The organism is Photobacterium panuliri (assembly GCF_059920555.1).
Window position 1 is genome coordinate 688,394 of sequence record NZ_CP197192.1, and the last position, 57,219, is coordinate 745,612.

At 51.2% G+C, this 57,219-nt stretch carries 50 protein-coding genes and 21 tRNA genes (2 of these 71 only partly in view); 51 read left to right on the top strand and 20 right to left on the bottom strand.

Features of this window, described 5'->3' with window-relative positions; translation table 11 throughout:
- A protein-coding gene (locus ACSF8X_RS03415) for an FxsA family protein (protein ID WP_500850709.1) crosses the window boundary here: on the top strand, positions 1-511 show its 3' portion. 56 nt of this gene lie to the left of the window's left edge; only the last 511 of its 567 coding nucleotides appear in the window; the start codon falls outside the window, past its left edge; its stop codon occupies positions 509-511.
- A gap of 65 nt (positions 512-576) precedes the next feature.
- Here the strand turns inward: ACSF8X_RS03415 and ACSF8X_RS03420 are convergent, their stop codons facing one another.
- Positions 577-1,947 (bottom strand): MATE family efflux transporter, encoded by a 1,371-nt coding sequence (locus tag ACSF8X_RS03420; protein WP_500850710.1) that lies wholly within the window; start codon positions 1,945-1,947, stop codon positions 577-579.
- A gap of 208 nt (positions 1,948-2,155) precedes the next feature.
- On the opposite strand from ACSF8X_RS03420, the gene ACSF8X_RS03425 reads away from it, so the two are divergent.
- Positions 2,156-2,446 (top strand): co-chaperone GroES, encoded by a 291-nt coding sequence (locus tag ACSF8X_RS03425; protein WP_047878376.1) that lies wholly within the window; start codon positions 2,156-2,158, stop codon positions 2,444-2,446.
- Between the two features lie 41 nt (positions 2,447-2,487).
- Positions 2,488-4,134, top strand: a complete 1,647-nt coding sequence (groL, locus tag ACSF8X_RS03430) for a chaperonin GroEL (protein ID WP_500850711.1) — start codon at positions 2,488-2,490, stop codon at positions 4,132-4,134.
- Between the two features lie 947 nt (positions 4,135-5,081).
- Here groL and rimK read toward each other — a convergent pair.
- The 4 genes from rimK to epmB form a co-directional block, all read right to left on the bottom strand.
- Entirely contained in the window at positions 5,082-5,990 is a 909-nt protein-coding gene (gene rimK / locus ACSF8X_RS03435; protein WP_047878374.1) for a 30S ribosomal protein S6--L-glutamate ligase, read from the bottom strand.
- 243 nt (positions 5,991-6,233) lie between these two features.
- Complete coding sequence (gene alr, locus ACSF8X_RS03440) at positions 6,234-7,454, bottom strand: alanine racemase (RefSeq protein ID WP_500850712.1); 1,221 nt, start codon at positions 7,452-7,454, stop codon at positions 6,234-6,236.
- Between the two features lie 346 nt (positions 7,455-7,800).
- Complete coding sequence (alr, locus tag ACSF8X_RS03445) at positions 7,801-9,018, bottom strand: alanine racemase (RefSeq protein WP_047878372.1); 1,218 nt, start codon at positions 9,016-9,018, stop codon at positions 7,801-7,803.
- A 240-nt stretch (positions 9,019-9,258) separates the two neighbouring features.
- Positions 9,259-10,281 (bottom strand): EF-P beta-lysylation protein EpmB, encoded by a 1,023-nt coding sequence (gene epmB / locus ACSF8X_RS03450; protein ID WP_500850713.1) that lies wholly within the window; start codon positions 10,279-10,281, stop codon positions 9,259-9,261.
- Between the two features lie 33 nt (positions 10,282-10,314).
- Here epmB and efp point away from each other — a divergent pair, with 33 nt between their 5' ends.
- Positions 10,315-10,881 (top strand): elongation factor P, encoded by a 567-nt coding sequence (gene efp, locus ACSF8X_RS03455; protein ID WP_047878370.1) that lies wholly within the window; start codon positions 10,315-10,317, stop codon positions 10,879-10,881.
- A 173-nt stretch (positions 10,882-11,054) separates the two neighbouring features.
- Positions 11,055-12,443 (top strand): SPFH domain-containing protein, encoded by a 1,389-nt coding sequence (locus tag ACSF8X_RS03460; protein ID WP_047878369.1) that lies wholly within the window; start codon positions 11,055-11,057, stop codon positions 12,441-12,443.
- A 67-nt stretch (positions 12,444-12,510) separates the two neighbouring features.
- On the opposite strand, the gene frdD is transcribed toward ACSF8X_RS03460, so the two are convergent.
- The 4 genes from frdD to frdA are packed head-to-tail and all read right to left on the bottom strand — an operon-like array spanning position 12,511 to position 15,815.
- Positions 12,511-12,873 carry a fumarate reductase subunit FrdD gene (gene frdD, locus ACSF8X_RS03465; protein WP_047878368.1) on the bottom strand — a complete coding sequence of 121 codons (363 nt, stop codon included), beginning with the start codon at positions 12,871-12,873 and terminating at the stop codon, positions 12,511-12,513.
- Positions 12,874-12,883: 10 nt separating this feature from the next.
- On the bottom strand, positions 12,884-13,267 hold the full coding sequence (frdC, locus tag ACSF8X_RS03470; protein WP_047878367.1) for a fumarate reductase subunit FrdC: 384 nt from the start codon (positions 13,265-13,267) through the stop codon (positions 12,884-12,886).
- A 2-nt stretch (positions 13,268-13,269) separates the two neighbouring features.
- Positions 13,270-14,010, bottom strand: coding sequence for a succinate dehydrogenase/fumarate reductase iron-sulfur subunit (locus tag ACSF8X_RS03475; protein ID WP_047878366.1), 741 nt, complete (start codon positions 14,008-14,010; stop codon positions 13,270-13,272).
- On the bottom strand, positions 14,010-15,815 hold the full coding sequence (frdA, locus tag ACSF8X_RS03480) for a fumarate reductase (quinol) flavoprotein subunit (protein ID WP_047878365.1): 1,806 nt from the start codon (positions 15,813-15,815) through the stop codon (positions 14,010-14,012). Before frdA ends, ACSF8X_RS03475 begins: the two co-directional genes overlap by 1 nt.
- Positions 15,816-16,350: 535 nt before the next feature.
- Between frdA and epmA the strand changes: the two genes are divergently transcribed.
- Positions 16,351-17,322 carry an elongation factor P--(R)-beta-lysine ligase gene (epmA, locus tag ACSF8X_RS03485; protein WP_500850714.1) on the top strand — a complete coding sequence of 324 codons (972 nt, stop codon included), beginning with the start codon at positions 16,351-16,353 and terminating at the stop codon, positions 17,320-17,322.
- A 302-nt stretch (positions 17,323-17,624) separates the two neighbouring features.
- On the opposite strand, the gene ACSF8X_RS03490 is transcribed toward epmA, so the two are convergent.
- The 6 genes from ACSF8X_RS03490 to ACSF8X_RS03515 all read right to left on the bottom strand — a co-directional run bounded on the left by ACSF8X_RS03490 (position 17,625) and on the right by ACSF8X_RS03515 (position 24,473).
- Positions 17,625-18,341, bottom strand: coding sequence for a carbonic anhydrase (locus ACSF8X_RS03490; protein WP_500850715.1), 717 nt, complete (start codon positions 18,339-18,341; stop codon positions 17,625-17,627).
- 271 nt (positions 18,342-18,612) lie between these two features.
- Positions 18,613-20,496, bottom strand: a complete 1,884-nt coding sequence (locus tag ACSF8X_RS03495; RefSeq protein WP_500850716.1) for a methyl-accepting chemotaxis protein — start codon at positions 20,494-20,496, stop codon at positions 18,613-18,615.
- Positions 20,497-20,745: 249 nt separating this feature from the next.
- Entirely contained in the window at positions 20,746-22,161 is a 1,416-nt protein-coding gene (locus tag ACSF8X_RS03500) for an SLC13 family permease (protein ID WP_047878360.1), read from the bottom strand.
- 135 nt (positions 22,162-22,296) lie between these two features.
- Complete coding sequence (gene asd / locus ACSF8X_RS03505) at positions 22,297-23,178, bottom strand: archaetidylserine decarboxylase (protein ID WP_500850717.1); 882 nt, start codon at positions 23,176-23,178, stop codon at positions 22,297-22,299.
- 136 nt (positions 23,179-23,314) lie between these two features.
- The gene (gene rsgA / locus ACSF8X_RS03510) at positions 23,315-24,367 is read right to left on the bottom strand and encodes a small ribosomal subunit biogenesis GTPase RsgA (protein ID WP_500850718.1); all 1,053 of its coding nucleotides are present in this window, start codon (positions 24,365-24,367) and stop codon (positions 23,315-23,317) included.
- Positions 24,342-24,473, bottom strand: a complete 132-nt coding sequence (locus ACSF8X_RS03515; protein WP_276203178.1) for a hypothetical protein — start codon at positions 24,471-24,473, stop codon at positions 24,342-24,344. The genes rsgA and ACSF8X_RS03515 overlap by 26 nt, the downstream gene beginning before the upstream one ends.
- Before the next feature lie 28 nt (positions 24,474-24,501).
- Here ACSF8X_RS03515 and orn point away from each other — a divergent pair, with 28 nt between their 5' ends.
- The 22 genes from orn to ACSF8X_RS03625 all read left to right on the top strand — a co-directional run bounded on the left by orn (position 24,502) and on the right by ACSF8X_RS03625 (position 27,470).
- On the top strand, positions 24,502-25,047 hold the full coding sequence (gene orn / locus ACSF8X_RS03520; protein ID WP_500850719.1) for an oligoribonuclease: 546 nt from the start codon (positions 24,502-24,504) through the stop codon (positions 25,045-25,047).
- A 130-nt stretch (positions 25,048-25,177) separates the two neighbouring features.
- A tRNA-Met gene (locus tag ACSF8X_RS03525) sits at positions 25,178-25,254 on the top strand.
- A gap of 2 nt (positions 25,255-25,256) precedes the next feature.
- Positions 25,257-25,332 (top strand) — tRNA-Gly (locus tag ACSF8X_RS03530).
- Positions 25,333-25,402: 70 nt separating this feature from the next.
- Positions 25,403-25,479, top strand: a tRNA-Met gene (locus tag ACSF8X_RS03535).
- Between the two features lie 2 nt (positions 25,480-25,481).
- Positions 25,482-25,557 (top strand) — tRNA-Gly (locus ACSF8X_RS03540).
- 70 nt (positions 25,558-25,627) lie between these two features.
- A tRNA-Met gene (locus tag ACSF8X_RS03545) sits at positions 25,628-25,704 on the top strand.
- 2 nt (positions 25,705-25,706) lie between these two features.
- Positions 25,707-25,782 (top strand) — tRNA-Gly (locus tag ACSF8X_RS03550).
- A 70-nt stretch (positions 25,783-25,852) separates the two neighbouring features.
- A tRNA-Met gene (locus tag ACSF8X_RS03555) sits at positions 25,853-25,929 on the top strand.
- A 2-nt stretch (positions 25,930-25,931) separates the two neighbouring features.
- Positions 25,932-26,007, top strand: a tRNA-Gly gene (locus tag ACSF8X_RS03560).
- A gap of 70 nt (positions 26,008-26,077) precedes the next feature.
- Positions 26,078-26,154: transfer RNA gene (locus ACSF8X_RS03565), tRNA-Met, on the top strand.
- A 2-nt stretch (positions 26,155-26,156) separates the two neighbouring features.
- A tRNA-Gly gene (locus ACSF8X_RS03570) sits at positions 26,157-26,232 on the top strand.
- Positions 26,233-26,302: 70 nt separating this feature from the next.
- Positions 26,303-26,379 (top strand) — tRNA-Met (locus ACSF8X_RS03575).
- A 2-nt stretch (positions 26,380-26,381) separates the two neighbouring features.
- Positions 26,382-26,457 (top strand) — tRNA-Gly (locus ACSF8X_RS03580).
- A 35-nt stretch (positions 26,458-26,492) separates the two neighbouring features.
- Positions 26,493-26,568: transfer RNA gene (locus tag ACSF8X_RS03585), tRNA-Gly, on the top strand.
- A 35-nt stretch (positions 26,569-26,603) separates the two neighbouring features.
- Positions 26,604-26,679 (top strand) — tRNA-Gly (locus tag ACSF8X_RS03590).
- A gap of 35 nt (positions 26,680-26,714) precedes the next feature.
- Positions 26,715-26,790 (top strand) — tRNA-Gly (locus ACSF8X_RS03595).
- A gap of 35 nt (positions 26,791-26,825) precedes the next feature.
- Positions 26,826-26,901 (top strand) — tRNA-Gly (locus ACSF8X_RS03600).
- A gap of 35 nt (positions 26,902-26,936) precedes the next feature.
- A tRNA-Gly gene (locus ACSF8X_RS03605) sits at positions 26,937-27,011 on the top strand.
- A 35-nt stretch (positions 27,012-27,046) separates the two neighbouring features.
- Positions 27,047-27,122 (top strand) — tRNA-Gly (locus ACSF8X_RS03610).
- 35 nt (positions 27,123-27,157) lie between these two features.
- A tRNA-Gly gene (locus tag ACSF8X_RS03615) sits at positions 27,158-27,233 on the top strand.
- Between the two features lie 35 nt (positions 27,234-27,268).
- Positions 27,269-27,344: transfer RNA gene (locus ACSF8X_RS03620), tRNA-Gly, on the top strand.
- Between the two features lie 35 nt (positions 27,345-27,379).
- Positions 27,380-27,470, top strand: a tRNA-Gly gene (locus ACSF8X_RS03625).
- 890 nt (positions 27,471-28,360) lie between these two features.
- Here ACSF8X_RS03625 and queG read toward each other — a convergent pair.
- Entirely contained in the window at positions 28,361-29,494 is a 1,134-nt protein-coding gene (queG, locus tag ACSF8X_RS03630; protein WP_500850720.1) for a tRNA epoxyqueuosine(34) reductase QueG, read from the bottom strand.
- Between the two features lie 162 nt (positions 29,495-29,656).
- Between queG and ACSF8X_RS03635 the strand changes: the two genes are divergently transcribed.
- From ACSF8X_RS03635 to motX, 12 genes are all read left to right on the top strand, one after another.
- Positions 29,657-31,147 carry an NAD(P)H-hydrate dehydratase gene (locus ACSF8X_RS03635; protein WP_500850721.1) on the top strand — a complete coding sequence of 497 codons (1,491 nt, stop codon included), beginning with the start codon at positions 29,657-29,659 and terminating at the stop codon, positions 31,145-31,147.
- Positions 31,148-31,154: 7 nt separating this feature from the next.
- Positions 31,155-31,619: a tRNA (adenosine(37)-N6)-threonylcarbamoyltransferase complex ATPase subunit type 1 TsaE gene (gene tsaE / locus ACSF8X_RS03640; RefSeq protein WP_047881225.1), complete on the top strand. Its 465-nt coding sequence runs from the start codon at positions 31,155-31,157 to the stop codon at positions 31,617-31,619.
- Positions 31,620-31,623: 4 nt separating this feature from the next.
- Complete coding sequence (locus ACSF8X_RS03645; protein WP_047881224.1) at positions 31,624-33,339, top strand: N-acetylmuramoyl-L-alanine amidase; 1,716 nt, start codon at positions 31,624-31,626, stop codon at positions 33,337-33,339.
- 2 nt (positions 33,340-33,341) lie between these two features.
- Positions 33,342-35,429 carry a DNA mismatch repair endonuclease MutL gene (gene mutL / locus ACSF8X_RS03650; RefSeq protein ID WP_500850722.1) on the top strand — a complete coding sequence of 696 codons (2,088 nt, stop codon included), beginning with the start codon at positions 33,342-33,344 and terminating at the stop codon, positions 35,427-35,429.
- Positions 35,422-36,357: a tRNA (adenosine(37)-N6)-dimethylallyltransferase MiaA gene (gene miaA, locus ACSF8X_RS03655; protein WP_047881186.1), complete on the top strand. Its 936-nt coding sequence runs from the start codon at positions 35,422-35,424 to the stop codon at positions 36,355-36,357. The genes mutL and miaA overlap by 8 nt, the downstream gene beginning before the upstream one ends.
- A gap of 85 nt (positions 36,358-36,442) precedes the next feature.
- Positions 36,443-36,712 (top strand): RNA chaperone Hfq, encoded by a 270-nt coding sequence (gene hfq, locus ACSF8X_RS03660; RefSeq protein ID WP_047881185.1) that lies wholly within the window; start codon positions 36,443-36,445, stop codon positions 36,710-36,712.
- Positions 36,713-36,737: 25 nt separating this feature from the next.
- On the top strand, positions 36,738-38,027 hold the full coding sequence (gene hflX, locus ACSF8X_RS03665) for a ribosome rescue GTPase HflX (protein WP_047881184.1): 1,290 nt from the start codon (positions 36,738-36,740) through the stop codon (positions 38,025-38,027).
- 57 nt (positions 38,028-38,084) lie between these two features.
- Positions 38,085-39,239 (top strand): FtsH protease activity modulator HflK, encoded by a 1,155-nt coding sequence (gene hflK, locus ACSF8X_RS03670; protein WP_047881183.1) that lies wholly within the window; start codon positions 38,085-38,087, stop codon positions 39,237-39,239.
- A 2-nt stretch (positions 39,240-39,241) separates the two neighbouring features.
- Positions 39,242-40,282 carry a protease modulator HflC gene (gene hflC / locus ACSF8X_RS03675; RefSeq protein WP_500850723.1) on the top strand — a complete coding sequence of 347 codons (1,041 nt, stop codon included), beginning with the start codon at positions 39,242-39,244 and terminating at the stop codon, positions 40,280-40,282.
- A 138-nt stretch (positions 40,283-40,420) separates the two neighbouring features.
- Positions 40,421-40,615 carry a DUF2065 domain-containing protein gene (locus ACSF8X_RS03680; protein ID WP_047881181.1) on the top strand — a complete coding sequence of 65 codons (195 nt, stop codon included), beginning with the start codon at positions 40,421-40,423 and terminating at the stop codon, positions 40,613-40,615.
- Positions 40,616-40,737: 122 nt separating this feature from the next.
- Positions 40,738-42,054, top strand: a complete 1,317-nt coding sequence (locus ACSF8X_RS03685; protein WP_047881180.1) for an adenylosuccinate synthase — start codon at positions 40,738-40,740, stop codon at positions 42,052-42,054.
- A 166-nt stretch (positions 42,055-42,220) separates the two neighbouring features.
- Positions 42,221-42,847: a flagellar protein MotX gene (gene motX, locus ACSF8X_RS03690; protein WP_047881179.1), complete on the top strand. Its 627-nt coding sequence runs from the start codon at positions 42,221-42,223 to the stop codon at positions 42,845-42,847.
- Between the two features lie 67 nt (positions 42,848-42,914).
- Here motX and hmpA read toward each other — a convergent pair whose 3' ends face one another.
- Positions 42,915-44,099: an NO-inducible flavohemoprotein gene (gene hmpA, locus ACSF8X_RS03695; RefSeq protein WP_500850724.1), complete on the bottom strand. Its 1,185-nt coding sequence runs from the start codon at positions 44,097-44,099 to the stop codon at positions 42,915-42,917.
- A 105-nt stretch (positions 44,100-44,204) separates the two neighbouring features.
- Between hmpA and nsrR the strand changes: the two genes are divergently transcribed.
- From nsrR to rplI, 7 genes are all read left to right on the top strand, one after another.
- On the top strand, positions 44,205-44,639 hold the full coding sequence (nsrR, locus tag ACSF8X_RS03700; protein ID WP_047881177.1) for a nitric oxide-sensing transcriptional repressor NsrR: 435 nt from the start codon (positions 44,205-44,207) through the stop codon (positions 44,637-44,639).
- Between the two features lie 114 nt (positions 44,640-44,753).
- Entirely contained in the window at positions 44,754-47,327 is a 2,574-nt protein-coding gene (gene rnr, locus ACSF8X_RS03705; RefSeq protein WP_500850725.1) for a ribonuclease R, read from the top strand.
- 3 nt (positions 47,328-47,330) lie between these two features.
- Positions 47,331-48,065 (top strand): 23S rRNA (guanosine(2251)-2'-O)-methyltransferase RlmB, encoded by a 735-nt coding sequence (gene rlmB / locus ACSF8X_RS03710; RefSeq protein WP_500850726.1) that lies wholly within the window; start codon positions 47,331-47,333, stop codon positions 48,063-48,065.
- A 343-nt stretch (positions 48,066-48,408) separates the two neighbouring features.
- Positions 48,409-48,795: a 30S ribosomal protein S6 gene (gene rpsF, locus ACSF8X_RS03715; RefSeq protein ID WP_047881174.1), complete on the top strand. Its 387-nt coding sequence runs from the start codon at positions 48,409-48,411 to the stop codon at positions 48,793-48,795.
- Between the two features lie 7 nt (positions 48,796-48,802).
- Positions 48,803-49,105, top strand: a complete 303-nt coding sequence (gene priB, locus ACSF8X_RS03720; protein ID WP_047881173.1) for a primosomal replication protein N — start codon at positions 48,803-48,805, stop codon at positions 49,103-49,105.
- 16 nt (positions 49,106-49,121) lie between these two features.
- Positions 49,122-49,349, top strand: a complete 228-nt coding sequence (rpsR, locus tag ACSF8X_RS03725) for a 30S ribosomal protein S18 (protein WP_002539422.1) — start codon at positions 49,122-49,124, stop codon at positions 49,347-49,349.
- 37 nt (positions 49,350-49,386) lie between these two features.
- Entirely contained in the window at positions 49,387-49,839 is a 453-nt protein-coding gene (gene rplI, locus ACSF8X_RS03730; RefSeq protein WP_047881172.1) for a 50S ribosomal protein L9, read from the top strand.
- A gap of 76 nt (positions 49,840-49,915) precedes the next feature.
- Here the strand turns inward: rplI and ACSF8X_RS03735 are convergent, their stop codons facing one another.
- Positions 49,916-50,671, bottom strand: coding sequence for a DUF481 domain-containing protein (locus tag ACSF8X_RS03735; protein ID WP_053062611.1), 756 nt, complete (start codon positions 50,669-50,671; stop codon positions 49,916-49,918).
- 207 nt (positions 50,672-50,878) lie between these two features.
- Between ACSF8X_RS03735 and ACSF8X_RS03740 the strand changes: the two genes are divergently transcribed.
- The 3 genes from ACSF8X_RS03740 to ACSF8X_RS03750 are packed head-to-tail and all read left to right on the top strand — an operon-like array spanning position 50,879 to position 54,677.
- A complete protein-coding gene (locus ACSF8X_RS03740) occupies positions 50,879-52,276 on the top strand; it encodes a replicative DNA helicase (RefSeq protein WP_047881171.1) in 1,398 nt (465 codons plus the stop codon).
- A gap of 46 nt (positions 52,277-52,322) precedes the next feature.
- A complete protein-coding gene (gene alr / locus ACSF8X_RS03745) occupies positions 52,323-53,402 on the top strand; it encodes an alanine racemase (RefSeq protein ID WP_500850727.1) in 1,080 nt (359 codons plus the stop codon).
- 18 nt (positions 53,403-53,420) lie between these two features.
- Complete coding sequence (locus ACSF8X_RS03750; protein ID WP_500850728.1) at positions 53,421-54,677, top strand: BamA/TamA family outer membrane protein; 1,257 nt, start codon at positions 53,421-53,423, stop codon at positions 54,675-54,677.
- A gap of 57 nt (positions 54,678-54,734) precedes the next feature.
- Here ACSF8X_RS03750 and ACSF8X_RS03755 read toward each other — a convergent pair whose 3' ends face one another.
- Positions 54,735-55,154 carry a secondary thiamine-phosphate synthase enzyme YjbQ gene (locus tag ACSF8X_RS03755; RefSeq protein WP_500850729.1) on the bottom strand — a complete coding sequence of 140 codons (420 nt, stop codon included), beginning with the start codon at positions 55,152-55,154 and terminating at the stop codon, positions 54,735-54,737.
- Positions 55,155-55,444: 290 nt separating this feature from the next.
- Between ACSF8X_RS03755 and pgi the strand changes: the two genes are divergently transcribed.
- Entirely contained in the window at positions 55,445-57,097 is a 1,653-nt protein-coding gene (gene pgi / locus ACSF8X_RS03760; protein WP_047881167.1) for a glucose-6-phosphate isomerase, read from the top strand.
- Positions 57,098-57,168: 71 nt separating this feature from the next.
- On the opposite strand, the gene ACSF8X_RS03765 is transcribed toward pgi, so the two are convergent.
- A protein-coding gene (locus ACSF8X_RS03765) for a cold-shock protein (RefSeq protein ID WP_047881166.1) crosses the window boundary here: on the bottom strand, positions 57,169-57,219 show its 3' end. It continues 159 nt past the right edge of the window; only the last 51 of its 210 coding nucleotides appear in the window; its start codon lies beyond the right edge, outside the window; it ends in the stop codon at positions 57,169-57,171.

The following is a 57,219-nucleotide window of genomic DNA, read 5'->3' on the forward strand; positions in this document are numbered from 1 at the left end:
GTTCATACAGGTCGGCGGATTTCTTGGGCTTTGGCCGACAGTAGGCTTGGTATTGGTGACGGCGGTAGTCGGGGCATCTTTGGTGCGCAGTCAGGGGATCGCAACCTTGCTGTCGGTGCAAAACCGCTTGCAGCAAGGGGAGTTGCCCGCTCAGCAGATCGTTGAAGGGGTGATGCTGGCGGTTGCCGGTGTGCTGCTGCTGACACCGGGCTTCATGACCGATGCGATGGGTATGGCGGTGTTGCTGCCAGCGCCGCGGGCCTGGTTGGCCAAGCAGTTGATGAGCCGAGTCAAGGTTCAGGGGATGGCATCTGGAAATGGTTTCAGTGCTGGATTTGGCAATCAGCAGGGATTTGGCGGGCAGGAACCGTATGATTCAGATCCATTCCGCCATTCTGGACATGATAATGGAAAGGATCGTGGTGGCGATGTGTTTGATGGTGAATTCGAACGCAAGGATGACGATCGTAAGCGAGACAATAACAATGATGACAATCCCCGCTTACATTGATTAGCCAAAAATTGTGAATAAAAAAGACGGCCTTGGCCGTCTTTTTTTATTCATGCTGTTAATATTTAAAATTGGTTTTTATGCCCGTTTTTACTTACATCACGACGTAATTTTAGGCCATAACAATAGGCTCCTATCCCTGCGATGGCATTGGCGAGAGCAATGCCGATAAACAGGCCTTCAGTACCATGAATATGGCGGCCAAGCCAAGCCGCTGGAAGCAGCAGGCCGAACAGACGAAGTAGATTCCATTGCAATGCTTGTACTGATTTGTGCATGGCATTGAGTGCACTGACTAGCAGTAGGCAGACAGCCTGCAGGCCATAACTGGCCGGAACGACAATCAGGTAGTGCCAGAGCTGATGGCGGACAGCCTCATCCTGGCTAAATAAAGACGAGATCGGCCAGCTCAGCGGAACCATCATCACAAAGACCAGTAGCTGGAACAAAATGGCAAAGCGCATCGCGGTAAATAGGGCGGAAAAGGCTCGCTTGGGCTGCTTCGCCCCGAGATTCTGTGCCATGACCGGCATCAGTGCCGATCCCAATGCCATCATTACTGTGACCAGTATTGATTCTATCCGCATTGCCGCACCGTAGGCGGCGACAGACGCGGTGCCCTGCGCGGCCAGCAGGCTCATCAGCAGGGTGCCGGAAAGCGGGTTGAGGGCATTGGACAAGCCTGCAGGGGTGCCGATATGCAGGATTTGTCGCCAGTCGTGCCACAGTTTTGCCAACTGTGGCCTGGCTGCGAGCTTTTCACGGGCAATCAGTACATACAGCGATCCGGCAAGGGCGAATGCCCAGCTGATCCCGCTGGCGATAGCCGCGCCTTTGACGCCCAGTTCAGGAAACGGGCCGGGCCCGAAGATCAGTAAAGGATCCAGTACACCATTAATTGCCCCAGCGAGGATCATGATCATTGCCGGGGTCTTGGCATCTCCGGTTGCTCGGATCGCGCTGTTGCCTGCCATCGGGATCACCAGTAGCGGGATAGTCAGATACCAAATAGACATATAGTCATGGATGACGGGCAGCAGACTGGCCTTGGCCCCGATCAGGGTAAATAGCGGCTCGATAGTCAACAGGCCAATTTGGGCGGCAATGGTGACCAAGACAATGGCAAGTAGCAGCCCGTGGGTTGTCAAACGGGCTGCCGAGCGGGTATCCCCGCTTCCTAGCAGGCGGCCGATGCTGGTGGAGATCCCGACGCTGATCCCCATCGTGATACAGTTGAGGGCAAAGGTGATCGGAAAAGTGAAACTGACCGCAGCCAGTGCCTCGGTACCGAGTAGGGAAATAAAGAAGGTATCGACCAGGTTGAACATCAAGATCGCCACCATGCCGAAGATCATCGGGATAGTTAGGCGGGTCAGTACCGTCGGAATTGGGTCGGATAATAACCCGTGTTTATCGGGTGTCGTCATTGTAGCCATCGTGATTTGAGTCGGAAATGCTCGCCTACCCTAAAGCAAAGAATGTGATCGGGCAAAAACTCTGTTGCACTAAATTGAAAAAAAATCGCCATAAGACTTGGGATCTCGAAATTAGACCCAACATGTCTAGGTATTAGAGGAAGTGCAGGGCGTCGGAGCCCGTACTTTTATATTGTATGGATATTACCAAAATCAGGAGAGACGACCGATGAACATTCGTCCTTTACATGACCGAGTTATCGTTGAGCGCCAAGAAGTTGAATCAAAGTCTGCGGGCGGCATCGTTCTAACTGGTTCTGCAGCTGAAAAATCTACTCGCGGTAAAGTACTGGCAGTAGGTAAAGGCCGCATTCTGGAAAATGGCTCTGTACAGCCATTGGACGTAAAAGTTGGCGATACTGTTATCTTTGCAGAAGGCTACGGCACTAAATCTGAAAAGATTGACGGTAAAGAAGTCCTGATCATGTCTGAAAACGACATCATGGCAATCGTTGAATAATCCGATCACCTCAAATTTAGAATTAAGAAAGGAAGACTGACATGGCTGCTAAAGACGTAAAATTTGGTAACGATGCACGCGTTAAAATGCTAGAAGGTGTAAACATTCTGGCTGATGCGGTAAAAGTAACACTGGGTCCTAAAGGCCGTAACGTGGTACTGGACAAATCTTTCGGTGCACCGACTATCACTAAAGACGGTGTTTCTGTTGCGCGCGAAATTGAATTGGAAGACAAATTCCAGAACATGGGCGCACAGATGGTTAAAGAAGTAGCGTCTCAAGCGAATGACGCTGCAGGTGACGGTACTACAACAGCAACAGTACTGGCTCAGGCTATCATTAAAGAAGGTCTGAAAGCGGTAGCTGCTGGCATGAACCCGATGGATCTGAAGCGTGGTATCGACAAAGCTGTTGTCGCAGCTGTTGAAGAGCTGAAGAATTTGTCTGTACCTTGTGCAGATACCAAGGCGATTGCTCAGGTAGGTACAATTTCTGCTAACTCTGATGCAACCGTCGGCAACATCATCGCAGAAGCGATGGAGCGTGTTGGCCGTGATGGCGTGATCACTGTTGAAGAAGGCCAGGCACTGCAAGACGAGCTTGATGTTGTTGAAGGTATGCAGTTTGACCGCGGTTACCTGTCTCCTTACTTCATCAACAACCAAGAAGCGGGCAGTGTTGATCTGGACAATCCGTTCATCCTGCTTATCGACAAGAAAGTTTCTAACATCCGTGAATTGCTGCCAGCCCTTGAAGGCGTAGCTAAGGCATCTCGTCCACTGCTTATCGTTGCAGAAGACGTAGAAGGCGAAGCACTGGCAACATTGGTTGTGAACAACATGCGCGGTATCGTGAAAGTGGCTGCTGTGAAAGCTCCAGGCTTTGGCGACCGTCGTAAAGCGATGCTTCAGGACATCGCAGTACTGACTGCTGGTACGGTTATTTCTGAAGAAATCGGTCTTGAGCTGGAAAAAGTTCAGCTGGAAGATCTTGGTCAGGCTAAGCGCATCACTATCACCAAAGAAACCACGACTATCATCGATGGTATGGGTGAGGAAGAGATGATTGCTGGTCGCGTTGCACAAATTCGTCAGCAAATCGAAGATGCAACGTCTGACTACGATAAAGAAAAACTGCAAGAGCGCGTAGCGAAACTCGCTGGCGGTGTTGCGGTAATCAAAGTCGGTGCAGCTACCGAAGTTGAAATGAAAGAGAAGAAAGACCGCGTTGAAGATGCCCTACACGCAACCCGTGCAGCGGTAGAAGAAGGCGTGGTTGCTGGTGGTGGTGTTGCGCTGATCCGCGCTGCTGCCAAAGTAGCTGGTCTTGAAGGCGACAACGAAGAGCAAAACGTAGGTATCCGCGTAGCACTTCGTGCGATGGAAGCGCCAATCCGTCAAATCACTAAGAACGCAGGTGACGAAGAGTCTGTGGTTGCCAACAACGTACGCGCTGGCGAAGGTAACTACGGTTACAACGCGGCAACGGGCGAATACGGCGATATGATCGAGATGGGTATTTTGGACCCTACAAAGGTAACTCGTTCTGCACTGCAGTTCGCAGCGTCTGTTGCTGGCCTGATGATCACCACAGAAGCGATGGTAACTGACCTACCAGCGAAAGATGCACCATCAATGCCTGATATGGGCGGTATGGGTGGCATGGGTGGTATGGGCGGCATGATGTAATGCGCCTATCTCACTGAGATAGCACCTTTTGGTGATGAACGGAGGCTTAGGCCTCCGTTTTTTTATGCCTAATTTTTATCATTATTGTTTTATTCTCACCTCTAGTGTTGCAGCAGTGGTACGACTATCTCTGTGCAGGGTTTGTTGTGAAAAAAGCTCAAAAAGCTGAACGCAAATAAAATCATTATAAATCAATGTTTTATATGTAAGTAATTAGCTTTTTCTTTATCATGTTTATTTTGATCATGAAAAAGCTAACTATTGAGTAAAAAGCTGTACGCAGTAGTGTCTTTTATCGATATTTATCGCTAAATAAGCTGTATTAGTTCGCTCGGGAAAAATCTCAAAAAGCTGCACATTATTTATTTTCTTTAAATTCAATTACTTACAAATGTAATTTAGCATTTTCCCTATTGGTGTAATAGTGCTCACCTTTTAGCTGAGTATTGCATGAAAAGCTGAACGTGAGTTGCTCTCTATTGAGTGGAGTAAATCGTATTGGGTTCCCATGGTTCCTACAAGAAAAAGCACAAAAAGCTGTACGCGAAAAAAGCCATTAAAAAACAATTACTTAATCGGCCCGCTGTGTTTTTTTATCTTAGGTGTGATTTTGTTCAGGAATTAGCTGTTACATGCTCGATAAGCTGTACATTATAGGTGTGGTTGTTGTTTTTGTACGGATTTAGTTTGTCAGGGAAAAAGGTAGAAAAGCTGAACAGAAATAAATTTACTTAATAAACAACGATTTAGGTTGTTTGTTTGGAGGTTTTGTATGCTAGGGGTGAAATTGCACACCATTTTGCTGATAATGAGCAGTAATGCTGTACGTTCGCTTGGTGAAGCCTTCGTGAGCATTCAGGCGAGAGAAGATAAATGGGGAGCTATAAAGGGGAGCGACAAAAAAGCAGCCAGACGGCTGCTTTTAGGAAAAATAGTTGGTGCAGGGCTTATTGCTGGTCGTTGCGACGACGGTTGGCTGCCTTGCCTGCATTTTTCTCGATGAACTCGACAATCATCCCTGCGATGTCCTTGCCTGTCGCCCCTTCGATGCCCTCTAGGCCCGGAGAGGAGTTCACCTCCATGACTAGTGGGCCACGGTTCGAGCGAAGCAGGTCAACACCGGCAACGCTAAGGCCCATTGCCTTGGCGGCGGCAACGGCTGTCTTGCGCTCTTCTGGCGAAATACGGATCAGCGAGGCACTGCCGCCTCGGTGTAGGTTAGAGCGGAATTCACCCTCTGCGCCTTGGCGCTTCATGGCAGCAATGACTTTGTCGCCAATGACGAAACAACGGATGTCTGCACCGCCTGCTTCTTCAATGAATTCCTGAACCATGATATTGGCTTTCAGGCCCATGAAAGCCTCAATAACGCTCTCTGCGGCTTTCTGTGTTTCTGCCAGAACGACACCGATACCTTGGGTACCCTCAAGCAGCTTGATAACTAGCGGCGCGCCACCAACCATTTTGATTAGGTCAGGCACATCGTCAGGCTTGCTGGCAAAGCCGGTAATAGGCATGCCAACGCCTTTGCGGCTCAGGAGCTGCAGCGAGCGTAGCTTGTCACGAGAGCGCGTGATGGCAATCGACTGGTTGACCGAAAACACATCCATCATTTCGAATTGGCGCAGGACTGAGCAACCGTAGAAGGTAATATCAGCGCCAATACGCGGGATGATGGCATCGAAGCCTGTTAGATCTTGGCCTTCGAAATGGATCGAGGGTTTGACCGAGTTGATATTCATGTAGCAGCGCAGGGCATTGATAACAACAGCTTCATGGCCTCGTTGTTCTACAGCTTCAACCAAGCGGCGAGTGGAGTATAGGTTTTCGTTCTGGGACAGAATGCCAATTTTCATTCGCTTTCTCGTATAGATATAAGGGGAATTAATGTTCTGTGAATACGAAGTTTGGCTGTCTTCGCGAACAGCAAGTTGGAGCGCGACTATGCGCCTTGTCGGGAGAAAAAGCGAGCGAATTGACGATGATCTTTTTTTATCATCACCATTTGAAGATTTTTCCAATGATGTAAAAACGGCCAGTCGTAAACTGGCCGTAAACCTAGAAGGTGATGAGCGGAATTCGCCTTCTTTAACGAGGGCTTAGAGGTAAATTTTAGGGTTTGTCGCGCCCCACAGGGTGTAGATTTCTGGCAGGATACGGCCGCTGTTGGCTTCGGTTTCCGGGCTGGTGATTTGATCTTTGCCCTGATGGCCGAATAGCACGACTTCGTCGTTCGCCTTGGCATTTTTGATGTCGGTAACATCAACCATGACCGTATTCATTGACGCGGCACCAACAACTTTGGCGCGCTGGCCGTTGATGAGCACTTCACCTTTGTTGCCTAGCGAGCGGGCAAAACCGTCTGAGTAGCCGATAGGCAAGTTGGCAAGGACAGAATCACGCTCGAGTTTGGCGGTGCTGCCGTAGCCCACAGTGCTGCCTGCTGGGAAATGGTGCAGCGAAGCGATACGAGTTTTGAATTCCACGATACGCTTGAAATCGCTCGGTGCAGGCATGTCACCGTATAGCAGGCCGCCAGGGCGAACCATGTCAAGGTGGGCTTCTGGTACATTCAAGGTGGTGAATGAGTTGGCAACGTGCAGGGTGATATCTTCACGCTCTAGATCTGCACTGTCGATTAGCCATTGCGTTTCTACTTTAAAGCGATCAACTTTGCGTTTGATTTCTTCGACATCTTCGTTCGGGAAGTGAGTCATCATACCGACGATTCTCAGATTTGGATCGCCCGCGATTTGTACGCCTTCAACCTGACCTTCATAAGTGGTGAGATCTAAACCGTTACGACCCATGCCTGATGTATTCAGGGCTAGGTGAACCGGAACCGTCGTGTTGTGCGCAGAGGCGATATCGATAATCTGCTCCGCTTGTGCCTTCGTGCCGATCAACTCTTCGATTTGGTATTGAATGCCATGTTCAATTTCGTTGCGACTTGCGGAGCGAACACGCATTAGCTGACCATTAAAACCACTGGCGCGAACAATACGTGCTTCTTCGTTGCTGGTAATACCAATACAAGGGATATGGTTGCCAATAACGGTAGGCATTAGGCCCTCAATACCATTGCCGTAGGCATCCGCTTTCATGATTGCACAGATTTTGGAACCCGCGCTTAGGCGATTTTGTAGCGTCTGGATGTTGTCGCTGAAAGCTTGAGTATTGATTTCCAACCAAGCATTGCTTGCTGCAATACGAGATTCTGCGTTAGGTGTTTGGCTTGCCTCGTTAAGTAGCGGGGCTGCATGGGCGTATTGCATGCCACCTAGTAGGGCTAGGGCAATGAGGCTTAGACGTGTTTTCATAGATATTCCTGAAGATTGTTTCCGGCGTGTTGGAATGTTTTTCAGTGTTGGCTGAGTTATGTGCCGGTCATTTACATCAATAATGTGATGTTACTCGCATTTATTTGTGTAATTTAATGTAACAAGGTGTATCTATGACTTAAGTAACACTTATGGCTTGGGTTTTTAAGTTTGCGGGTTGTTTTTGACTCGTTATGTTTTTTTGGGAAGCACGAAGAGAGGAGGATAGGGGGGGGCGCCGTTCCGTGTTTTTGCAGTGGTCGCTTGGAAGGGCGAAAAACGGCCAGTGCGAAACTGGCCGTGAATGCATTGGGTATGATGTTATCGCACAGGCTTTAACGGTAGGTTAAAGGTAAATGCGAGGGTTTGTCGCGCCCCATAGGGTGTAGATTTCTGGCAGGATACGGCCGCTGTTGGCTTCGGTTTCCGGGCTGGTGATTTGATCTTTGCCCTGATGGCCGAATAGCACGACTTCGTCGTTCTCCTTGGCATTTTTGATGTCGGTAACATCAACCATGACGGTATTCATTGATGCGGCACCAACAACTTTGGCGCGCTGGCCGTTGATGAGCACTTCACCTTTGTTGCCTAGCGAACGGGCAAAACCGTCTGAGTAGCCGATAGGCAAGTTGGCAAGGACAGAATCACGCTCAAGTTTGGCGGTGCTGCCGTAGCCCACAGTGCTGCCTGCTGGGAAATGGTGTAGCGAAGCAATACGAGTTTTGAATTCCACGATACGCTTGAAATCGCTCGGTGCAGGCATGTCACCGTATAGCAGGCCGCCAGGGCGAACCATGTCAAGGTGGGCTTCTGGTACATTCAAGGTGGTGAATGAGTTGGCTGCGTGCAGAGTGATATCTTCGCGCTCAAGCGGTGAGTTATCGATCAGCCACTGGGTGTCCTTTTTGAACTGGGCGATCTTTGTTTTGATCTCGTCGATATTCTCGTTCGGGAAGTGGGTCATCATCCCGGTAATCGTCAATGCTGGTGATTGGACAATCGCTAGACCTTCTTTCTTGCCATCTTCAGTGGTCAGGTCAAGGCCGTTACGCCCCATGCCAGAGGTGTTCAGGGCTAGGTGCACCGGGATTTTGGCATCGTTGGCTTCGGCGATGGCAATGATTTGCTTCGCTTGGCCCTGAGTGCCGATTAGCTCTTCGATTTGGTATTGGATACCGTTTTCAATTTCGTTGCGGCTGGCAGAACGAACGCGCATTAGCTGGCCTTTAAAGCCACCTGCACGCACCAAACGGGCTTCTTCGTTGCTAGTAATGCCGATGCACGGGATATTGTTGGCGAGTACGGTTGGCATTAGGCCAGCGATACCATTGCCGTAGGCATCTGCTTTCATGATCGCACAGATCTTTGAGTCACCGCTTAGGCGATCTTGCAAAGTCTGGATATTTTCATTGAATGCCTGAGTATTGATCTCCAGCCAAGCATTGCTGGCAGCGATACGGGTTTCTGCGTCTGGTGCTTGGCGTGCATCGCTAAGTAGTGGTGCTGCATGGGCTTGCTGCATGCCCAGTAGTGCAAGGGCGATGAGGCTTAGACGTGTTTTCATTTGCTGTCCTTGAGCTTGTGATCCGGCATGTGATTATGCGGTAGCAGGGTTTTCAGTGGTTGCTGAGGGCATGTGCCGGATAGTCATGATATGGGACGTGATATTAATCCCATTTAATTGAACCCATTAACATAAGGCGACAGTATTTATGCGCCCCTTAACAGTGAAATGTGTTTTTAGTTGGTTTTTTGGGGCGATATTGACCCGCCGCAACCGGGAGAGTGATTGCGGCGCCGATAATTATTCTAGGTGCAGGTCGAGCGGGGTTTTGCTGGTGCGCCCGCCAATTTCACGGGTGAGTTGGGGGACAAGGTAGCCAGAGACGTTTTCCATTAGCCCTGCCATCAACTGGCGGGCTCGTGTGTCGTCGACCATAAAATGGGCAGCGCCCTGAACCTTATCGAGAACGTGAAGGTAGTAGGGCAGGATCCCTGCATCGAACAGTGCTTCGCTCAGATTGGTGAGGGCCTCGACGGAGTCATTGACCCCCTTGAGCAGAACGCCTTGGTTTAGCAGGGTCACACCGGCTTGTTTGAGAGGTTGCAGTGCTGTGGTCAGCTCGTCATTGATTTCGTTGGCATGGTTGATATGGGTGACCAAGACAGTTTGCAGCCGGCTATGGGCTAGCAATTGGCACAGTGCCGGGGTAATTCGGGCTGGCAGCACAACCGGTAGGCGCGAGTGGATTCGTACCCGTTTAACATGTGCAATCGCGGCTATGCTGTCGAGCAGCCATTCCAATTCGTGATCTTTGGCCATGAGGGGATCGCCGCCGGAAAGGATCACTTCGTTGATCGCCGGTTGGGCTGCAATGTAATCAAGAGCAGCCTGCCAGCTTCGTTTGCTGCCAGGGTTATCTTTGTAAGGGAAGTGGCGGCGAAAACAGTAACGGCAGTTGACGGCGCAGCCACCTTTGACGATCAACAGTGCCCGGTTCTTGTATTTATGCAGCAGGCCGGGAATCGCATTATCCTGCTCTTCGAGTGGGTCGAGCGAGTAGCCCTCGTGCACCTCGAACTCTTCAGCTAAAGGCAATACTTGTCGCAGGAGTGGATCGTAGGGGTTGCCAACCTCCATTCTTTCAACAAAGCTCTTAGGGACACGTAGCGCAAATAATTTCCGGGCGGCCAAGCCTGTTTCCCACGGGGTAGGATCGATTTTTAGCCGATTTAGTAGCTCTAGGGGATCTGAAATCGCATTAGCAAGATCATTAAGCCAGTTTTGCTCAACAGTTGATGCGTTTCGGGTTATTATGTGCGGCATTAAATACAACTCGAAGATGTTAAGAGGATAGAAATGGCGTCTTTCAGCACCAATGAATTCCGCGGCGGAATGAAAATTATGCTAGATAATGAACCATGTGTCATTATCGAAAACGAATTTGTGAAGCCAGGTAAAGGCCAGGCGTTCAACCGCGTCAGGATCCGTAAACTGCTATCAGGCAAGGTTTTGGAGAAGACATTCAAGTCTGGTGAAACCGTTGAAGCTGCTGACGTTATTGATACTGATCTTGACTACCTATACAGCGACGGTGAATTCTACCACTTCATGAACAACGAAACGTTCGAGCAGATCGCGGCAGACGTTAAAGCTGTTGGCGAGAACGCTAAGTGGTTGGTAGAGAACAATACTTGTACTCTTACTCTGTGGAACGGCAACCCTATCGCCGTGACACCACCAAACTTCGTTGAACTGGAAGTTACCGAGACAGATCCTGGCCTGAAGGGTGATACTCAGGGTACTGGCGGCAAGCCAGCAACACTGTCTACCGGTGCGGTAGTACGTGTACCTCTATTCATCGCTATCGGCGAAGTGATCAAAGTTGACACTCGCTCTGGTGAGTACGTAAGCCGCGTGAAGTAATTCGCAGCTGCTTGAATGAAAAAGGTCGCCTTGGCGGCCTTTTTTGTTGCCGGTATATTTGTTGTCGTTAAGTGATCTGCGCTGTAAATTTTTGAAGGCAGGTTACGAGTTACTACTGGTTGCATATCAATATCTTTATCCTATCCCTTTTTGTTGGCAAAAGGTGATAGAGAATGGATATCAAATCCGAAGTGCACACAGGATTACGTCGTCGGGTATCGGCGCCATTGGCTGGCGGTTTGCTTGGCTTGGCGCTAGTTGCCGGCTTAGCGGGCAACTCCGTGTTGATGACCGATGCGGGGTATACCTATGTTCATCAGAACAATCTGACGGGTGAGTTGGACGTATTCAATCAGCCCGGTATTCATTTTCGGATGCCTTTTCTGTCGAAAATCACCCAGTATGATCAGGTCATCACGGTCTCTTACGGTAATACTACCGGTGAGGATTTCTACCAACGCCTGCCTGCTATTCAGGTGCGCTTTGCCGATACCTATATCGGCGAAATTCCGGTGACTTTCCGCTTCAAGTTGTCGCAGGATCCAGAGTCGATCATCAAGATGCATCAGGAGTTCCGCAACAACAATAACCTGATTGACGCACTATTGGTGAAAAATGCCCGTAACGTCACGGTGATTACGGCAACCCAGTATACCGGTGAGGAGTTCTTCCAGGGTGGGTTGAATCAGTTCAAATCCAAACTCGGTGATCAGCTCCGTGATGGGATCTACATGACCGAGCGCCGTCAGGTTGAGGTTGAGCAGATTGATCTGGCGCCGGTTGGGGTGAACCAGTCTAACTCGAATCAGCTCCAGCGTACCCAGCAGCTTATCTGGAAGACCGTTCCTGTATTGGATAAGCAGGGCAAGCCTATTCGTCAGGACAATCCATTGAGCCAGTACGGTATTGCGGTGACGCAGGTGACCATTGGTGATCCTAAGCCGGAAGAGCAGCTTGATAAATTGCTGACGGATAAGAAGCGGCTGGTCGCTGATCGGATCCGGGCGATCCAGGAACAGGAAACCTCCAAGGCACAGGCGGAAACCGAGCAGTTGCGCAAGGAGATCCAGCGGACCCGGGAGGTACAGGATGCCCAGCGCAAGAAGGAGCTGGCGATTATCGCTCAGCAGGAAGAAGTTGAGGTTGCCCGCCAGATCGCCGAGCGTGAGATTGTCGAGGTAGAGAAGAAGAAACGGCTAGCCGAAGTCGACAAGGAAAAGGAACTGGCTATTGCCGAGGCTAATTTGGCGATTCAGAAAGCCAATGCCTTGTCTGCCGAATACGAAGCCAAGGCGATACTTGCCAAGGGACGGGCAGAAGCCGAAATTCTCAAGGCCAAATATGATGCCTACGGTGCTAACCGGGATGTTTATCTGGCGGAGCTCAATCGCGATGTCTCCACGGCGCTATACAGCAACCTGAAAAACTACCAAATCGAGATGCCGAAGAACTATTTTGGTGGTGGCGAGGGCGGCAAGCTGACCACCAATCTTGATGTGATCACCGGGTTCGGTGCGCTGGGGATTGTAGAGAAGAGCGAGAAGCTGGCTGCGGGGGAATAGCCGTCCGTATAGTCTGGGCATAAAAAAAGCACCGCATAGGCGGTGCTTTTTTGTTTTCGGCTTATGGTTAGATCATAAACACGAAGATAACGGCAAGTGCAGAGACCAAGAAGGCCGTTGCGTAGCAAGCCACTTTGCCTGCTGTGCCAGTGTGGAATTTCAGGTCGTGCATACCGTGGTGTAGACGGTGCATCGCGTGCCACATTGGCAGAGCAAGTGTCGCGATGGTGAACAGCGCACCAATGATGCTGGTTACAAAGCCAGACACACGTTCGTAGCTCATCGCGTCGGCATCAAGCATGCCTAGCGGTACCATGATGCCCAGTACAAGAACGGTTACAGGGGTAAGCATTGCAAACCAAGTACCGCCTGCACCAAACAGACCCCACCATACTGGTTCGTCAGAACGTTTCGGGTTACGGTTAATCACAGTGCACTCCTTAAACTAGTACTAGTACGAACAGTGAGATAGCAGCAACAGCAGCCCACTGAGCAAGTACAATTACTTTCTTGTCCACAGCCTTGCCTTTCAGTTTGATCGGCATTACCTGTGGCATCATGCTGAAGAATGTCTGGGCGTGGAACAGGCTACCTGCCAGTGCCAGAATGTTCAGGATGATGACGACTGGGTTGGCCATGAAATCTAGCCAGCCCTGCCATGCTTCAGGACCTTTTACCAAGCTGCCAAGACCGAAAGTCAGACAGATGGTGAAGAAGATCAGTGGTAGTACAGTTGCTTCGCGCACCATGTAGAAGCGGTAGAAAGGATGATCCTTCCACCAGGTACGTGTCATTTCGCGAACGTAAGGTTTACGGTTGCTCATCCTTATGCCTCCTGAGGTTTCATCATGGCAATAACGAAATCTTTAGAAGATTCCACTTTGCCTTGGTTAACCGCTGCTGCTGGATCAACGCTCTTCGGACAAACTTCAGAACAGTAACCCACAAATGTACAGCCCCATGCACCGTTTTCGCCGTTGATCAGCTTCATACGCTCGGCAGAACCGTTGTCACGGCTGTCTAGGTTGTAACGGTGAGCCAGTGTCAGCGCAGCTGGACCGATGAACTCAGGGTTCAGGCCGAACTGAGGACAGGCCGCGTAGCACAGACCACAGTTGATACAGCCGGCAAACTGCTTGTATTTCGCCATTTGTGCAGGAGTCTGGTTGTTTGGACCGTCTTCCGGCGTGCGGTTGTTACCGATGATGTAAGGCTTGATAGCTTCAAGGCGCTCGATGAACGGCGTCATGTCAACAATCAGGTCTTTCTCGATGGCAAAGTTAGACAGCGCTTCGATCTTCAGGCCATTCGGGTAATCACGTAGGAAGGTCTTACAAGCCAGTTTTGGCACCTTGTTGACCATCATGCCGCAAGAACCACAGATCGCCATACGGCAAGACCAGCGGTATGCTAGATCTTTGTCTAGGTTGTCTTTGATGTAGCCCAGTGCATCAAGCACAGACATGGTTTCGTTAAACGGTACTTCGAACATTTCGAAGTACGGTTCTGCGTCCTTGGCCGGGTCATAACGCAGAATTTCTACTTTCTGGATGCGATTGTCTGACATTATGCCTGCTCCTCTTTCTTCTCAGCGGCTTCTTTTGCGGCGGCTTCTTCAGCGGCAGCACCGTATAGACGGGCTTTTGGCTGAGACTTGGTGATGGTCACGTCGCTGTATTCGATGCGAGGTGCTTCGTCACCGTTGTAGAACGCTAGCGTGTGCTTCAGGAAGTTCACGTCATCGCGCTCGGTGCAGCCTTCGTCTAGACGCTGGTGGGCACCACGTGATTCACGGCGCTGGATAGCGGAGTGAGCCATGGCTTCTGCCACTTCTAGGCCGTAGCCAACTTCGATAGCGTAAAGCAGGTCAGTGTTGAACACTTTGCCTTTGTCTTTGATGCTGATTTTCTTGTAGCGCTTGCGCAGCTCAGCCAGTTTCTCGATGGTTGCTTCCATCAGATCTTGCTGGCGGTAGATACCACAGCCGGCTTCCATGGAGTGACCCATTTCAGTACGGATATCAGCCCAGTTCTCGTCGCCTTCTTGTGCCAGTAGGGCATCAATGCGAGCCTGAACGTCGTTGATCTGAGCAGCAACGGCTTCGTCGTTCCAGCCCTTGAACTCTTCAGCGCGCTTGGCGGCACCTTCGCCCGCTAGGCGGCCGAATACCACAAGCTCTGCCAGAGAGTTAGAACCCAGACGGTTAGCGCCGTGCAGGCCAACAGACGAACATTCACCAACAGCGAACAGACCCTTGATACGGGTTTCGTTGTGGTTGTCTGTCTCGATACCACCCATGGTGTAGTGTACGGTTGGGCGAATTGGAATCGGCTCTTTGGCTGGATCTACGTTTACGTAGGCTTTTGCCAGTTCACAGATGAACGGTAGGCGCTCGTGCAGGTACTCTTCGCCCAAGTGGCGAAGGTCTAGGTGCACCACGTCACCCAGTGGGTGCTTGATAGTGTTGCCTTTTTGCAGCTCGTGCCAGAATGCCTGGGAAACTTTGTCGCGAGGACCCAGTTCCATGTATTTGTTCTTTGGCTGGCCAACAGGTGTTTCTGGGCCCATGCCGTAGTCTTGCAGGTAACGGTAGCCGTTCTTGTTGACGATGATACCGCCTTCACCACGACAGCCTTCGGTCATCAGGATACCTGTGCCAGGTAGGCCTGTTGGGTGGTACTGAACGAATTCCATGTCACGTAGAGGTACGCCGTGGCGGAAGGCCATAGCCATGCCGTCGCCGGTCACGATACCGCCGTTGGTGTTACAGTTGTAAACGCGGCCTGCACCGCCTGTCGCTAGAACCACTGACTTGGCTTTGATGCAAACAAGCTCGCCTTCAGACATGTGGATAGCAATCAGACCTTGTACTTCGCCTTCGTTAACGATTAGGTCAACCACGAAGTATTCGTCAAAACGGTTGATTTGCTCGTATTTGATCGAAGTCTGGAACAGGGTGTGTAGCATGTGGAAGCCGGTTTTGTCCGCGGCAAACCAAGTACGCTCAACTTTCATACCGCCGAAACGACGTACGTTCACTTCACCGTTTTCCTTACGGCTCCATGGACAGCCCCACTGTTCTAGTTGGGTCATTTCGCGGGTAGCGTTTTCTACAAAGTACTCAACAACGTCCTGTTCACATAGCCAGTCACCACCGCCAACAGTATCGTTGAAGTGGTTATCCAAGCTATCTTCATCCTTGATGACAGCGGCGGAGCCACCCTCTGCTGCTACTGTGTGAGAGCGCATTGGGTAAACCTTAGAAATCAGTGCAATTTCCAATTCTGGGTTTGCTTCTGCCGCAGCAATGGCAGCGCGTAGGCCTGCACCACCTGCGCCGACAACAGCGATATCTGTGGTAATAGTCTTCACAGCTATCCTCCGAAGATAAGACGATAAAATTTAAAAAGTACGCCGTAGCGTACTTAACCTTGAAATCCTGACGACATTCTATGAAACAACATCGGGAGAAAATTTGATTTAGACGCAGCTTTTTAAACGAAATAGCCCAAAAGTATAAGGTGATTACAAAAAATGTGAGAGTTGTCACAAGTTGTAATGTTTTTTGATTGTTAATTGAGCGAAATGAAATGTAATTTTTGTTTCTGGCTCATTAAATATGTGTTTCGCAATTTCTCGTTAAGTCACTAATAAAAAAGCCAATATTTGCATATTGGATATGTTGGCCGTTTTTTTATGTTGTTTCTTTGCTTTTGATGTGACCGTGGTGTTGCGTATAGGTTGGTTTTGCGTGGTGATGGATGAGGCAGGGTGTGTACTATCTGATCATAAAATTTTCACACTCTTTCATATTTGTCTCGAAAAGGAAACCGCCGGTGGCGGTGGGTGAGAACGGGGAGTTTTGATACACTGCGGCCACTCTATTGCCACAAGATGAAGACAGGTTATGACAGTGCATTGGCAACCAACGGCAGACCTTGCCCAGCTTCAACAACGTGCCGCGTTATTGGCGGCGATCCGGGGATTTTTTGCCCAGCAAGGAGTGCTGGAAGTGGATACACCCGCGATGAGTCAGGCAACGGTAACAGATATTCATCTGCATACCTTTCAGACTCAGTTTGTCGGTCCGGGTTATGCTGATGGTCAGACGCTATATTTGATGACCAGCCCGGAATTTCATATGAAGCGTTTGCTGGCTGCGGGAAGCGGTCCGATCTATCAGATTTGCAAATCGTTCCGTAATGAGGAGTCAGGGCGATACCATAACCCTGAATTCACGATGCTGGAGTGGTACCGCCCGGGGTTCGATCACCATGCTCTTATGGATGAAATGGAAGCATTGCTGCGCCTGATCTTGAAGTGCGGTCCGGCCGAGCGCATGACTTACCAGCAGGCGTTTCTTCGCGTGCTAGGCGTCTGTCCGTTGGAAGGCAGCATGGATGAATTGAAAGTGGCTGCAGGCAAGCTAGGATTGTCTGACATTGCAGATCCCGAGCAGGATCGTGACACCTTGCTGCAATTGCTGTTCAGCATAGGGATTGAGCCAGAAATCGGCCAGCAAACACCGGTTTTTGTTTATGATTTTCCTGCCTCTCAGGCCGCTTTGGCCCAGATCAATCCGCAGGATCCGAGGGTTGCTGAACGGTTTGAGGTCTATTTCAAGGGTATTGAGTTGGCCAATGGTTTCCATGAGCTGTCTGATGGCGATGAGCAGTTAGCCCGTTTCGAGGAGGATAACCGTAAACGCCTTGAGATGGGGCTGACACCTCAGCCGATTGACATGCATCTGGTCGAGGCATTGCGTGCCGGGTTCCCTGATTGTGCGGGGGTCGCTCTGGGTATTGATCGTTTGATCATGCTGGCACTTGGTTTGGATCATATTGATCAAGTTACCGCATTTCCGATCGGTGTAGCTTGATTGTTGAGCGGATAGGATCCGTTGGCAGGTATAACCCAATGAACCGCGCGGCCTTTACGGCCGCGCTTTGCTATTCACTGTATGGTCACAGGGATAAGCGGGTTCATACTGCAGGTGCGCTCTGCAAAGAGCTGCGGGCGGCCATGGTTCTGGGGGAACAGCCAGATATATCCATTATTGACGCTAAGAGGCAGGGTAGGATTCCAAGGCTTCTTATCGCAATGCACGAATCATAACCAGTTAATCGTCCAAATGCAAATGATTATCACTTGCTTTTGTTGCCGTGATAGAGCGCTGCTGTATTACTCGAGGATTACCCGGGCATTGATCGGTTGGACGGGACGGGCGTTTTCTCCCATCGTGCGGCTCAGTGCGGATTCTTGAGCACTGCCTGCGGCAACGGGCTCTTTTAGAACGAACCAGCGAACCCCTTCGCTGCATGGCGGGGTGGTTAGCGAGCCGTTGAAACGGTAGTAGTCTCGTTCACGTGGCAGAAGATCGGCCGGGCTCAGATCGGAACTGAGCGTAATACTCTCACCAGAGGCTGGTAGTGATGCCGTAAGAGCGGAGAGTGTTTCATTGCCCCGGGTACCGGTATTAAACATCACGGCGACCACCGCGAGCTGGCCGGCTTCATTGGCATGGACGAAGTGCACCTCAATCGGGAATTGCTTGTTGTTGATGGTGTTTTCTGACGGGGTATGAAAATGAAATTGTTTCAGCGTGAAAGTTTGTCCATCAATAAGTAGCTCGTTTTTTCCGCTAATGTTTGCCTGAACCGTATGGCCATTGTTGGTGATACTGGTGATCTTACCTTGATAGTCAAGATGTAGCGGGGCCAGCTCGGCTTCAATGGTATTCGCGATATTAATCGGGGTCTGGTTGAGCCCCTCACCACAGGTAGCAAAGTGCTCTCCCCAGTGTTCGACACCATTTTCCCCTTGGTAGCTCCACTCCGCGGCCTGTGCGCTGGTGGTAGCAAGGGCGCACAATATGGCCCCGATCAGTTGCTTCTTCATTTCTCATCCTCTTCGTTTTTATTGTTTCCTGCCTAGATGGCGTTTTGATTCTTTGTATCAGAGTGGCGTAAATCTGGGTGCCCGCCTAGATCTAGTGTAAGAGCCGCGGTGAAAAATGCGTGCTGGGGAAATTACAATTGCTATCTACATCAGGATCTTGGGAGAAATATAGCCGTGATGTGCAAACTAAGTTTGAGCTGATGTGGGGTGAATGGCTGTCCCAGCGGCGGAAAGGCCGCTGGGAGAAGGGAGGAGAGTAATAAGGACGGGGTTAAACCTTGAAGCGTGAGACCTCGGTGTTCATAGAGGTCGCCGCACGACGCATAGCCAGCGCGCTTTGGGTGACTTCGCCTGTCTGGAGAGCGAGGTGGTCAGAGACATCCTTGATGGCTTGGGTATTGCGGCTGATATCTTCGCTGACAGCACGTTGCTCTTCTGCGGCACTGGCAATCTGAACTGCCATATCCGAAATTTCAGTAATCGCCTGAGTGATTTGGTTGAGGCTGGTGCTGGCATCCTCGGCATAACCGACGCTTTGCCCGGCGAGATCGGTACTGGCCTGCATGCTGTCGACGGCCTGGCGGGTATTTTGCTGCAGGGTTTCGATCATGGTTCGGATCTCTTCGGTGGAGTCATGGGTACGTTTGCTAAGAACGCGTACCTCATCGGCCACCACGGCAAACCCCCGTCCCTGCTCACCGGCTCGCGCTGCCTCGATGGCGGCGTTGAGTGCCAGCAAGTTAGTTTGTTCGGCAATGCCTTGAATCGTAGAAAGGATCTGGTTGATGTCCTGCGCATTGCTCTCCAGTTTGTGGATCACATTGGCGGCATCCTGGACTTGGTTGGCAAGCTGAGTGATGGCCTCTCGGTTCTGGCCGATCACTTGCTGGCCTTCTTCGCATGAGGAGGTTGATGCCTGCGCCGCTGATGCGGTCATTTCCGCATGGCTGGCAACCTCGCTTGAGGTGGCTGACATTTCGTGGATCGCGGTCGCGATCTGATTGATGTCATTTTGCTGGTCGGCAACCTTTTGGCTTGCTTGCTCGGTGTGAATGGCGGATTGTTCGGCCTGAACGCCGAGCTCGGTCGATTGGCTGACGATTCCCTGGATCATGCTCTGGAGCTGGCCGAGGAAGCGGTTCATGTGATCGGCCAGTTCGCCGATTTCGTCCATTCGCTCGATGTCGATACGGCGGGTGAGATCGCCGCTGCCTTGGGCCAACTGCTCGACAGACTGGCTAAGGTTGCTGAGTGGGCGCAGCAGGCTGTTGATGATCATCGCGGCAATGGCGGCAATGATGACGTATAGACCGATCGATGCCAGTAAGATGAAAGTGATTTGCTCGCTGATAGATGAAAATGCCATGGTCTCATCTTCTACGACAGCAAGCGTCCAATCGGTCCCCGAAACCGGCGTGGCAAACACCAACTTATCGCGCTGTTCGCTATCCCAATGGATTGTGCTGATTGTTTTCTGTTCGGCGAGTTGCTGGAGCAAGGCAGGGGTGAGATCTTGGTCAAGCTCTGTGAGGTTTTTCTGGCTTAGTGATTCGTCTTTGTAAGCAACAATTTTGTTGTTGCCGTCGATCAGCAAGGCAAACCCGTCATTGTCGAGCTTTGTATTTAGTACTTGGTTGATAATGGCATTGATGGTGAGATCGGCAGCCAAGACGCCTTGGTTCTGGCCCTGAAAAGATTTGGCAAAGCTGACGACCATGCTGCCGTCGAAATCGAGGTAGGGCTCGGTGAGTACTAGCGAACCATCGCGCATGGCGTTTTGGTACCACAGTCGCGAGCGAGGATCGTAATCGGCCGGCCAGCTTTCGTTTTTGTCGCCGTAGGCAATGCTGCCATCGCTGAAGCCTGCATATACCGATAGGAAATTACCAGCGCGTTTGGTGAGTAGCAGTTCGCGATCAATGTTGCGGTTGTTCGCGATGAGGCTTTCGTTTGCCAGCATCATCTCGCTACGCAATGATAGCCAGTCGCTGATTGATTTGCTGGTGGCATGCCCCACATTTTGCATCTGGCTGCTAACTGCTTTGGTGGTTTCTTGGTTTAGCTGTTTTATGGATATCCATGCCTGGACGGAACTGACCGTGGCAATGATGACTCCGATGGCAATCTGTATCTTTAGTTTGATCGTTAATTTCATAAGGACTCTCTGAAATGCCGTAATGTAATAATGTATTGTTGGAGGCATGGCTGCGGATATCTGAATGGATAGGACAGCATTGCCGGCATCTATAGATTTATATCGGCCAGCCAGTAATATTCATGAGGCTTCATAAGTGGGGAAAATGTGATCCCTGTGGCAAAAAATATGCCCTGTAGTCATGACTCTTGATGACGGGAAAGCCGCTAAGCGGCCTTCCCGTGTAGGTACTTAGGTGAATAGAGATACTTAGGTGAAGAGCATTGCGCCGAGGTAGACCATCCCAAGGCCGACAATACCGACGATAAGCCCGGTTTTGGCCATGTCCTTGCTTTCGATCAGGCCTGTTGAATAGGCCAGCGAATTGGGTGGTGTGGAGACTGGCAGTATCATGCCGAGTGATGCTGAGAAGGCGACAACAACAAGCACCCCTTGCAGTCCGCCCATAGAGGCCAGGCTCTCCATCGAGGCGGCGACCGCTGCGGCGATGGGCATCAGCAGGTTGGCCGTGGCGGTGTTTGACATGAAGTTGGCCATTAGCCAGCAAATCAGCGACAGGGTTAGTACGACGGCAACCGGGGACAAGCTATCGTAATCCACGGCATGAGCCAGAGCTTCAGCAAGTCCGGTTTTATCTAGCCCCAAGCCGATGGCAATACCGCCTGCAACCAGCCATAGTACGTCCCAATTAATCAGCTTGAGTTCTTCTTTACCCATGATTCCGGTCAAGGTGAAAACGGCCAATGGGATGATGGAGACGACGTAGCTGTTCATACCGTGGATGGAGGTGGTCATCCAGAGCAGGATCGTTAATCCGAAGGTGATGTAGACCACGATGGCTTGCCAACTGGTTTGGAATTGACCATTGAGCTTGAGCGCCATGTGGCTGTGGGAAGAGGGGAAGAGCTTTTGTAGTAGCCACCAGGCAAAAGCGAGCTGGATGATGACAAAAGGTAGGCCGATGGCCATCCAGCCAAGAAAGCTAATGGCGTTGTCGCCGGTCAGGTACTGCAAGGCAATGGCATTGGGCGGGGTACCGATTGGTGTGGCAATCCCGCCGGTATTGGCCGCGATAGGAATACACAACACCAACGCCTTGATGCCGATGTCCCCTTTGGGAACAGAGGCCACGATAGGGGCGAGTAGGGCCAGCATCATGACGGTGGTTGCGGTGTTTGACATGAACATTGAGAAGACGGCGGTGATTAGCATCAGGCCGAGCATGATGTATTTGGGCTGGGTGCCAAAAGGCTTGAGTAACACGCGAGCAAGGTTGTTGTCGAGTTCATATTTTGATGCAGCGATAGCCAGGGCAAAGCCCCCCATGAACAGAATAATGATGGGGGATGAGAAGGCACTGAATATATCGGTATAACTCAGTACAACCCCCATATCATGCCCTGGTGGCGCTTCTCTGAATAAATGGAGCCCTTTATCGGAGATCATGATCAGTTCAAGGGCGATAATCAGGATAGATGTTGCAAAGACGGGTACAGGCTCTAGCACCCAGAGCAGGGCGGCGAGGGCAAAGATGGCAAGTAGTCGGTGTTGAGTCAGGGTCAGATCGTCAATGGGTATGGCATCAATTGGCAGCATCAGGATTCCGAGGGGGACCCCGAATGCTACCCCAATTTTAAGTAGCTGGGATAAATGGTTTTTTTTCATAGTATGTTGGTTTGCTTTAATTATTGGACTGGTCCCAGCATACTATTGGGGTGGCTAAAATTTCCTCGATATGGTCAATTTTTTATATAAAAAAAGGCCCAATAAAGGACCCTTTTATTCAAAAATGTTAACTGGTTATCCTTCCTGAACGGTACCAGTTAGACACTGGGCGTAGGCACTGCCCATTCGGGTTGGAACGCCAGTTGCCAGTTCCTCGGCAAATTCAATTGCACCTTGTGGGAACAGGTTGATCACGGTGGAACCCAGTTTGAAGCGACCCATTTCCTCGCCTTTTTTCAGGGTGACGGCCTGTTCGCCGTCTGCTGGATAGTTCCAGACGTGAAGGCGTGGGCTGCGTGGCGGGGTAATTGTACCTGCCCAGACGGTTTCGATACTACCGACGATAGTTGCGCCTACCAGAACCTGTGCCATCGGGCCAAATGAGGTGTCGAAAATACAGACTAGGCGCTCGTTACGGGCAAATAGGTTAGGTACGTTTTCTGCTGTCATCGGGTTTACTGAGAACAGTTCGCCCGGCACGTAAATCATCTGACGAAGGGTGCCGTCACATGGCATGTGGACGCGGTGGTAGTCTTTTGGTGACAGGTACAAGGTGGCAAAGTGGCCATCTTTGAACTGCTCTGCTAGCTCATTGTCTCCGCCTAGCAATGCTTGCGCATCGTATGTGTGACCTTTAGCTTGGATCAGTTGACCATCATTGATAGGGCCTAGTTGGCTGACACATGCGTCGGCTGGGTGGCAAAGCATATCAGGCTGGGTATCAATCGGGCGTGCACCCTCTTTGAGTTCCCGGACAAAGAAATCGTTGAAGGTGGCGTAAGCCGCTGGATCAGGGTTACGTGCTTCGGTCATGTCAATGCCGTACTGGCGGATAAACCAGCGGATCACTGCCGTCGTCAGTTTGCCTGCCTTGAGTGAGGCCAGTTTGCCGGCAAGCTGGGTCAGAGTTTGTTTTGGCGCGCAGTACTGCAGGCCGATTTTGAAATTATCGTGCACGGGATCTTCCAGAAACAGTCAGTCTTTCAACAAGATAGTTACTTAAATGTAACGTTAACCTATTATAATACCTAACTTGCAGATGAAAGTCAGTTACTTGCTGCAGCTCTCCCCTGTGAGGGGGAGAGCTGGTGGATCAATCGGGTTTGTTTCGTGAGAACTGGCGGTTGGCAATATTTTCCGACATGCTTTCAATGATGCGATGGTAGCTGTCAAAGCGTTCCTTGCTGATTTTGCCTTCTTCAACGGCTTCGCGGATCAGGCAGCCTGGATCGTCACCATGTTTGCAGTCTCGGAACTTGCAGCCACCGAGGAAATCGCGGAATTCAACGAATGCCTTGGTGACCTGCTCGGCATCAAGGTGCCATAGACCGAATTCTCGTACCCCTGGCGAGTCAATCAGATCGCCACCCTCAGGGAAGTGGTAGAGGCGTGCCGCCGTCGTGGTGTGCTGGCCCAAGCCGGAGGTTTCAGATACATCGCCGATTTCAGCTTCGACTTCTGGCATCAGAGCATTCACCAGACTGGATTTGCCTACGCCCGATTGGCCAGCAAAGATACTGATGCGATCTTTTAGATCTTCCTTGAGTTGATCCAAGCCTTCACCGGTCTCTCGGCTTACCATACGAACCTGATAACCGATTGAGCGATAGAGTTCCAGCGTGCCATCGATCAATGCTCGGTTTTCTTGATCGAGAAGATCGACTTTGTTGAGGACGATCAATGGTTCGATCCCGACGGTTTCCGCTGCGACTAGATAACGGTCAATAATATTCAGCGACAGTTCCGGCAAAATCGCAGAAACAATGATGATCTGGTTGACGTTGGCTGCGACGGCTTTGACACCATCGTAGTAGTCCGGTCTGGTCAGCATGGATTCACGCTCGTGCACGGCTTCAACGACACCTGCAATTCCTTGAAGGGTTTCAACCCCAGGACGCCAGACGACACGGTCGCCGGAGACAAGGCTTTTGATACTGCGGCGCAGGTTGCAGCGGTGAATGATCCCCGTTTCAGGATCTTCGACGTCGGCGTGTTGGCCGAATCGGGTGATCACCAAGCCCTCGCGAGCAGATTCGAGTAGAGACTCATCCCATTGGATTTCATCTTTTTCGCGTGTTAAGCGCTTGTTTTGGTTTGAGCGCACTCGGCGGCTCTGACCTTTAGTTAGCTTTTTCTTTTTTGCCACAAGAATTTCGTTCAGTTAAGTTGGCTGTCGGTACAATACCTGGAGTCCCCTCGCCGAACGACAGCGGAACTGTCTCGGCAATGGCGCGAATGGTATTATCATACATGGTTTACTCATAGAATAGGCAATATCCGATGATGATCAGCGATCAGAACCTGATTTGGATCGACTTAGAAATGACCGGTCTGGATCCTGAAACCCATAAAATCATTGAAATAGCGACGATAGTGACAGATCCGCAGCTTAATATTTTGGCTGAAGGGCCGGTTCTTGCAATCCATCAGCCGGATGAAGAGCTGGCAAAGATGGATGAGTGGTGTACGACAACGCATACAGGTAGTGGCTTAGTTGCGCGAGTGAAGGCAAGCGAGATCGACGAAGCCGAGGCTGTTCGTCAGACGATTGCGTTTTTGGAACAGTGGGTACCTAAAGGAGCCTCGCCGATTTGTGGTAATAGTATTGGACAGGATCGTCGTTTTCTTTATAAGCACATGCCGGATCTTGAACAATATTTTCATTACCGATATCTTGATGTCAGCACATTAAAAGAACTGACCCGACGTTGGCAGCCTGAAGTATTGGACGGGTTTAAGAAAACAGGAAGCCACCTGGCATTGGATGATATTCGCGAATCGATTGCCGAACTGCGGTTCTATCGTGAGCAAATTTTCAATATTTGACGGCTAATTAGGCATTCGATCGGGAAAGATCAAATTTTTCCCAAGATCTATTGCATCCATCTAATTTCCTCGTATAATGCGCAGCCTCGAAAGGCAATTCTTAATTGTTTATTTGCCTTTCACTTATGGACGCGGGGTGGAGCAGCTTGGTAGCTCGTCGGGCTCATAACCCGAAGGTCGTTGGTTCAAATCCGGCCCCCGCAACCAATGCGACACTAGCTCAGTTGGTAGAGCGCAACCTTGCCAAGGTTGAGGTCACGAGTTCGAACCTCGTGTGTCGCTCCAAATTCTTATTTGTTGCTTCGGCGGCAGGTAAAATAGCTCTCACGGTGCTTTAACGGTGACACAATACGGACGCGGGGTGGAGCAGCTTGGTAGCTCGTCGGGCTCATAACCCGAAGGTCGTTGGTTCAAATCCGGCCCCCGCAACCAATGCGACACTAGCTCAGTTGGTAGAGCGCAACCTTGCCAAGGTTGAGGTCACGAGTTCGAACCTCGTGTGTCGCTCCAAATTCTTATTTGTTGCTTCGGCGGCAGGTAAAATAGCTCTCACGGTGCTTTAACGGTGACACAATACGGACGCGGGGTGGAGCAGCTTGGTAGCTCGTCGGGCTCATAACCCGAAGGTCGTTGGTTCAAATCCGGCCCCCGCAACCAATGCGACACTAGCTCAGTTGGTAGAGCGCAACCTTGCCAAGGTTGAGGTCACGAGTTCGAACCTCGTGTGTCGCTCCAAATTCTTATTTGTTGCTTCGGCGACAGGTAAAATAGCTCTCACGGTGCTTTAACGGTGACACAATACGGACGCGGGGTGGAGCAGCTTGGTAGCTCGTCGGGCTCATAACCCGAAGGTCGTTGGTTCAAATCCGGCCCCCGCAACCAATGCGACACTAGCTCAGTTGGTAGAGCGCAACCTTGCCAAGGTTGAGGTCACGAGTTCGAACCTCGTGTGTCGCTCCAGATTCTTATTTGTTGCTTCGGCGGCAGGTAAAATAGCTCTCACGGTGCTTTAACGGTGACACAATACGGACGCGGGGTGGAGCAGCTTGGTAGCTCGTCGGGCTCATAACCCGAAGGTCGTTGGTTCAAATCCGGCCCCCGCAACCAATGCGACACTAGCTCAGTTGGTAGAGCGCAACCTTGCCAAGGTTGAGGTCACGAGTTCGAACCTCGTGTGTCGCTCCAAATTCTTATTTGTTGCTTCGGCGACAGGTAAAATAGCTCTCACGGTGCTTTAACGGTGACACAATACGGACGCGGGGTGGAGCAGCTTGGTAGCTCGTCGGGCTCATAACCCGAAGGTCGTTGGTTCAAATCCGGCCCCCGCAACCAATGCGACACTAGCTCAGTTGGTAGAGCGCAACCTTGCCAAGGTTGAGGTCACGAGTTCGAACCTCGTGTGTCGCTCCAAATTGAAGGTTCTCATTGTACCTAACAGTGAAAATGCGACACTAGCTCAGTTGGTAGAGCGCAACCTTGCCAAGGTTGAGGTCACGAGTTCGAACCTCGTGTGTCGCTCCAAATTGAAGGTTCTCATTGTACCTAACAGTGAAAATGCGACACTAGCTCAGTTGGTAGAGCGCAACCTTGCCAAGGTTGAGGTCACGAGTTCGAACCTCGTGTGTCGCTCCAAATTGAAGGTTCTCATTGTACCTAACAGTGAAAATGCGACACTAGCTCAGTTGGTAGAGCGCAACCTTGCCAAGGTTGAGGTCACGAGTTCGAACCTCGTGTGTCGCTCCAAATTGAAGGTTCTCATTGTACCTAACAGTGAAAATGCGACACTAGCTCAGTTGGTAGAGCGCAACCTTGCCAAGGTTGAGGTCACGAGTTCGAACCTCGTGTGTCGCTCCAAATTGAAGGTTCTCATTGTACCTAACAATGAAAATGCGACACTAGCTCAGTTGGTAGAGCGCAACTTGCCAAGGTTGAGGTCACGAGTTCGAACCTCGTGTGTCGCTCCAAATTGAAGGTTCTCATTGTACCTAACAGTGAAAATGCGACACTAGCTCAGTTGGTAGAGCGCAACCTTGCCAAGGTTGAGGTCACGAGTTCGAACCTCGTGTGTCGCTCCAAATTGAAGGTTCTCATTGTACCTAACAATGAAAATGCGACACTAGCTCAGTTGGTAGAGCGCAACCTTGCCAAGGTTGAGGTCACGAGTTCGAACCTCGTGTGTCGCTCCAAATTGAAGGTTCTCATTGTACCTAACAATGAAAATGCGACACTAGCTCAGTTGGTAGAGCGCAACCTTGCCAAGGTTGAGGTCACGAGTTCGAACCTCGTGTGTCGCTCCAAATTGAAGGTTCTCATTGTACCTAACAATGAAAATGCGACACTAGCTCAGTTGGTAGAGCGCAACCTTGCCAAGGTTGAGGTCACGCCTAGTTCCTCGAAGATCGGGAACCTAGTGTGTCGCTCCACTTCATTTTGAAGTGATTTAGAAGTTGTCATCGAACTCATCGATGAAATGCGATGTTTGTTCGCTGGCATAGCGCCGCCTAGCATAGGTTGAGCGCTATTCTTGTTCCTTGAAATTAAGGTCGAACGGGTGTTGCTCCATGTTTGCTGCTGCAACAAGAATGTGCAGGCCGGCAAAGCTACTACTGTGAAGTATTAGTTCAAAATCAGTATTCCTGGCAGATACGAGTCTCGGTTTCCCAGTGTGCTGTATCAATGTTCCGTAACAGGAGTTACAGGGAACCTTAAACCATCATTTCCAACGTAATGAGTGACTTCCATACCGATATCGGTAGGATTATTGACCCATATAAGGTCAAATATGTTGGGTTTGGCGGTCTTAGTGGCGTATGCTCTTTGTGCTTTGGTCCTATTTTCTAAAGCCAGCAGAAGTATACTCAGCGATATTCGTTCTTTTCTTTAAAATCGGATTCAGGCCTTATCTGGCTTGGGTTTGCTCTCCCCTGTTGGAAAACTATAACAGGTTAGTGCACAGAGTTATCCACAATCTTAACTTGTGGGTAAGTCGGTTAATTACGTGTGCCGATACCGTGTGAACAACTCTGTACTTATCTTTTTTTTTAAGCTGATATTGAAAACTGTTGATAAAATATCAACAGTTTAAGTCTATGTTTTTGATAGCCTAATAAGGCTTTTTCCAAAATTTATATACAACCTGATCCACTATGTGGATGAGTGAATAACTTTTTTCAAGTCCTTAATCTTAAGCTGTGTTTAATATTTTCATCTGGGTATAAAACTTGAGATGTGAAAATGTTTTCCACATTATGCCCAATCTGATATCGCTCTCATTCTGTGCAATGAGGGTTGCCGGACGGAATTCTGTTATTAGTTAGGCATCCCGAGGTAGTCCTTTTTCTATAATGCGAATAAGGCGCTGAGTTTTGGTCGGCAAGGCCTCGGTGACAAGGTTTTGTCGTTGTCTATGCTGTTTGTCTAGTGCCCATTCAATATGAATATCGAGCAAAGATGAATCGCCTTGGCGGGCATTGAGCGCATTGACGATATCGCTACTGTAAGGCGCATTGCCCATGGCAATGGTTAAATTACGTAGCCACTGTTGGTGCCCAATACGTCGGATTGCTGAGCCTTCTGTATGCTTGAGAAAAGTGTCTTCGTCCCACTGGTATAACGTGGCGAGAGGTTGCTGGTACAGGCTGTCTCGGCAGTGGTAATCAGGCTCATCAGTAACAGCGGCAAAGCGATTGAAGGGGCATACGAGCTGGCAGTCATCACAGCCATAAATACGGTTGCCAATAGCCTCCCTGAACTCTTCAGGAATAACCCCATCAAATTCAATGGTGAGGTACGAGATGCAGCGGCGTGCATCGATGACACCATCTTCAATAATGGCTCCTGTAGGGCAACTTGTTATACAGGCTACACATTTTCCGCATTGTTTCTCAACAGGCCGATCGACAGGCAGCGGAAGATCGACGAGCAGTTCACCTAAAAAAAACCACGAGCCTGCATCTTGATTGATAATCAGAGAATGCTTTCCTGTCCAGCCAAGACCTGCCTTCTCAGCCAGCGGGCGCTCGAGAATCGGCGCCGAATCAACAAAAGGCCGGTAGCCAAAAGAGCCGACTGCCTGTTCAATACGCTGACCCAGTTGCTTTAGTCGATTACGCACTAGTTTGTGGTAGTCTCTGCCAAGAGAGTAGCGGCTGATATAGGCGCTGTTTGGCTGGCTGAGGCTTTGGGCAAAGCCTGCTTCAGGTGGCAGGTAGTTCATTCTGACGCTGATTACCCTGATTGTTCCGGGCACAAGTTCGTCTGGGCGCGCTCGCATCATGCCGTGGCGTGCCATCCAGTCCATCTGTCCGTGGTAACCGGCATTTAGCCAGCGTTGTAACTCTTCTTCATGTTCACGCAAATCAACATCACAGATCCCGACTTGCTGGAAGCCGAGCTCTTTGCCCCATTGTTTGATGTTGTCAGACAGTGCGTGGTAGTCGATGGTCATGTTATGTGGGTACCTGGATCCAATGGGGGCGGAAGTGTACCACAATCATAGATAATGTTGAGGGACTTTGATCAGTTCGATCTTGCGGCAGGGTGTATGATCATTGTCTCTCGTCGGGCTTTTGGGCACTATCAAAGAGAGCGTGTGGATAAGGACAATCAAATGCACAAACATCACTTGCCGGAACTCTTATACCGTAGTGAGCAGGTTCGTCATGGCGAACGGTTGGCGGCCAAGGCCGGCCGGTTATCGATGTATCAATTGATGGAGAGGGCCGGCGCGGCCGCTTATGAGAATTTAGAGCAGCTGTGTCCCCCTTCTGGTCATGTACTGGTTTGTTGCGGTGGTGGCAATAATGGAGGGGATGGCTATGTTGTCGCGCGACTCGCCCGCTTGGCTGGCTATCAGGTGACGTTATGGCAAGCTGCCGCTGCCGAAACATTACCCCCGGATGCCCGCCGAGCTTATGAATCCTGGTTGGCTGTTGGCGGTACGTGCAGTGCCCCCCAATTGCATGTACCCGAAGGGATTGATGTCATTGTTGATGCCTTGTTGGGAACCGGGCTATCAGGGACGGTTCGTTCTGATATGGCCACGGTGATCCAAACGATCAACGTGGCGGAGCTCCCCGTATTGGCGATCGATGTGCCTTCAGGTTTGTGTGCTGATCGCGGGGTGGTGCTTGGTGATGCGGTGGTGGCTGATATTACGGTGACGTTTATTGGTTGTAAGCAAGGCTTAGTAACAGGGCATGCGGCCGATTATGTTGGTCAACTGGTATTTGCTGGACTGGGTATTGCCGATGAATTTGAATCTATTCAGCCAGCCTCATCGATTAGGATCAATAAGGCGATGGTCGTGCAAGCATTGCCTGCGCGACGGCGTTGTGCACACAAAGGTGATCATGGTCGGATCCTCTGTGCCGGCGGTGATCTCGGTATGGGTGGGGCGATCCGTCTGGCCGCAGAGGCAGCACTCCGCAGCGGTGCCGGTTTGACCGCCGTGCTGACGCAACCTGACAATGTGTTGGCAATTAATGCCGCCGTCCCTGAAATAATGGCCAGAGGTTGGCAGGATAAGAGCGCAGAGTCCCATGAAAAGATACAATGGGCGGATGTGATTGTCCTTGGCCCGGGCTTAGGGCAATCACACTGGGGTCGGACGCTGTATGATCAATGTTCTGGTTGTGATAAGCCGATGGTGCTCGATGCCGATGGATTGAACTTATTAGCGCTTTCACCAGACTATAAAAATAATCGTATAATTACGCCCCATCCCGGAGAGGCGGCTCGCTTGCTGGATTGTTCGGTGGCTGATATCGAGCATGATCGCTTTGCTGCGGCCAAGGCACTTCAATTGAAGTATGGCGGGGTTGTGTTGCTAAAAGGCGCTGGCACTATTGTGTATGACGGTACGTCGGCGTTTTCGGTGTGCGTGGCAGGCAACCCCGGTATGGCCACTGGAGGCATGGGCGATGTGTTGTCCGGTGTGATTGGTGCATTGTTGGGGCAGGGGCTTTCTCTGTTGCAGGCCGCCCAAGTCGGGAGCTGGATCCATGCTACTGCCGCAGATTGTTGTGCGCAGGCCGGCGAACGCGGCATGGTTGCTAGTGATTTATTCCCTTTTATTAGAAAGTTAGTAAATTCAAGATAAAGAGATAATGACTATTTTTGAAACTCTGCTTGCCGATGAGCAGGCGACGGTAGCGCTTGGTACTTCGTTGGCGCATGCATGCCAGCAACAAACGACAATTTATCTGCACGGCGATCTGGGGGCTGGTAAAACAACCTTTAGTCGTGGTTTTATCCGAGCGTTGGGACACACTGGTAATGTGAAGAGCCCTACCTATACGCTGGTTGAGCCTTATGAACTGCCGCCTTGGCATGTCTATCATTTTGATTTGTACCGTTTGGCTGATCCTGAAGAGCTAGAATTTATGGGGATCCGTGATTACTTTTCAAATGATGCGATTTGTCTTGTGGAATGGCCAGAGAAAGGGGCGGGGTTATTGCCGCAACCGGATCTTGAGCTTGAGATGCGTTACGAAGGGGAGCAGCGCAAGGCGACCCTTACCGCAAATAATGACTATGGTCGCGAATTGATTAAACGCTTGGAGTTGTGTTGATAGGATGTCGTTGAGGGCTTTTTTTCATGCAGTGATAGTTGGGGCTAGCTTGCTTAGCTCCCTGGCAATGGCGAATGAGTTAAAGGGGATTCGAGTCTGGCCGGCACCGGATGAAACCCGGGTTGTGCTGGATATGCAAGATGAAGCGACATATAGCTACTTCACCTTGAGCAAACCAGATCGCCTAGTGGTTGATATCAAACAGACGTCGTTGAAAACGTCGCTGCCGGTTGTGGTCAAGGACAGCGATATTCTGACTAAGATCCGCAATAGCGGGGCGCCTGAAAAAGGGACGTACCGCTTGGTGTTTGAAATTAAGGCGGGCACAACGCCGAATTTATTCAAGCTGGCTCCTACCCCAGATGGTCACTATGGACACCGCTTGGTGTTGGATTTACCACATCAGAAGAAAAAGCCCAAGACGATTGTCGCCGCCACGTCAAAGTCTCCGGTTGCCAATAAGCAGGCAACCTTGCCTTACGGCACGGATGATATCATTGTTGCCATTGACCCAGGTCATGGTGGCGAGGATCCCGGTTCGATCGGGCCAAGCAGACGCTACGAGAAAAATGTCACCTTGGCCATTTCGCGCAAGGTCGTTGATCGGATCAACGCAACGCCGGGCATGCGTGCGGTACTGACCCGCCGTGGTGACTATTTTGTCAATTTGAATAAGCGCTCTGAGATCGCCCGTAAGTACAAGGCGCATTTGTTGGTGTCTATTCATGCTGACGGCTTCCATCAGCCTCAGCCTCGTGGTGCATCGGTGTGGGTGCTCAATACTCGCCGGGCCAATAGTGAAATTGGTCGCTGGTTGGAACAACACGAGAAGCAATCAGAACTGCTCGGTGGTGGTGACGTGCTTTCTGGTAGTACGGACGATCAGTATCTCAGTATGGCGGTACTTGACCTGCAGTTTAGCCACTCGCAAAAAGAGGGCTATGACGTAGCAAGCCGAGTGCTACGGGAGCTGAAGAAAGTGACCCGATTGCACAAGACCAAGCCTGAGCATGCCAGCCTGGCCGTGTTGAAGTCCCCGGATATCCCATCGTTGCTGGTTGAGACAGGATTTATTACCAACCCGACCGAAGAGCGGTTGTTGAACAATACTTCGCATCAGAACAAACTGGCTGATGCGGTCTACCGCGGGGTGCTGTCTTACTTCAATGAGAAGCCACCGGAAGGAACCTTATTTGCCTCGCGCAAGGAAGGGCTAAAGCATAAAGTTACCCGAGGCCAGTCACTCAGTATTATTGCCAGTAAATACGGTGTCTCTGTTGCCGCAGTGAAGACTGCCAATAGCTTGAAATCTAATACATTGAAAGTTGGTCAGGTTTTAGTTATTCCGGGTAAGGTCTCCACGACACCGGCTCGGCTACCTGCCGCGGCGAAACCGTCTTCGGCTAAGATGATCACCAAGGTGATCACTCATACGGTGAGGCGAGGGGAGTTCCTAGGCAAGATTGCAAGTCAGCATGGCGTGACAGTTGCGAGTATTCGTAGCCTGAATAAGCTGCGCTCTGATGAGTTGGCCGTCGGCCAGAAATTGAAAATAGCGGTGAAGAAGCCTGCCCCGGTGGTACATGTTGTGAAGCGGGGTGAGTTCCTCGGCAAGATTGCTGCCCGATATGGCATCAGTATCAGCCGATTGCGAGAGGCCAACAAGCTTCGCTCCGATGAGTTGGCTGTTGGCCAGAAACTTACCATACCGAGCAGTTGATTATGCCTATTCAGATCTTGCCAGCACGGCTGGCAAACCAAATAGCGGCGGGCGAAGTCGTCGAACGGCCGGCTTCGGTGGTCAAAGAGCTGGTTGAAAATAGCCTTGATGCCGGCGCTACCCGTATTGATATTGATATCGACAAGGGGGGCAGCCGGACGATTCGGATCCGGGATAACGGCAAAGGGATCCCTAAAGATGAACTTGAGCTGGCTCTGAGCCGTCATGCGACATCGAAAATCGCGAGTTTGGATGATCTGGAAGCGATAGTGAGTCTGGGCTTTCGCGGTGAGGCACTGGCCAGTATTAGTTCTGTCTCCCGATTGACGCTAACCTCACGTACTGAGGAGCAGGAAGAGGCATGGAGCGCCTATGCCGAAGGTCGTGATATGGAAGTCCAGCTCAAGCCCGCGGCTCATCCGGTCGGCACGACACTTGAGGTGCTTGATCTTTTTTTCAACACCCCTGCTCGGCGCAAGTTTCTACGCACCGAAAAAACCGAATTTGGCCATATCGATGAATTGCTCAAGCGTATTGCGTTGAGCCGAATGGATGTGAGTATTAACTTACGTCATAACGGTAAGTTGATCCGGCAATACCGATCGGCCTCAACCCAGATTCAGAAAGAACGCCGGCTGGCAGCCGTGTGCGGTAGTGGTTTCCTTAATCATGCACTGGCTGTTGAACTGGCTCATGGAGATTTGCGTCTATCCGGTTGGATTTGCAGTCCACAAGGCGCAAGGGCTCAAAACGATATTCAATACTGCTACGTGAATGGCCGGATGATGAAGGATAAACTCATCAATCACGCTATTCGCCAGGCTTATGAGACCAGTCTGACTTCTGATCAGTATGCAGCCTATGTGCTATTTATTGAGGTGGATCCGCACCATGTTGATGTCAATGTTCATCCAGCTAAGCATGAAGTGCGTTTCCATCAGGCACGTTTGGTTCACGATTTTATTTGTCAGGGGCTGCAAAGTGCACTGATTGAAGGGGCCGAGAATGAGTCACAGGCCCCAACAGCGCCGCAACCACGAGCTAGCGCCCAGGCATCAGGCTACGCGGCCGAGGCTACATCTCCTCAGACACTGTCCGAACCTGCGCCAGTTGCAAATCCAGCTCTAGCGGCAATCGCCCGTACGCCGGATTACCCCAATAAAGCCCCTGCCAGAGATTGGCTGTCATCGTCCGATCAGGGTGGAGGTCGCAGCACTCAAGGGGAGTCTCGATACCGTTCGTCTTCCGATGATAGAGATAGCCGTACTTCAGGTTCTCGTCGCGAGCACTACGCTGATGGCGGGGCTGCAAATATCGGTGGACGCTCACGCTATAATGAAGATGGGCCATCTCCAGACGAAGTGAGGGCTTACCAGCAGTTGATGCAGACAGCCGAGCCATCGCATGCTGTGCCAACGCCAACGCCAACGCCAACGCCAACGCCAACGCCAACGCCAACGCCAACGCCAACGCCAACGCCAACGCCAATTCGCCAAGGTGCGATCGACGGGGCCAGCGGTTGTGGGCTGGGCAAGGCCTTGAGCTTGGTGGAGCAGCGTTATTTGCTGCTAGGACGAGATGACGGCCTGAGCCTGTTGGCATTGCTGCCTGCCCAGCGTCTGCGAGCCAAAGGGCAGCTAAGGCTAGCCAAGAGCGAAGGGCTGAAACCTCAGCCATTGCTGATTCCGCATTCCATTCCTGTTGAAGCAAGTATGATAGACTGTGCCGAACAGCATGCATTGTTGTTGAAGCAGCTAGGCATACAGCTTAAAGCGAAAGGGCGTAGCCATTTGGTGATCCTCTCTGTATGTATGCCATTGCGTCAGCAAAACTTGCAGCAGTTGATCCCGGCCTTGCTGGAATACTTGGCGAGTGTTGCCGAGGATGCCGAGGCGCAGGGATGGGATCGTTTGCTAGAGTGGCTTGCCGGCCAAATTACGGTTGAGCTTCCCGCTTACAGCCTTTCCCAAGCGATCCAGTTGGTGACAGAACTGGAGCAGCTATGGGGCCATGAACTTGAACATTACAATACACAACTGCTGCGCCCAGTCGATGTGCGTGCGGCAATAGAAGCATTTGACTATGACTAAGCCTTTACCGACGGCCATTTTTCTTATGGGCCCGACAGCCTCGGGCAAAACCGATTTGGCAATCCGCTTGCGCCAACAATTGCCTGTGGAGTTGATAAGTGTCGATTCCGCCCTTATCTACAAAGGTATGGACATTGGAACGGCAAAGCCAGACGCCGACGAACTGGCTCAGGCTCCCCATCGTCTTATCGATATTCGTGATCCAGCGCAAAGTTATTCAGCTGCGGACTTTCGTGCTGATGCACTGAAAGAAATGGCTGATATAGTGGCAGCAGGGCGTATTCCTTTGCTAGTCGGTGGTACGATGTTGTACTACAAGGCATTGTTGGAAGGTTTGTCGCCATTGCCTCCGGCGGATCCGGCGATCCGCGCCCAGATAGAGCAAGAGGCTGCGGAGAAGGGCTGGCAGGTGCTGCATGAGGAATTGGTAAGGGTTGACCCGGTTTCCGGGGCTCGAATCCATCCTAATGACCCTCAGCGATTGTCACGGGCATTGGAAGTTTTTCGTATTTCGGGTAAAACTTTAACTGAGCTTACGAAAACTCAGGGTGAATCGTTGCCTTATAAGGTTCATCAGTTTGCAATAACTCCCAAGGATAGGGCTGTCTTGCATCAGCGGATCGAGCAGCGTTTTGACAAGATGATCAAAGCTGGTTTTGAACAGGAAGTTCGCGCTTTGTATGAACGAGGGGATCTGTACCCAGATTTACCGTCAATACGTTGTGTAGGGTACCGCCAGATGTGGGAATATTTGGACGGGCAGTGTAGCTTGGATGATGCGGTTTTCCGTGGTATCTGTGCCACCCGTCAATTGGCTAAGCGTCAGATCACATGGCTCAGAAGCTGGAAGGATCTGACGTGGTTAGACAGTAGTGATGTCGATGCATCGTTACAAACCATCACAAACTCAGTTAGATGTGATATTTGATTAGCGTGTATACTCACTACTGTTTTGCGTATTTAATTTTGATTCGTTGCTAACTACAACTACAAACAAATAAGGAAAAGAAAAAATGGCTAAGGGGCAATCTCTGCAAGACCCGTTTTTGAACGCTTTGCGTCGCGAAAGAATCCCTGTTTCAATCTACCTTGTTAACGGTATCAAGCTGCAAGGCCAGATTGAATCTTTTGATCAGTTTGTGATCCTGCTGAAAAATACTGTAAACCAAATGGTTTATAAGCACGCGATTTCTACCGTAGTACCCGCGCGTCCTGTAAATCACCACCATGCCGGTGATCGCCCAGCCTCTGCTGATCGTTCTCAGGAAAAAACCGAAGAATAATATTCTTCGTTAAGGAGTTGATTGCTTGTTTGACCGTTATGAATCCGGTGAGCAGGCAATTCTTGTTCATATCAACTTCACGCAAGAAGGGGAATGGGAAGATCTCAGCGAGTTTGAAATGCTGGTCTCCTCGGCGGGAGTCAATACGCTACGTGTTGTGACAGGTAGTCGTAAAACTCCCCACCCTAAGTATTACGTGGGAGAAGGTAAAGCACAGGAAATTGCCGAAGCAGTTCGGGCATTAGATGCCGAAATTGTCATATTCAACCACTCTCTTTCTCCAGCGCAAGAGCGCAACTTGGAGCAAATCTGTAAGTGCAGGGTGTTAGACCGTACCGGCCTGATCCTTGATATCTTTGCCCAGCGAGCACGAACCCATGAAGGTAAGTTGCAAGTTGAGTTGGCACAGCTACGTCATATCTCGACCCGCCTGATCCGAGGCTGGACCCACCTTGAACGCCAGAAAGGCGGGATAGGCTTGCGTGGTCCGGGTGAGACCCAGTTGGAAACCGACCGTCGTTTGCTGCGCGAGCGGATTAAAACCATTTTGCGTCGATTGGAAAAAGTAGCCAAGCAGCGGGAGCAAGGTCGCCGGGCGCGCAACCGAGCGGAAATCCCGACCATTTCCTTGGTGGGCTACACCAATGCCGGTAAGTCTACTTTGTTCAACCGGGTGACAGAGGCCGGGGTGTATGCGGCCGACCAGCTGTTTGCGACCTTGGATCCAACGCTTCGTAAAATCGACGTGGCGGATGTAGGTACAGCGATTCTTGCTGACACCGTTGGTTTTATTCGCCATTTGCCTCATGATTTGGTGGCGGCGTTTAAGGCAACATTGAAAGAGACTCAAGAAGCCACCTTGTTGTTACATGTGGTTGATGCTAGCGATGAGCGTTTTCGCGAAAACATCGAAGCGGTAGATGCTGTCCTCGAAGAAATCGAGGCCAACGAAGTACCGTCCTTGCTTGTCATGAATAAGATTGACAACTTGGAAGGGGCTGAGCCTCGTATCGAGCGTGATGGTGATGGTATCCCGCGTCGGGTATGGGTTTCAGCGATGGAAGGGCAGGGTATTGACCTGCTGTTCGAAGCACTGACGGAGCGGTTATCCGGAACGATGGTTAGGCATACTCTGTGTCTGCCGCCTCAGTTCATCGGCCGCTATCGCAGTAAGTTCTATCAGTTGGGCTGTATTTTGCATGAAGAATATGACCCTGACGGCAGCCTCAAAATTGATATCCGATTACCGCTGACAGAGTGGGCTCGGTTACAAAAAAGAGAAAGTACATCGCTTGATGACTTTATCGTTGCTTAATGGACTGCTAGAGTAATAAAAAAAACTGTCGTCATATCATATTGATGGAGTTCTATAATGGCGTGGAATGAGCCTGGTAACAACGGCGGCCGTGATAATGACCCTTGGGGGAATAATAATCGCGGTGGTCGTGATCAAGGTCCGCCGGATCTCGATGAGGTTTTCTCTAAACTGAGTCGCAAATTCGGTGGCGTTTTTGGGAATAAAAAAGGACCTTCAACGGGTGGCAGTGCCGCCGGTGTGGGGGTAGTGGTAGTATTGGCTGCCGCGGTATGGGGGTTTTCGGGCTTCTATACTATCGGTGAAGCTGAGAAGGGTGTCGTGCTGCGTTTTGGTGAGGCGCTGAAGGAGGAGGTTGGTCCGGGTCTTAACTGGAAGCCTACTTTTATTGACGAAGTGATCCCTGTCAACGTGCAGGCAATTCGTTCGCTGCGTAGTTCAGGCTTGATGCTGACCAAAGACGAGAACGTGCTGCAGGTTGAGATGGATGTGCAGTATCGCGTTGCTCAGCCGCAGAAGTATCTGTTCAGCGTGACCAATGCTGATGACAGCCTGCGTCAGGCCACAGACTCGGCGTTACGTGCGGTGATTGGCGACTCCACCATGGATCAGGCTCTGACAACGGGCCGTCAGGTGATCCGTGCCAATACCCAAAAAGCAATTGACGATATCATCCAGAAATACGATATGGGTCTGCAGGTTGTTGACGTCAACTTCCAGTCTGCCCGTCCGCCGGAAGCGGTGAAGGATGCATTCGATGACGCTATTGCTGCGCGAGAGGATGAAGAACGTTTCGTCCGTGAGGCAGAGGCATACAGCAATGATGTTCTACCGAAGGCAACCGGTCGTGCAGAGCGTATCAAGCGTGAGGCAGAAGGTTACTCTGAGCGCGTAGTCAATGGTGCGCTGGGTGAGGTCGCCCAGTTTGAAAAGCTATTGCCTGAGTATTTGGCCGCGAAGGAAGTGACGCGCGATCGTCTCTACCTTGAAACGATGGAACGCGTCTATTCCAATACTAGCAAGGTAATGGTGGACTCCAACTCAAGCGGTAATTTGTTGTACCTTCCTTTGGATAAGCTGGTTAAGCCGACAGAGCAAGGTAAACCACAAAGTGGCACAACTACCGACTACGGCATCGAGCTGGAAAAAGTAGAGACGGCGCCAGTAACAACGGCACCGCGTGCTAATACCGGTCGTCAGGGGAGATATTAATTATGCGTAAGTTAATTATCCCGGTCATTGTGATTGTGATCGCGACATTGCTGATGTCGATGTTCGTGGTGCAAGAAGGCGAGCGTGGGATTGTGGTGCGTTTCGGACGTATTCTGAAAGATGATCCGAAGGTTGATTCAAATGCTGTGCAGAACTCGACGGCTGAGATGGAGAATGCGCGGATCTACGAGCCGGGCCTGCATTTCAAAATGCCGGTATTTGACCGTGTACGCATGTTGGATGCACGTATCCAGACTATGGATGATCAGGCCGACCGTTTTGTAACGTCAGAGAAAAAAGACGTAATCATCGATACTTACGTAAAGTGGCGTATCGAAGACTTTGGTCGTTACTACCTGACCACGGGCGGCGGCGATGTGTCGACGGCACAGGCTCTGCTTAAGCGTAAGGTTGTTGACAGCTTGCGTTCTGAAATCGGTTCGCGTGAAATCAAGCAGATTGTTTCTGGGCCGGAACGCGGCACACCGGCGGCAACTGTCGTGAGTGATGACGATGTGGCACCTGCGACAGATATCGTGGCTGAAGTGGCACCGAGCAAGGAAGTGGAAGGCCAGCGTGATCAGATCATGGAAAACGTGCTGAAGGATATTCAGGTCAGCGCGATGAAGGATCTGGGCGTGCGTGTGGTTGACTTCCGTATGAAGAAAATCAACCTGCCAGATGAGATCAGTGAATCGATCTACCGCCGTATGCGTGCAGAGCGTGAGTCGGTAGCTCGTAAGCACCGTTCACAAGGGCGCGAGAAGGCCGAAGTGATTCGCGCCAAGTCCGACTTGGAAGTTGCGAAGATCCTAGCTGACGCTGACCGTGAAGCTCGAGTTTTACGTGGTACGGCGGATGCGAAGACGGCTGAGATTTACTCGTCAGCTTTTGGTAAGGATCCTGAGTTTTATAACTTCTTACGTTCACTCAAGGCTTACGAAAATAGCTTCAATTCGAAGAACGATATTCTGGTTGTTGACCCGAATACCGAATTCTTCAAGTACATGAAAGAGTCGAATGCTATAGGTACCGCTAACTAAGCAGTATCGGCAAAGCATCAAAGGCAAGACGAGAGTCTTGCCTTTTTTTTGCCTGTTGCTCTCGACTGCATAGGGCGTGGAAGCGGAGTATCGCGAACGGTTTTGGGTATAATGGCGGTACAACAACGGAGGCTCGGAATGAGTAATACAATTTGGCTGGCCTTGGGGCTGGTGTTGGTATTTGAAGGGCTCGGACCATTGCTGGCACCGCGAGGATGGCGTGAGATGGTGAGCCAATTGAGTCAGCAGGATGACAACACCTTACGCCGTATTGGAGGCTGCTTGGTGGTGGCCGGCAGTGTTATCGCCTATATGATGTACACTAGTATGTAAATGCCTCTAGCACAGTTGCGTGACATCGGTGTTGATGGCGTATTGGCTATGGTCAAAAAATGACTGCAACGTGACGTTTAAGGTGCTAGAATCCTTTTTTAACTACAGATAGACGAAGAAAGATGGCAAATAATGTAGTCGTTCTTGGCACCCAATGGGGTGACGAAGGTAAGGGAAAGATCGTTGATCTTTTGACTGAAGATGCAAAGTATGTAGTACGCTACCAAGGTGGCCATAACGCTGGACACACTCTTGTAATTGACGGTGAAAAGACAGTCCTTCACCTGATCCCATCAGGTATCTTGCGTGACAACGTTAAATGCATCATCGGTAACGGTGTTGTACTTTCTCCTGACGCACTGATGAAGGAAATGGGCCCGCTAGAAGAACGTGGTATTCCTGTTCGCGAGCGTCTATTCCTATCAGAAGCATGTCCGCTAATTCTTCCATACCACGTTGCGCTTGATCAGGCTCGTGAAATTGCTCGCGGTAAGAAAGCGATCGGTACAACAGGTCGTGGTATCGGTCCTGCGTACGAAGACAAAGTTGCTCGTCGCGGTCTGCGCGTTGGCGATCTATTCGATAAAGCTGCATTTGCTGAAAAGCTAAAAGAAGTAATGGCTTACCATAACTTCCAGCTAGAGCATTACTACAATGCAGAGCCTGTAAGCTACGAAGAAGTACTTGAAAACATCATGGCTCAGGCTGATATCCTGACCGCGATGGTTATTGATGTGACCAAAGAGCTTGATGATGCGCGTCTGCGTGGCGACAAGATCATGTTCGAAGGCGCGCAGGGTACACTGCTTGATATCGACCACGGTACTTACCCTTACGTAACGTCTTCTAACACTACTGCTGGTGGTGTTGCTGCCGGTTCTGGTTTTGGTCCTCGTCACCTAGGTTACATTCTGGGTATTGCGAAGGCTTACTGTACTCGCGTTGGTGCAGGTCCTTTCCCAACAGAGCTATACGACGGTCTAGACAAGCAAGATCCTGTCGGTAAGCACCTAGGTACAGTTGGCCACGAGTTTGGTGCGACAACGGGTCGTCTACGTCGTACAGGTTGGTTTGATGCCGTCGCTATGCGCCGTGCCGTACAAATCAACTCTATCTCAGGTTTCTGCCTGACTAAACTTGATGTACTTGATGGCTTGAAAGAGCTGAAAATCTGTACTGGCTACAAAACGCAATCTGGCGAGCTTCTAGAAGTATCACCAATGGCGGCAGATGCTTACGAGAACCTAGAGCTGATTTACGAAACAATGCCTGGTTGGTCTGAGAACACAGTTGGTGTGAAATCTCTAGACGAGCTTCCACAAGCGGCGTTGAACTACATCGCACGTATTGAAGAGCTAACGGGTGTGCCAATTGATATTATCTCTACTGGCCCAGACCGTAACGAGACAATCATCAAAGTTCACCCATACGGTAACTAATCCACTCGCGTCTAACGCCAGTGTTGATGAATAGAAACCAGCCTCCGGGCTGGTTTTTTTGTTTTTATTTCAAAATATTACAAGTGTCATAATCATAATGAATTTTCACTAAAGTCTATTTAGAATCGGCCGATACCCTGTTAATCCTTGACGTTGGAGCCCCATCATGAGCCTTCGAGCCTTGCTGATCACGACATTGCTGGTAGTGACCCCCGCTATGGCCTCTGAGGCTATCGGCGATGCGGTGCCTGTGTATACTGAAAACCAGCTGATCCGAATGTTTGACACCAATAGCCATCTTGAGCGTGTTAGAGCCGATGACTGCCAGTTGGTGCAGGACATTGAAGCGCGGGCGGTTAGGGTCGAGTCACCGGCCTACCAATACCTCTATGGCGATATGCTGGCATGGGGGGTATGCGTCAAGCGTGATGCCGAGCTTGGGATTCACTACATGCAAGAGGCGGCACAGCAAGGGTTACCGGCTGCGCTGGAGCAGCTGGGGCGTTACTATGCCCGAGGGATCCTTGTGCAGCAGGATAGCGAACGAGCGATTCCTTATTTGCGCGAAGCGGCATCGATGGGCAATGTTAATGCCCGGATTTTGTTAGCCGAGTTGTTGTTGAGAGATTACGGCAGCCCGTTGGATTTCGAGGATGCCTATCGCTGGCTATACCATACCGTGTCGGCGAGCAAGGTGACCCACAATAAAATTACCCAGTTGCGGCTGGGGCTAGAAAACCGGATGCCGGCCAATGTGATCGCCCGGGCCAAACGGCGTGATTCTTATTGGTGATAGAAAAAGACATAAAAAAGAGAAGCCTTTGGCTTCTCTTTTTTGTTATGGCGAATGCGACAAATAATCACAGCACTTTATGGGGGCCAAAACACTCATAGTGTAGCCTGTCTTCGGCTATTCCCTGTGCCAGCAGTTGTTTGGCGATCGACTGCATGAAGCCGACCGGGCCGCAGAAATAATAGTGCATGTCTGGCTCGCTGAGCATCTCGGCGACTGCGTTCAAATCCATCATCCCCTCGAACTGGAAGTCACGGTCAGGTTGGTCGCAGTCTCTTGGCTGGCGATACCAAGTATGGGACGAAATGTGAGGGTGGTGCTCAGCAAGATCGGCAATATACTCGCGGAAAGCATGGTGGCTACCGTTTTCGGCAGCATGTAGCCAGCGGACAGGGGCTTGGTGTTCTGTCAGGCTTTCAAGCATTGACAGGGTTGGAGTCAGGCCGACCCCGGCGGAGATCAGGGCGACGGGAGCTGACGGGGCGAGGTCGAGGAAAAAGTCGCCGGCAGGCGGCACAACGTTGATGGTATCGCCGATCTGTACCTGCTGGTGGAGGTAGCCGGAGACAAGCCCGCCCTCTTCGCGCTTGACGGAAATCCGGTACTGATCGGCTTGCGGCGCTGAAGATAAGCTGTATTGGCGAATTTCCTGGTTGTCGAATTCCTCCGGATGAAGGTAAACCCCCAGATACTGGCCGGGCCGGAATGGGGCGACGCAGCCACCGTCAACAGGCTTGAGGGTGAAGCTGGTGATGACTTCGCTTTCGGCTTTCTTGTCGGTGATAACAAATTCGCGGAGTCCCTGCCAGCCGCCCTGCTTGGCAGCGTTGTCGCTGTAAATCTCGGCTTCGCGTTTGATGAAGATATTTGCCAGCAGGCCGTAGGCTTCGCCCCATGCGTCGAGGACTTCTTGTCCTGGCGCGAGCAGTTCATCGATAGTGGCGAGCAGGTGCCCGCCGACAATCGCATACTGCTCGGCGGTGATCATAAAGCTGGTGTGTTTGTGGGCGATTTTCTCGACGGCTGGCAGCAGGGCGGCGAGGTTGTCGATGTGGGTGGCATAGGCGCAAATGGCGTTGAACAGGGCTTCGCGCTGGTCGCCGTTGCGCTGGTTGCTCATGTTGAAAATATCTTTGAGCTCGGGATTGTGGTGGAACATTCGTTCGTAAAAATGCGCAGTCAGGGCTGGGCCTGTCTGGGCGACAGCGGGTGTGGTGGCTTTGATTATCTCGATTGTTTGTGGGCTGAGCATGACTTTACCTATTATTAGTTGTATTTGTAATGCATGTTATAACTTGTATCTTATCTGTATCTTTTAGTCAATATCCAGATTAAAATGCCAGCAGGAGGAGTTATTGTGCAGCTGACAAGTTTTACCGATTACGGCCTGCGTGCCCTGATTTACCTTGCGACCCTACCACAAGGGGAGCTGGCGAGTATCACCAAGGTGACTGAAGTGTACGGGGTATCCCGCAACCATATGGTGAAGATTATCAATAAGCTAGGCCAGCTGGGGTATGTCGAGACGGTACGAGGCAAAAATGGCGGGATCCGTTTGGGTAAGCCTGCCGACCAGATAGTGATCGGAGATGTTGTTCGGGCAATAGAGCCGTTGCAAATTGTGAATTGCAGCGAAGAGTTTTGCCACATTACCCCTGCTTGCCGCTTGAAAGGGGTCCTGTTTAGTGCCCGGCAGGCGTTTCTTGCCGAGCTGGATGACCATACCCTTGCGGATATGATAGACAACAACCCGCCGCTGCGAGTGCTGTTGGAGCAGCCAGTGGCTGACTAACCCGCCGATAACTTCAAACCTCCCAGGGGAGCCGAAAATTTCGATCTGGCTCCCGTCTGTTCACCTAGGGCGCGGATATACTTGAAGCATATCCTCGCCAACTTGGATCTAATTATGTCAAAAGGTACTACCGAAATACCGGTCGATCCTTTTCGCGATCGCGAAGCATCAAACTACGAAAACCCGGTTCCTAGCCGAGAAATGCTGCTGGAAGTGATCCGCGGGTTTGATACACCGGTTAGCCGGGATCAGCTATTTGAAATGCTGAACCTGGAAGGGGACGACCAATATGAAGGCCTGCGCCGCCGCCTGAGGGCGATGGAACGCGATGGCCAGCTAATTTTTACCCGCCGTCAGTGCTATGCGTTGCCAGAGCGGTTGGATTTGATCAAGGGCCATGTGATTGGCCACCGTGACGGTTTTGGTTTCTTGCGTCCTGAAGGCAGCCATGCCAAGGAAGATGACCTGCTGTTGCCGCACCACCAGATGCGCGGTGTAATCCACGGTGATTATATTCTTGCTCAGGTTGCTGGTACGGATAAACGTGGCCGCCGCGAAGGCCGCGTGGTTCGCGTATTGAAACATTACGAAGGCCAGATTGTCGGTCGCTATTTCATCGAAGATGGCATGGGCTATGTGGTGCCGGATGATTCCCGTATCGCGCAGGATATTGTGATCCCGCAGGACCAGCGTCAGGGTGCCCGGATGGGGAACGTGGTGGTAGTGGAAATTACCCAGCGTGCGACCCGCCAGTACAACGCGATCGGCAAGATTGTCGAGGTTCTGGGTGAGAACATGGCGCCGGGGATGGAAATCGAGATCGCCCTGCGAACCCACGATATTCCTCACGAGTGGCCTACCGAGGTCGACAAGCAAATTCAAGGTCTTGGCGAAGAGGTTCCGGAAGAAGCCAAGCAAGGCCGGGTTGATCTGCGCAATCTGCCGTTGGTGACTATCGATGGCGAGGATGCCCGTGACTTTGATGACGCCGTTTACTGTGAGCGCAAGAAGTCGGGTGGCTGGCGTTTATGGGTCGCGATTGCCGACGTCAGTTACTACGTACGTCCGGGGACGGCGTTAGATAACGAAGCGGTGAAGCGCGGTAACTCCGTGTACTTCCCGTCTCAGGTTATCCCGATGCTGCCGGAAGTGCTGTCCAACGGTTTGTGTTCTCTGAACCCGCAGGTAGATCGTCTGTGTATGGTGTGTGAGATGACCATTTCAGATGCGGGTAAGTTGTCGGGTTACAAGCACTATGAAGCGGTGATGAACTCCCATGCCCGCCTGACCTACACCAAAGTTAGCAAGATGCTTGAAGGTGACGAGGAACTGCGCGAGCGCTATGCGCCGCTGGTGCCGCACCTTGAAGAGCTGTACAGCATGTACAAGGTACTCAAGCAGTCTCGTGAAGAGCGTGGTGCGATTGAGTTTGAAACGGTGGAAACCCAGTTCATTTTCAATGCCGATCGTAAGATTGACCGCATTGTTCCGGCTGAGCGTAACGATGCGCACAAGATCATCGAAGAATGTATGATCTTGGCCAACATCGCCTCTGCGCGTTTTGTGGAAAAAGCCAAAGAGCCGGCTCTGTACCGTGTTCACGATACTCCGGGTGAAGAGCGTCTAACCGGTTTCCGTGATTTCTTGGGTGAGCTGAGCCTGCAGTTGTCGGGAGGCCTTGAGCCGTCACCGAAAGACTATGCCGCATTGGCCAACTTGATCCAGAATCGTCCGGACAAAGAGCTGATCCAGACCATGTTGCTGCGCTCGATGAAGCAGGCCGTGTACCAGGCGGATAATATTGGCCACTTTGGTTTGGCGCTAAGCCAGTACGCGCACTTTACGTCACCGATCCGCCGTTACCCGGATTTGACCCTACACCGTGCAATCAAATATCTGGTTGCCAAGGAAAACGGGACAAACAAGGATCGCTGGACTCCGACCGGTGGTTACCATTACTCGTTTGACGACATGGATACGCTGGGCGAGCAGTGTTCGATGACCGAGCGCCGTGCCGATGATGCGACCCGTGATGTGGCCGATTGGCTCAAGTGTGAGTACATGCAGGATCACGTCGGCGACGTGTTTGACGGTGTGATTGCCAATGTGACGGGCTTTGGTTTCTTCGTTCGCCTAAACGAGCTGAATATCGATGGGCTTGTCCATATCTCGAACCTGGCCAATGATTACTATCAGTATGATCCGATCGGCCAGCGCTTGATTGGCGACGCATCGGGCCAGGTTTACCGTCTTGGTGATACGGTGACGGTAAAAGTTGCCTCTATCAACTTGAATGACCGCCAGATTGACTTCGATATCGTTGGCAGCAACCGCAAGCCGAGCCGTGCTGGCAAGACTGGCCGCGACCGCGAGAAGCGTGAGAAGAAGCAGCGGATGCGCAAGGCCGAGGGTCTGCAGCGTCAGAGCCTGAAGGTTTACCGTGTCGAAGGCGGTGAGGCACAGGATGAAGACAACGCCAAGAGCAAGAAAACCCGTCGTTCGGTACGCCAGAAACTCAAGACCGGGGCTATCCCTGCGATAGAGGGCGACAAGGCTCCACACGGCAAGGGCCGCAAAGGCAAGCCGGAAGTCGCTGGCGCCGATCCGGCGAAAAAGAAAAAATCGACCAAGGCACGTAAGAAAAAAGCGCGTCCTGGCAAAAAAGAACGTGCAGCAAAGAAGAACTAATCCATGAGTAATGACATGATTTTCGGTATTCATGCCGTACAGGCCGTATTGGCATCAGATCCATCGCGTTTCATTGAGGTATTTGTCCTCAAGGGGCGTGAGGATGACCGCTTGCTACCTGTGCTCAATGAGCTTCAGGCGCTGGGTATTACGATTCAGCAAGCTGGACGTAAGGCACTTGATGACAAGGCGAAAGGGGCCTCGCACCAAGGGGTTATTGCCCGCGTTCGTCCTGGTAAACAGTACAACGAGAATGATCTTGACGACATTCTTGCCGGCAAGGACAGCCCATTGCTGTTGGTGCTGGACGGTGTGACCGATCCGCACAACCTTGGCGCATGTCTGCGAAATGCCGATGCGGCGGGTGCTGTGGCAGTGATTATACCTAAAGATCGTTCGGCGCAGCTCAATGCGACAGCGAGCAAGGTGGCATGTGGTGCCGCAGAAGTGGTGCCGTTGGTGCGTGTGACCAACTTGGCCCGCACCTTGCGCCATTTGCAGGAGCAAGGCGTGTGGGTTGTCGGTACGGCAGGCGAGGCGACTCATGATATCTACCAGAGCAAGCTAACCGGCCCGTTGGCGATTGTAATGGGGGCTGAGGGTGAGGGCATGCGCCGCCTGACGCGTGAAACCTGTGACGATCTGATTAAGATCCCGATGTCTGGTTCGGTATCGAGCCTGAACGTTTCCGTTGCGACGGGGATCTGCCTGTTCGAGGCTGTTCGCCAGCGTCAGTAATCGACCTCTCGGCCAGAGTGCTGGTCGAGAATATGAGCGACAACAACCGGTGCGGCACGTAGGTGCGGCACCGGTTTTTTTGTATCTGTCGGTCATGTGTTGCGTGCGGGGGTGTACGGAGGGCGAGGGTGAGTTCAACGCTCTGCAGACGTCTATCTGTCTGAATAGCCGTTGTGTTTTATTTGCTGAGATATCTTCTGCCAGCGAAGAAAATTCGCTTGCTTAAATTGTCCATTCTCTATACTATTCTGCCTCCAAATTCTCGGTTATTTATCTTAGTTCCTTGCTTCTCCTGGATGACCGAGCCAAATAGAGAAGCTGAATAATCCGTAAGGAGCAACCCATGCGTCATTACGAAATCGTATTCATGGTGCACCCAGATCAAAGCGAGCAAGTTGCTGGCATGATCGAGCGCTACACTGGTGCAATCAAAGATTCTGGTGGTCAGATTCACCGTCTAGAAGATTGGGGCCGTCGTCAAATGGCTTACCCAATCAACAAGCTGCACAAAGCACACTACGTTCTAATGAACGTTGAAGCTGAGCAGTCTGTAGTTGACGAGCTAGAGTCTAACTTCCGCTTCAACGATGCTGTGATCCGTAACATGATCATGCGCACTAAAGGCGCTATCACTGAGCCATCTCCAATGATGAAGGCTAAAGAAGAGCGTGCCCCACGTCGTGAAGAGCGTGCAGAAGCACAATCTGAAGGCGAAGCAGCAGCTGAGTAATTTGTAAATGACCAATCGTCTGGAGTTGTCTGGCGTTATCGCCAAGGACCCCAAACGGAGCCAGTCGCTGGCGGGGATCCCTCATTGTCACTTTGTGCTTGAGCACCGTTCCTACCAGCAAGAAGCTGATTTACCACGCCAGGTGTATTGCTACATCAACGTGGTGGTTAGTGGGCAAGGTCAGCAAGTACTCACTCAAGATTTAGCTATCGGAAGCCACATTAAGGTAGGGGGCTTTGTTTCTTACCACACCGGCCGTAATGGCATCGGTAAATTAGTGTTGCACGCCGATCACATTGAAAAAATTTAGTTCAGGAGATAAGCCCATGGCACGTTTCTTCCGTCGTCGTAAGTTCTGCCGTTTCACTGCAGAAGGCGTACAAGAGATTGACTACAAAGATGTAGCAACTCTGAAAAACTACATCACTGAAGCTGGTAAAATCGTACCAAGCCGTATCACTGGTACTCGCGCTAAATACCAGCGCCAGCTAGCTCGCGCTATCAAGCGTTCTCGTTACCTAGCACTTCTACCATACACTGACAAGCATCAGTAATCGGTAGCGGTTTAATTAAGTTTAAGAGGACAAGATAATGCAAGTTATTCTACTTGATAAAATCGGTAACCTAGGTGGCCTAGGCGACCAGGTTAACGTTAAAGCTGGCTACGCTCGTAACTTCCTAATCCCACAGGGCAAGGCAGTTATGGCAACTAAAGCTAACGTTGAAATGTTCGAAGTACGTCGTGCTGAACTAGAAGCAAAAGTTGCTGAGCAACTAGCTGCTTCTGAAGCTCGTGCTGAGAAAGTTAACGCGCTTGAAGCTGTAGTTATCGCTTCTAAAGCTGGTGACGAAGGTAAGCTATTCGGTTCTATCGGTACTCGTGACATCGCTGATGCAATCACTGCAGCTGGCGTTGAAGTAGCGAAGAGCGAAGTTCGCCTACCTGAAGGTGCACTACGTACAACTGGTGAATTCGAGATCAGCATCCAGCTGCACTCTGACGTATTCGCAACTGTTAAACTAAACGTTGTAGCTGAAGCTTAATAACGTTTTGTTTGATATTTAAAACCAGCCTTCGGGCTGGTTTTTTTATACCTGTTATTTGAGCTTTTGCGGCTTGTTATTGGATCTTGAACAGCAGGTTTACCGTCATTGCCGAGTCGCGCTTTTCCAGCCCGTCGGGCACCCAGCTGTTGAGCTTCTGGGTATTGCTGATCCTGATGGCGACATGATCGTTGATTGCCGTAGTCAGGTTGAGCTCCGTTTCCATGGTGCTGTTGCTGTTGCCGGCAATTCCCGTAATACGGGCATTGAGCTCGATATCCTTAGTGGGTTTCCATGTCAGCTTGGTGCTGCCACGGAGGATCGGCTCGTCGACGATTTCCTGCAAGATGATATCGTCGTCGTCAATTTCGTCCAGATTGGGCTCCTGATGGCGATAGCCGGGGCCGGCTTCTACTTCCACCTGCAGGGTTTCACGCCGGATCAGCTGGTAACCGATACCGGTTGCGAGCGTGAAGTCGATAAAATAGGGCCCGTAGCGGTCATCGATATAGCTGATGTTGCCAAGCACATAGGTTCTCTCGTTAACCTTCATGTCACTTTGCAGCTCCAGCGAGCCCTTGCGCTTGTCCTCTTCGCCGTCCTTTTCAGCCAGCAGGAACTTGGCCTCTCCGGTATGTCGGTACTGGTTTTTGACGTAGGTGGCTGCCAGCCGGGTATTGAGCGTCTGCGAGTCGGAATTCCCTCCGAGCGATTGGTAGCCGAGTTCGATTTCGCTGCTCCAAGGCGGCGGAATACGGGTTGGGCGGTCATCATCCTCTGCGTAGGCATGGATGCTGGTGACAAGCAAAAGAATTGGCAGGTAGCGTGCCAAGCGGCCTCCTTGGTGACGGGAGTGGTTGCGGGATCAGCGCGCAAGTATAGCGCATTTCTGTCAGCTTTTGGTCAAGATAGAAGAGGGCTTCTGGGCATTCGCTCTGCAAGGTCTATGATGGGGGGGTTAATTTGCCGAGGAGGCTATATTGAGAGGTGGACTAGGGTATAATGCTCGGCCTAGTTTCCGGCAATGATTTCAATTCCTATGGCAGAGAAAAGCAAACCGAACCCTCATAAAGACGCCAAGATGGATGCCATCAAGATGGCTCCCCACTCACTGGAGGCTGAACAATCAGTCCTCGGCGGCCTGCTGCTCGATAACGAGAAGTGGGATGTGGTGGCAGAGAAAGTGGTTGCCAAAGATTTCTACAGCCGCCCGCACCGGATTATTTTCGAAAGCGTGGCCTTGCTGTTGGAGTCGGGCCAGCCACTGGACTTGATTACATTATCGGAGCACCTTGAGCGCTCTAGCCAGCTTGATGACGTTGGTGGTTTCGCCTATTTGGCTGAATTGGCCAAGAATACCCCGTCGGCGGCGAATATTTTGGCCTATGCTGAGATTGTCCGAGAGCGGGCTCTGATCCGCGATATGATCAGCGTGGCCAACGAAATTGCCGATGCGGGCTATGATCCCCAGGGCCGCGACAGCGAAGAGTTGCTCGATATGGCAGAGAGTAAAGTCTTTGCCATTGCCGAGCAGCGCACCTCGCAGAACGAAGGTCCCCAGAGCGTCGAAACCATCTTGGAAAAGACCCTGGAAAAAATCGAGCTGCTCTACCAGTCACCGCAAGACGGGGTGACGGGGGTCTCGAGCGGTTTTACCGACCTCGACAAGAAAACGGCCGGCCTTCAGGGGTCGGATTTGATTATCGTCGCCGCCCGTCCGTCGATGGGTAAGACGACCTTCGCCATGAACCTGTGCGAAAACGCGGCCATGGAGCAGGACAAGCCTGTGCTGATCTTCTCGCTCGAGATGCCCGCGGAACAGATCATGATGCGTATGCTGGCCTCCTTGTCACGGGTTGATCAGACCAAAATCCGTACCGGTCAGTTGGAAGACGAGGATTGGGCGCGTATTTCATCGACGATGGGTCTGCTGATGGAAAAGAAGAGCATGTACATCGATGACAGCTCTGGCCTGACCCCGACCGAGGTTCGCTCCCGTGCCCGCCGTATCGCCCGGGACCATGGCGGTTTGAGCATGATCATGGTGGACTACCTTCAGCTGATGCGGGTACCGGGCTATCAGGATAACCGTACCTTGGAGATCGCGGAAATTTCCCGCTCTCTAAAAGCCCTGGCCAAAGAGCTTAACGTGCCCGTGGTCGCCTTGTCGCAGCTTAACCGCTCGTTGGAGCAACGTGCCGATAAACGTCCGGTGAACTCCGACTTGCGTGAATCGGGCGCGATCGAACAGGATGCTGACTTGATCATGTTCATTTACCGTGACGAGGTTTACCATGAGGACAGTGCCCTCAAAGGGATCGCCGAAATTATTATCGGTAAGCAGCGTAATGGTCCAATCGGTACGGTTCGCCTGACGTTCCAAGGGCAGTTCTCACGCTTTGATAATTATCAGGGCCCAGCTTACGACGACGAGTGATCTAGCAGTAGCTCCGGATAACCGGAAGAAATAAATAGGATTTTCGATGAAAGCGGCAACCGCGTATATCAATACCCAGGCACTGACCCATAATGTCAGTCAGATCCGCGCCCAAGCGCCGAACAGCAAGGTGCTGGCGGTGGTGAAAGCCAATGGCTATGGCCATGGCCTCGGCCATGTCGCCCAGAGCTTGCCCGATGTGGATGGGTTTGGGGTTGCCAGGATCGAGGAAGCCCTGACACTGAGGGCTGATGGGGTGGTCAAGCCGATTTTGTTGCTTGAGGGATTTTATGCCCCCTCTGATCTGCCTGTTTTGGTGACCAACAATATCCATACCGTTGTTCATTCCTTTGAACAGCTCGAAGCGCTTGAGCTGGCCGAGCTGGAAAGCCCGGTGGTGGTTTGGCTGAAGATTGACACCGGGATGCACCGTTTAGGGGTTCGCCCTGAGCAGCTGGCAGGGTTTACCGAGCGTCTACATGCCTGTGCTAACGTTGCCAAGCCGTTGCGCTATATTAGCCACTTTGGCTGTGCCGATGATTTGGGCAGCGATGTGACTCACCAGCAAATCAGTACATTTACCTCCCTGACCCAAGGTTGTCGGGGCGAGCGCTCGCTGGCGGCATCTGCCGGTATATTGGCGTGGCCAGATAGCCATATGGAGTGGATTCGCCCAGGCATCATTATGTACGGTGTATCGCCGTTCGTGGAGCCAGATCGCTTGGCGGCCGCCTATGATCTGAAACCGGTGATGACCTTGACCTCTAGCCTTATTGCGGTGCGTGAGGTGAAAAAGGGCGAGTCGGTCGGTTATGGCGGTATTTGGACCAGCGAGCGTGATACCAAGGTCGGCGTTATTGCCATTGGCTATGGTGACGGCTATCCGCGTACGGCCCCGAACGGGACGCCGGTATTGGTCAACGGCCGTATCGTGCCGATGGCCGGCCGGGTTTCGATGGATATGCTGACGGTGGATTTGGGGCCGGATTCGGCCGACAAGGTCGGTGACGAGGCCGTCTTGTGGGGAGAAGGGCTGCCGGCAGAAATTGTGGCCGAGCATATAGGTACCATTGCCTATGAACTCGTCACCAAGCTGACCTCTCGAGTTACGATGGCCTATGTTTAACAAGGGACGAATACAGAGTTGCCTAACATAAAATTATTGAAAGCCGCAGCATTGGTTGCGGCTTTTTCACATCCGATATCTGCATTTGCTGATGGTTGGCCTACTTGGGAGCCGGATTCCGCGGTGGTCCCTTTTATTTTTTCGACCGATGCGATGGGGCTCTCCATTGGTATGGCCGGGGTGCTGAAAGGGGCCGGGCAACCTCAAGCGGCCTTGTTGGGTGCCGGGTTGGTAACCGATAAAGGGACTTGGCTTGGGTATCTCGGAGCCAGTAATTATACCTACAGTCTTGAAAGCCGTTGGTTGTTCGGTGCGGAGTTGTATACTGCCGAATTTAAGCAATTTGATTACTTTTTGGGTGACGCTACAGGCAATGGTTCATCGGCAGAGGACAAGGTCGTTGCCGATGCAAGCGAGTCGCAGTATCGGTTGTCGATGCGCTATGTGTTGCCGATAGGGGCGGGGGCAAGCCGAGGTGTGTCGGCTGCATTTGTACCTGGACGCAAGTTGACCGGGCATGTACCGTGGCAAAGCGGGGTCAGTACCATTGAGCTGCGGCCATTTTATCAAAGTCGAGAATTTGCCAATTTGCCGATGGGCGAGATTGCGCCAGCCGGATTTAGCGAGGCTTCGTCGGTATGGGGATTAGAGACTCGCTTTGATTGGGATAATCGCAACAATACCCGTAATCCGACCGATGGTAGCCGGAGCCAATTTTCGGTATCGGTTGATCCCGGGGGCAGCGATCGCCCGAGCTGGTGGAAGTGGGAGCTCAACCAGAGTTGGTTTTGGAATGCAGGGCCGCTTGGCGAAGTCTTCGACCAACAAGTTATCGCTTTTAACGTGTACACTGGTGATACCCCGAGCTGGAATCAGACGGATACGGTGAATGGTCATGAGGTTTTTCGTCGACCGCCCGCTTATGCGGGGATGCGGCTTGGTGGGCTGTATCGCTTGCGTAGCTTTGCCAGCGGGCGCTATGCTGATCGTTCAGCACTGAGCTATAGCTTGGAGTACCGTATATTGCCAGACTGGCAGCCGCTTAAGGAGTGGCCGGTGTTTGAGTGGTATGATGTTCCTTGGTGGCAGTGGGTTGCGTTTGCCGATGTTGGCCGCGTGGCCGGTGAATATGATTTGGCTGAACTTCACCGCGACATGAAGTGGAGCGCGGGTGGCGCGATCCGTTTTCAGGTAGAAGGGGTTGTGGTTCGCACCGAGATGGCATGGGGTAGCGAAGACAGTATCTTTAGGGTCATGATCAACCAGCCATTTTAATGTCATTAATGCATAATGAGGGCGGGGGACTGAAGTGCCCCGCCTTTTTTGTTTCTGTTATGTGCTTTGCAAGGTCACGATAATTCGGCGGGTTCCGCCGTGGTCTCGATGTTCGCCAAGGTATATTCCCTGCCATGTTCCTAGGGCCAGGCGACCGTGGCTTATTGGCAGGGTTAGGCTGTTACCGAGCAACGATGCCTTGATGTGTGCCGGCATGTCGTCATCCCCTTCATACGTATGACGGTAATAGGAGGCCCGCTCGGGAACGCTGTGGTTAAAATGAGCCTCCATGTCACTGCGCACAGTTGGGTCGGCATTTTCGTTGATGGTGAGGCTTGCCGAAGTATGCTGGATGAATAGATGAGCCAGTCCTATCTCGATTTGTTTGAGTTCTGGTAATTGTTGTTCGATTTCATCAGTGATCAGATGGAAGCCCCGTGTTCTGGCGCGCAGTGTCAGTTGTTTTTGGTACCACATGGCGAACTCCTAGCGATTAGGATGATTAAAAAAGAGAAATATATAACAGGGTTCACACTTTTAGCTGTATCCATTACTCTTTGCTTTCGTGACCTGACGCAATGACTGTAGGTATACCATCAGGTCATAATTATTCATAAGTTGTAAAATTACAAAAATATAGACGCCCAGTTGGCATGAGCTAAACTAGGGGCAGCACGGTTTAACAACATTCGTAGTGTTGGAAAATCCATTGCTGGATTCTTCTGACAAGGCTAATGGATTAACAACTAAAAATCAGGAATTTCACCATGTTGAAAAACATCAATCCAACCCAAACTGACGCGTGGAAAGCGCTGACTGCGCACTTTGAAGATGCACAGGATTTGCAACTGGGTGAGCTGTTTGCTCAGGACAGCGAGCGTTTCGGTAAGTTTTCTGCCCACTTCGGCGAAGAGATCTTGCTGGATTACTCTAAGAACCTGATCACCGAGGAGACATTGGCTAAGCTGTTCGACCTTGCCGAGCAGACTGAAGTTAAGGCAGCCATCGCTGATCTGTTTAGCGGTGAGAAGATCAACAAGACGGAAGATCGCGCGGTACTTCACTCTGCGCTGCGTAATCGTAGCAACACGCCAATCATCGTGGATGGCGAAGATGTGATGCCTGCGGTTAATGCGGTGTTGGAAAAAATGAAGGCGTTTACTGCTCGCATCGTTGATGGTGAGTGGAAAGGCTTTACCGGTAAAGAAATTACAGACGTGGTGAATATCGGTATCGGCGGTTCGGATTTGGGTCCATACATGGTCACTGAGGCGCTGATGCCTTACAAGACTCGCCTGAACATGCATTTCGTATCGAATGTTGATGGTACGCATGTTGCCGAAACCCTGAAGGGCCTTAACCCGGAAACAACCCTGTTCCTGATTGCCTCTAAGACTTTCACGACACAGGAAACCATGACCAATGCCCTTACGGCGCGTGATTGGTTCTTGGCGACAGCATCAGACGAAGCCCATGTCGCCAAGCACTTTGCTGCGTTGTCGACCAATGCAACAGCGGTATCCGAGTTCGGTATTGATACCGACAACATGTTCGAGTTCTGGGATTGGGTAGGTGGCCGTTACTCACTATGCTCGGCTATTGGTCTGTCTATTAGCCTGTCTATCGGTTTTGACAACTTCGTCGCGCTGCTAGATGGTGCTCACGCAATGGACAAGCACTTTGCTGAGGCACCACTTGAGCAGAACCTTCCGGTTATCTTGGCGTTAATTGGTATTTGGTACAACAACTTCCACGGTGCCGAATCTGAAGCAATTCTACCTTACGACCAGTACCTGCACCGTTTCGCTGCTTACTTCCAGCAGGGCAACATGGAATCTAACGGTAAGTGCGTTGACCGTGGCGGTAACCCGATTGATTATCAGACTGGCCCGATTATCTGGGGCGAGCCGGGTACGAACGGACAGCACGCGTTCTACCAGCTAATCCATCAGGGTACCAAGCTGATCCCTTGTGATTTCATTGCTCCTGCAATCAGCCACAACCCACTGGGTGATCACCATCCTAAACTGATGGCTAACTTCTTTGCTCAGACTGAGGCGTTGGCATTTGGTAAGACCAAAGAGCAGGTTGAAGCGGAATTCCTAGCCGCGGGCAAGACGCTGGAAGAGGTTGCCGAGCTAGTACCGTTCAAGGTATTTGACGGTAATCGCCCAACCAACTCGATTTTGGTGAAGCAAGTAACGCCTGCAGTATTGGGCTCTTTGATTGCACTGTACGAGCACAAGATTTTCACTCAGGGTGTTATCTGGAATATCTACAGTTTCGATCAGTGGGGTGTTGAGCTTGGCAAGCAGTTGGCTAACCAGATCCTACCTGAGCTAAATGGCGCAGAGACTGTAGCTAGCCACGACAGTTCGACCAATGGCTTGATCAACGCGTTTAAACAGTGGCGCCAGTAATAGGCTGCTGATGGGATATAAAAACGCCGCTTTATAGCGGCGTTTTTTTATATTGTTTAAGTGTCTGTGGATTAAGACAGCGCAATGACTTCGCTGGCTTGTGGGCCTTTCTGACCATCAAT

Coding starts and splice junctions, on each gene's coding strand:
- hflC (WP_500850723.1), top strand. CDS start 39,242: ATGCGTAAGTTAATTATCCCGGTCATTGTGATTGTGATCGCGACATTG.
- ACSF8X_RS03740 (WP_047881171.1), top strand. CDS start 50,879: ATGGCAGAGAAAAGCAAACCGAACCCTCATAAAGACGCCAAGATGGAT.
- ACSF8X_RS03425 (WP_047878376.1), top strand. CDS start 2,156: ATGAACATTCGTCCTTTACATGACCGAGTTATCGTTGAGCGCCAAGAA.
- tsaE (WP_047881225.1), top strand. CDS start 31,155: ATGACTATTTTTGAAACTCTGCTTGCCGATGAGCAGGCGACGGTAGCG.
- ACSF8X_RS03500 (WP_047878360.1), bottom strand. CDS start 22,161: ATGAAAAAAAACCATTTATCCCAGCTACTTAAAATTGGGGTAGCATTC.
- miaA (WP_047881186.1), top strand. CDS start 35,422: ATGACTAAGCCTTTACCGACGGCCATTTTTCTTATGGGCCCGACAGCC.
- groL (WP_500850711.1), top strand. CDS start 2,488: ATGGCTGCTAAAGACGTAAAATTTGGTAACGATGCACGCGTTAAAATG.
- mutL (WP_500850722.1), top strand. CDS start 33,342: ATGCCTATTCAGATCTTGCCAGCACGGCTGGCAAACCAAATAGCGGCG.
- frdC (WP_047878367.1), bottom strand. CDS start 13,267: ATGAGCAACCGTAAACCTTACGTTCGCGAAATGACACGTACCTGGTGG.
- ACSF8X_RS03515 (WP_276203178.1), bottom strand. CDS start 24,473: ATGTATGATAATACCATTCGCGCCATTGCCGAGACAGTTCCGCTGTCG.
- rimK (WP_047878374.1), bottom strand. CDS start 5,990: ATGAAAATTGGCATTCTGTCCCAGAACGAAAACCTATACTCCACTCGC.
- ACSF8X_RS03635 (WP_500850721.1), top strand. CDS start 29,657: ATGCACAAACATCACTTGCCGGAACTCTTATACCGTAGTGAGCAGGTT.
- epmB (WP_500850713.1), bottom strand. CDS start 10,281: ATGCCGCACATAATAACCCGAAACGCATCAACTGTTGAGCAAAACTGG.
- pgi (WP_047881167.1), top strand. CDS start 55,445: ATGTTGAAAAACATCAATCCAACCCAAACTGACGCGTGGAAAGCGCTG.
- rlmB (WP_500850726.1), top strand. CDS start 47,331: ATGAGTAATGACATGATTTTCGGTATTCATGCCGTACAGGCCGTATTG.
- rpsR (WP_002539422.1), top strand. CDS start 49,122: ATGGCACGTTTCTTCCGTCGTCGTAAGTTCTGCCGTTTCACTGCAGAA.
- alr (WP_047878372.1), bottom strand. CDS start 9,018: ATGAAAACACGTCTAAGCCTCATCGCCCTTGCACTACTGGGCATGCAG.
- ACSF8X_RS03680 (WP_047881181.1), top strand. CDS start 40,421: ATGAGTAATACAATTTGGCTGGCCTTGGGGCTGGTGTTGGTATTTGAA.
- hflK (WP_047881183.1), top strand. CDS start 38,085: ATGGCGTGGAATGAGCCTGGTAACAACGGCGGCCGTGATAATGACCCT.
- ACSF8X_RS03490 (WP_500850715.1), bottom strand. CDS start 18,341: ATGAAGAAGCAACTGATCGGGGCCATATTGTGCGCCCTTGCTACCACC.
- ACSF8X_RS03755 (WP_500850729.1), bottom strand. CDS start 55,154: ATGTGGTACCAAAAACAACTGACACTGCGCGCCAGAACACGGGGCTTC.
- efp (WP_047878370.1), top strand. CDS start 10,315: ATGGCGTCTTTCAGCACCAATGAATTCCGCGGCGGAATGAAAATTATG.
- ACSF8X_RS03420 (WP_500850710.1), bottom strand. CDS start 1,947: ATGGCTACAATGACGACACCCGATAAACACGGGTTATTATCCGACCCA.
- rnr (WP_500850725.1), top strand. CDS start 44,754: ATGTCAAAAGGTACTACCGAAATACCGGTCGATCCTTTTCGCGATCGC.
- ACSF8X_RS03460 (WP_047878369.1), top strand. CDS start 11,055: ATGGATATCAAATCCGAAGTGCACACAGGATTACGTCGTCGGGTATCG.
- epmA (WP_500850714.1), top strand. CDS start 16,351: ATGACAGTGCATTGGCAACCAACGGCAGACCTTGCCCAGCTTCAACAA.
- rpsF (WP_047881174.1), top strand. CDS start 48,409: ATGCGTCATTACGAAATCGTATTCATGGTGCACCCAGATCAAAGCGAG.
- motX (WP_047881179.1), top strand. CDS start 42,221: ATGAGCCTTCGAGCCTTGCTGATCACGACATTGCTGGTAGTGACCCCC.
- ACSF8X_RS03475 (WP_047878366.1), bottom strand. CDS start 14,010: ATGTCAGACAATCGCATCCAGAAAGTAGAAATTCTGCGTTATGACCCG.
- alr (WP_500850712.1), bottom strand. CDS start 7,454: ATGAAAACACGTCTAAGCCTCATTGCCCTAGCCCTACTAGGTGGCATG.
- ACSF8X_RS03645 (WP_047881224.1), top strand. CDS start 31,624: ATGTCGTTGAGGGCTTTTTTTCATGCAGTGATAGTTGGGGCTAGCTTG.
- hmpA (WP_500850724.1), bottom strand. CDS start 44,099: ATGCTCAGCCCACAAACAATCGAGATAATCAAAGCCACCACACCCGCT.
- hfq (WP_047881185.1), top strand. CDS start 36,443: ATGGCTAAGGGGCAATCTCTGCAAGACCCGTTTTTGAACGCTTTGCGT.
- rplI (WP_047881172.1), top strand. CDS start 49,387: ATGCAAGTTATTCTACTTGATAAAATCGGTAACCTAGGTGGCCTAGGC.
- ACSF8X_RS03495 (WP_500850716.1), bottom strand. CDS start 20,496: ATGAAATTAACGATCAAACTAAAGATACAGATTGCCATCGGAGTCATC.
- ACSF8X_RS03685 (WP_047881180.1), top strand. CDS start 40,738: ATGGCAAATAATGTAGTCGTTCTTGGCACCCAATGGGGTGACGAAGGT.
- priB (WP_047881173.1), top strand. CDS start 48,803: ATGACCAATCGTCTGGAGTTGTCTGGCGTTATCGCCAAGGACCCCAAA.
- orn (WP_500850719.1), top strand. CDS start 24,502: ATGATGATCAGCGATCAGAACCTGATTTGGATCGACTTAGAAATGACC.
- alr (WP_500850727.1), top strand. CDS start 52,323: ATGAAAGCGGCAACCGCGTATATCAATACCCAGGCACTGACCCATAAT.
- queG (WP_500850720.1), bottom strand. CDS start 29,494: ATGACCATCGACTACCACGCACTGTCTGACAACATCAAACAATGGGGC.